Here is a 56,857-nt window from a genome sequence, read left to right on the forward strand (position 1 = left end):
GTAGTCCTGCGGGTTGAGCACGCTGAGCTCCTTGCCCGCGGCCCGCAGGACGGTGACGTGCTGACGCCACGTGAACGACGTCGCCGTCAGCGTCACGCCCAGCAGCACGATCGCGGTTCCCAGCGCCATCGTGGGCCTGGGCAGGCGCGCCAGCCAGCCGGGTACCGGGGCCGGTGCCTTCCCGGTGGTGCGGTAGCGCAGCGGATCCTCGACGAGCCGGGTGGTCAGGTATGCCAGCAGCCCCGAGACCAGCAGCACCGCCGAGCCTTCGACGAAGCCGGCGTGCCGGTGCCCGGTGAACGACAGCCAGAAGATCAGCAGCGGCCAGTGCCACAGATAGAGCGAATACGCCATCCCACCCAGCGCGACCAGCGGCCCGGCCGCCAGTAGCCGATTGGGCAGCGGCGGCCGCTCCTTGGCGGCGGGATCGCCCTGGAGCCCGGCCCCCGCCAGGATCATCAGCATGGTGGCCCCGACGGGCACCAGGGCCCACGGGCCGGGGAATTCCTTCACGCCGTTGATCAGGGCCCCGCAGGACACGATCGCGGCGAGCGCCACCGTGGCCAACAGCGTGCGCAGCCACATCGGCCAGCGGATCGACGGCACCAGCGCACCGACCAGCGCGCCGAGCAACAGCTCCCAGCCGCGCGCGAAGCTGTTGTAGTAGGCGGCCGCCTGGTCGCCCTGATGCGCCACGACCGCGTAGACGAACGACGCCACCGTCAGCGCCGTCAGCAGCACCAGGAACAGGGTGCGCAGGCGGGCGCCCAGTAGGCGGCGGAACAGATACGCGCACCCGGCGATCAACAGCAGGAAGGCGACGTAGAACTGGCCCTGCACCGACATGGACCAGATGTGCTGCAGGGGACTGACGGCTTCGCCCGCGCGCAGGTAGTCCGACGCGGTGTTGGCCAGCTCCCAGTTCTGGTAGTAGCCGAGGCTGGCGAGGCTCTGGTCGGCGAAGGTCTCCCAGCGAGTTTCCGGCTGCACCATGATGGTCAGCACGGCGCACCCGGCCAGCACCACGACGAGGGCGGGCACCAGGCGGCGCACGAGCCGGATCACCTCGGCCACCGGCGACAGCGTGACGGCCGGGTTCAGCGCCGCGCGGATGATCTTGCCGCCGAAGAAGAATCCGGACAGCGCCAGGAACACGTCGACGCCGCCGGAGACCCGGCCGAACCAGACGTGGAACACGGCGACGAGCGCGATCGCGATGCCGCGCAGGCCGTCGAGGTCGTACCGGTAGAACCCCGCCTTAGGCGCTCCGGAAGTGACCGGTTTCGCGGTCGCGACCGGTCGGGGCAGCAGGGACAGGGTCGGCATGATCGACCGCTAATTTACCGAAAACCGCCGCCCGCTCCCGGTCAGGAGCAGGCGGCGGTGTGGGCAGGCCCCGCAAGGCGCCGCGGTTTACCGGGCGGTGCCGGCCGCCGGGGGCAGGAACGGAGATTGCTGGGGCGGCACCAGCTGCACCGGGGCCTGTTGCGGCGACGCTTGCTGCGTCGGCAGTTGCTGCAGCGGGGCCTGCTGCAGTGGAGCCTGCTGGACCGGTGCCTGCTGCACCGGACGTTGCTGCAGCGGTGCCTGCTGAACCGGACGTTGCTGCAGCGGCGCCTGAGGCAGCGGGGCCTGAGCGGACTGCTGCTGCAGCGGCGCCTGCTGGACCGGTGCCTGCGGGGTGGGCACCTGCTGCGCCGGGGCCTGCTGGGTGGGCAGTTGCTGGACCGGGGGCTGCTGCAGCGGAGCCTGCTGCGCGGGCGCTTGCTGGGTGGGCAGCTGCTGCAGCGGCGGCTGTTGCAGCGGGGCCTGCTGGGTGGGCACCTGCTGGGTGGGCGCCTGCTGGGTGGGCACCTGCTGCGGCAGCGGCTGGACCGGCGCCGACTGGACGCCCAGCACGCGGACCAGGTAGGGAGCCATGCCGTTGGCGCGCACCGGCGAGACCTGGACGACGTCGCCCACCTCGAGCATCTGGTTGTTGCCCAGGTACATCGCGACGCTCTGCGTGCCTTCGGGGCCGTAGAAGATCAGATCGCCCTTGCGCGCCTGCTGCGGCAGCACCTTCTGGCCGACCTTGTACATCGCCCCCGACGAGCGCGGCAGCTTGATGCCGGCGCCGGCGTAGGCGTACTGCATCAGGCCCGAGGCGTCGAATCCGACGGTGTTGATGCCCGTCCCGGTGCCACGGGTGGGGCCGTTGATGCCACCACCGGCCCAGGAGAACGGCACGCCGCGCTGCGACAGTCCGCGCGCGATCACCACGTCGGTGGCCTGCTGGTAGTCCATCGACCGGGCGCCGGGTTCGGCGGACGCGACCACGGGGGCGGCGGCCGCCGGGACCGCCAGGATCGCCAGACCGATCGCGAAGGCGTAGATGCGTTTCATGTCCTTGGCCTCTCAGGGCTCACTGGCCTCAGCGCGGTGACTTCACGCGTCCGCCGCCGTTGCATGACCTGGGCGGCGGCCTCCACGTTGGGGCCGACGCCGCTGCATGACCTCTGCGGATGTGAACAGCGGGCGGGCCCCCTGTTTTCACACCAGTCACTGCAACCACTCTGACAACAACGATTGTTAGCCGCCAGGTCCCGGCGGGATTTTTTGTCGTACCGTGACCGGAAGGTGACTGGGCCGTCGAATCCCCTATGCGCCGTTGTGATTTGGGTCTCAGTCCGACGCCAGGGGCGCCCGGTCGCCGAATCGGCGGCGGCGGTCCGCCTACACCCAATAACGTTCGCTGAACATCGTCAGCAGGGAGCCGGCGACCGAGCTCACCATGATCAGGGTGAGGGCCAGCACCGGCCAGAAGGACATGTACCAGCCCTTGAGCATGGAAACCAGGGGGCCCACCACGGCGGCGGCGATCGCCGCCCCGCATCCGCCCCACACCAGCGGGCGGATGTAGTAGTCGATCCCGAAGGGCACCGGCCCGCATGTCTCGTCGGCGCACACGTGGTCGAGGAAGCCGAACAGGCGGTTCGGCCACGTCGTCGCGGTGGCCAGCACGATGAGCAGCGCCAGCAACGCGACCGTGCAGGTCACGTCCCATGCGGCCAGCCGCAGCCGGATGACCCGTGGCGCTTCGTCGTCGTAGTCGACCAGGGGCGAATTGGTGTCCTTGGTCGGATACGGGGTCGGATAGGGGCCGGTGGCGGGGTGACCGGGCGGGTGCGGCGTAGCCATCGGGTCCCATGCTCCCCGATGGGCGCAGTTTGTGCGACTCGGCTGCTTTACCCTCGATCACTATGCCTGCGGCCAGGGTCGGGTTGACGCCCGAGCAGATCAGCGCGATCGACGCTGCGCACGTGTGGCACCCGTACAGCACCATCGGCCGCGAAGCCGTCGCGCCGGTGGTGGCCGTCGCCGCCCGGGGCGCCTGGCTGACCCTGATCCGTGACGGCGAGCCGATCGAGGCGCTGGATGCGATGAGCTCCTGGTGGACGGCCATCCACGGGCACGGCCACCCGGCGCTGGACGCGGCGCTGACGAAGCAGCTGGGCGTGATGAACCATGTCATGTTCGGCGGGCTCACGCACGAACCGGCCGCGCGGCTGGCCCAGTTGCTGGTCGAGATCACCCCGCCGGGGCTGGACACCGTCTTCTTCAGCGATTCGGGATCGGTGTCGGTCGAGGTTGCGGTCAAGATGGCGCTGCAGTACTGGCGCGGCCGCGACCGGCCCGGCAAGCACCGGCTGATGACGTGGCGGGGTGGCTACCACGGCGACACCTTCACGCCGATGAGCGTCTGCGACCCCGAGGGCGGCATGCACTCGCTGTGGACCGACATCCTGGCCCGCCAGGTGTTCGCCCCGCAGGTGCCGCGCGACTACGACCCCGCCTACAGCGCGGCGTTCGAGGAGCAACTGGCGCGGCATGCCGGCGAACTGGCGGCCGTCATCGTCGAACCCGTGGTGCAGGGCGCCGGCGGGATGCGCTTCCACGACCCCCGCTACCTGCGCGACCTGCGCGAGCTGTGCAGGCGGCACGACGTGCTGCTGATCTTCGACGAGATCGCCACCGGCTTCGGCCGCACCGGCGAGCTCTTCGCGGCCGACCACGCCGGCGTGAGCCCGGACATCATGTGCGTGGGCAAGGCGTTGACCGGCGGGTACGTCACTCTGGCGGCGACGCTGTGCAGCGCCGACATCGCCCACACCATCAGCACCGGCGCGGCCGGCGCGCTGATGCACGGCCCGACCTTCATGGCCAACCCGCTGGCCTGCGCGGTCTCGGTGGCCAGCGTCGAGCTGCTGCTCGACCAGGACTGGCGCGCGCGGGTCGCCGGGATAGCCGCCGCGCTGGCGGCCGGACTCGAACCCGCCCGCGCGCTGCGCGGCGTGGCCGACGTGCGGGTGTGCGGCGCGATCGGCGTCATCGAGTGCGCCGGCCCGGTCGACCTGGCCATCGCCACCCCGGCCGCGCTGGACCGCGGCGTCTGGCTGCGCCCGTTCCGCAACCTCGTCTACGCGATGCCGCCCTATGTCTGCACGGACGCCGAGATCGCCCAGATCACCTCCGCGATGGTCGAGGTCGCCCGGCTCGTCCACCAGCAGTGACGACCCGCAGCGCCCGGCTTCGCCGCGCTCGCGGTCGCGCCTCGTCCACCAGCAGTGACGACCCGCAGCGCCCGGCTTCGCCGCGCTCGCGGTCGCCACTAGGCTGATCCCCGATGAAGGCACCGATCGAGACGTCACCGCTGGCCTGGCTGGAGGCCGTGGAGCGGCAGCGCCGCGAGGCCGGGCTGCGCCGCTCGCTGCGGCCACGGCCCGCGGTCGCCACGGAGCTCGACCTGGCCTCCAACGACTACCTCGGGCTGTCACAGCACCCCGACGTGATCGAGGGCGGCGTCGCGGCGCTGCGCATGTGGGGCGCCGGGGCCACCGGCTCCCGCCTGGTCACCGGCGACACCGAGCTGCACCAGCAATTCGAGGCCGAACTGGCCGACTACGTCGGCGCGTCGGCGGCCCTGCTGTTCTCCTCCGGCTACGCCGCCAACCTGGGCGCGGTCGTCGGCCTCTCCGGCCGGGGTGCGCTGCTGGTGTCCGACGCCTTGTCGCACGCCTCCCTCGTCGACGCCTGCCGGCTGTCGCGGGCGCGCGTAACGGTCACACCGCACCGCGACGTCGACGCGGTGGAGGCGGCGCTTGCCTCCCGCGCGGAGGAACGCGCCGTCGTCATCACCGAGTCGGTGTTCAGCGCCGACGGCGCGCTGGCGCCGCTGCGGGAGCTGCACGAGGTGTGCCGCCGCCACCGCGCGCTGCTGATCGTCGACGAGGCCCACGGCCTGGGCGTGCGCGGCGACGGGCGCGGGCTGCTGCACGAGCTCGGGCTGGCCGGCGCCCCGGACGTGGTGATGACCACGACCCTGTCCAAGGCGCTGGGCAGCCAGGGCGGCGTGGTGCTCGCTCCGGCGGCGGTGCGCGCGCACCTGATCGACGCGGCGCGGACGTTCATCTTCGACACCGGCCTGGCCCCGGCGGCGGTGGGCGCCGCCCGGGCCGCGCTCGGCGTGCTGCGGGCCGAACCGTGGCGACCCGCCGCGGTGTTGCGGCACGCCCGCACCCTGGCCGAGGCGTGCGACGTCCCCGGGGTCGCCCAGTCGGCGGTGGTGTCGGTGATCCTGGGCGACCCGGAGGTGGCCCTGGCCGCGGCGGCCGCCTGCCTGGACGCCGGCGTGAAGGTGGGCTGCTTCCGGCCCCCGACCGTGCCCGCCGGGACCTCCCGGCTGCGGCTGACCGCGCGCGCGTCGCTGGACGCGGCCGAACTCGACCTCGCCCGGCGGGTGCTCACCGACGTGCTCGCTGCGACCCGGCCTTGACCGTCCTGGTCGTCACCGGCACGGGCACCGGCGTCGGCAAGACGATCGTCACCGCGGCGCTGGCCTGTCATGCGCGCCAGGCCGGCATGGACGTGGCGGTGTGCAAGCCGGTCCAGACCGGCACCGACGCCGGGGACGACGACCTCGCCGAGGTCACCCGGCTGTCCGGAGTGACGGCGGTCGCCGGGCTGGCCCGCTATCCGCAACCCCTGGCCCCGGCCGCAGCGGCCGAGCAGGCCGGCACGGCGCTGCCCACCGGCGAACGGCTACTGCGGCTGATCGCCGGCCTGGACCGCCCTGGCCGGCTGACGCTCGTCGAGGGGGCGGGCGGGCTGCTGGTCGAACTCGCCGACGCCGGCGTCACCCTGCGCGACCTGGCGGTCGAGCTGGGGGCCGCCGCGCTGATCGCGGTCACCGCGGAACTGGGCACCCTGAACCACACCGCGCTCACTCTGGAAGCGCTTGCCACCCATCGCGTTTCGTGTGCCGGCCTGGTGATCGGCAGCTGGCCGGCGCACCCCGGGCCGGTGGAGAACTCGAACCGCGCGGCCCTGGACCGGCTCGCGCCGGTGCGGGCGGCACTGCCCGCCGGGGCGGGATCGATGGACGCCGCCGCGTTCGCGGCCATGAGCGCGGCGGCGTTCGACCGCGACTGGGTCACCGCGCTGGTCCACTGATGGTCCATTCCGTCGAGCTGCTCTTCGACGACGAGACCGAGGCGACGATCCGCGGGCTCTGGGAGGCGCTGGCCGGCGCCGGGATCCCGAGCCAGGCGCCCGCCGGGCGGCCGCACGTCACGCTCGCGGTGGCCGACCGCATCGCCGGGGCGGCCGACGAAGCGCTGCGGCCGCTGACCCGCCGGCTGCCGCTGGGCTGCGCCGTCGGTGCATCCCTGCTCCTCGGGCGGTCCAACGCGATCCTGGCCCGGCTCGTCGTGCCCACGGTCGAGCTGCTGGCATTCCACGCGGAGGTGCACCGGCTGTGCGGCGAACACCTGGCCCCCGCGCCGGCCCCGACCAGCCTGCCGGGCCAGTGGACGCCACACGTCACGCTGGCGCGCCGCGTCGGGGGACCGGCGCTGGGCCGGGCGCTGCGCATCGCGGGGCGCCCGCCGCTGATCGAGGGCAGCTTCGCCGGCCTGCGGCACTGGAACGGCGAGCAGAAGTACGACTACCTGATCCGCTAGCCGCCGAACAGCAGATACAGGCCGGTGAAGGTGTAGCCGACCATGACCAGCATCATCGTCAGCTGGCCGGTGAGCTGGTGGCCGCCCGGCAGCAGCCGCAGCGCCTTGTCGTGCGCGGCGATCACCGCGACGATGTGGCCGGTCACCACGCAGGCCACCTTGATTCCGGCCAGCACCGGCGGGTGCGTGGACAACACGTAGGCCACCTGCTGGTGCGCCAGCCCCAGCAAATTCCAGCCACGGCCGAACGGGTCGGCCAGCGCGAACACGGCCTGCTGCCCGCGCTCGACGAGGTAGGTCAGGTAGTGGGCGAAGATGTAGCCCACCACGATGGGGATCAGCGAATGCGCCATCTGGCCGGGCAGGGCTCGGCGTTGCCCGGAGTCCACGCCGCCCGTCGCACGCGCAGCAAGCGAAAAGGTCACCGCCACAACGGAAATGAAGGCCACCAGCCCGACGGTCCGCAGCAGCGACGACGATAGCGTCGGCGTCAGGCCGACGCCGGGGGAGAGCCGGTCGGCGAAGCCGCGCCACGTCGGCGACGACGAGAAGCTGTCGAACGCCGTCGACCCGAGCAGCACCGCGAGCAGCACGACCACGCCGGGCCGGACGGGCAGCGACGGCAAATGATCGAGCGGGTTGCCGACGACGATCCTCCCGCCCTGCGGGTCGCGGCGAAACGGCGAGAGGCGGGACACCGCCATGCTGTACGCCCCGAACGGGTCGGCGCGCGCCAACCAGCGCTCGCCGCACAGCCAGGCGCCCACCAGCATGGCCCCCGCATAGATGCCCAGCCACGCCCGCACCCCAGGCAGCGACGCCGGGTCGGGGCTGGCCAGCTCCATCCAGACGAACGCGAACAGGCCGAGCGCGGCCGGGCGGTAACCCCACCGCTCGGGATAGGACCACCGGGCCCGGTGCAGGCGCTCGGGCGTGCCGCGCCGCAGCAGCAAGTACACCGTCCGCATCGGTGAGAGGACCCGCCAGACCGGCCCGAACAGCAGCGACAGCGCCACCAGGCCGACCCACAGCAGCACGTAGAACACCCCCAGCAGGGCATTGGTCTCCGATCGCGGGCCCCACACCCCGGCCGCCACCACCCACACCGCGAACATCAGCGCCAACCCGGCAGCCGTCCAGCGGGTCGCCGGAGCGTCGACCACGGCGGTCACCACCGCCGGCAGCGGGCGGCCCGGCTTGAGCGGGTCGAACCGGGGCCGCCGCCAGGCGAACGCGACCAGTGCGAAGGTGAACGTCAGCGCCCACGCCGCGCCGACCATCGCGTACAGGTAGGGCACCGGCAGGTCGCCGGATCCGCCCAGACCGTGCGCGAGCACCACCGTCGCGCCACCGGCGCTCACGGGTGGACTTGGATGGTCGCGATCGTGCGGTTCAGGTGGTGCAGTTCGACCTCGACGTCGCCGGGCACGTCGACGCTGAACTGGAACGTCTGGTTGGGCGCGGCGGCCACCGGGAACTTGTGGTCGGGCGTCGAGTGCACGTGCAACTCGTCGGCGACGTCGCTGGTGACGTGCAGGGTGATCGGCTGCTTCACCCTGGCCTGCAGGTCGGCGTTGGTGGGGGTCACCTGGCCGTGGGCGATCGTGACGTTGATATCCAGCGCGTCCGGCGGCGGCTGGCTCGGTGTTTTACCGCCGCAGGCGACCAGGGCGCACACCAGCGCCGCCACCCACGCCGGGGCGATGCGACTCGTCATCGGCTCACGCCGCTCTCGGCACCGGCCGCTTGTCCTCGACCGGTTCCGGCTCGGTGACGGCGTTGTTGAGGCGACCGGCGCCCCAGGTCAGCCCGGCGATCACCATCAGCGTCAGGAACAACACCACGATCGAGCCCGCGGTGAACAGCCAGGCCGGCGCGCTCTGGTCCCGTTCGCGCTGCAGGATCGTGACCTCCTGCACGAACGGCCGGTTGAACGACGCCAGGGCCGGAACCTCGGGCGCCGGGATCGCGTCGTCGGCCGGCTCCCAGATCGGTACGGCGGTCATCGTGTAACCGTCTTGCACGCGCAGCAGCGTCTTCCATGAACCCCACACCGGCACCGGCTGCGTCGAGCGGTAATGCCCGGGGCCGACCTGCTGCAGCCGGTCGATCGCCAGGCCGCGGTCGTTCTCCATCCGGCCCTGCCAGGACAGGATGGTCAGCCATTCGGGGTGTTGGCTCACCATGTCGGCCGGCGTGATCCGCACGTCGGCCGACACCATGCGCTGTCCGGGCGGGCTTGGCAGGTCGGTCAACGTGACGGTGGCGTTGTCCTGACGCGGCACGACGATATGCAGCCCGTTGGCCACCGCGCCGCCGATCACCAACACCGTGGCCGCCACCACCGCCATCCCCGTGGCGCGGCCCGGCAGGCGCCGGCCGGTGAGCACCATGCCGAACAGCGCGCCGCACGTCCCCGTCAAGATCGCGACGGGCACGGCCATCGCCAGCGCCTCACCCCACATGCTCATCGGCCACGGGTAGTGGTACACCGTGCCGATCCAGAGCGACTCCAGCCACAGCCCCACGGTGCCCACGGCCAGGCCGGAGACCGCGCCAAAGGCGATGGGCCGCTTGAACAACGGGGTGAGCGCGACCAACTCCACCATCAGCGCCGGGCCGAGGTAGAGCGGGAACCAGTTGATCGGTGCCCCCAGGACCGGCCCGACCAACAACGCGACCGCCCCGCGCAGGGCGATGGCGAAGACGGCGGCGATGACGGCCGCGCCGCGACCCATCGTGATCCGGGCGGCCACCGCGGCCAGCGCGGCCGCCGCGGCGATCATCATCGGCTGCAGCACCAGGCGGAATTGCTCGACGCCGAAGTCGTATTCGATCTGGTAGACCGACAGACCGATGAACATGCCGCCGAAGGACAGGTAGCGCAGGAACTTGATGAAGGCGCCGTGGTAGACGTCCGCGCCTTCGTGGGCCTCACCCTCACGCTCCAGCATCAACACCGCGAACAGCGAAAACCCGGCTCCGCCGATCATCATCAAATGTGTTGGGCCCCAAAGTGTCACGTCTTGGCCGAAGATGCGGTGCCAGATGTCGTCGAGCGGGAACCCGATCATCGCGTACATCCCGCAACCGGCCATCAGCACCCCGCCGACCGGGGCGTACCAGTTGCGGGTGATGCGGACCGCGGCCGGGCCGGGCTTGTCGAACGGCAGCACGATCGCCGTCATGCCGCCCAGGAAGATCCCGAACAGCCCGATGATGATGAAGTAGTGCGCCGGGTTGGCCAGTGGGCCGGGGTCGCGGCCGTTTCCGATGTGCCAGCTGACGTCCCAGATGAACCCGAACAGGGCGCAGATGATCGAGGTGGTGAAGATCAGGACCGGAAACGCGACCCAATTGGGGCGGTGGAACTTCTCGCCCATCTTGTCGGCGAACCGGGTCAGCCACTGAATGCGATGGTTGCGGTGCGCGTAGCCGAGCCACAGCAGCGCCGCCGCGATCACCAGCGCCGCGACCGACAGCCCGATCACCTGATTCAGCCCCGCGCCCCGCGCCGGTGGCTCCGCGAGCAGCATCAGCCCCGTCGACATCATCGTTGTGCCCTCCCAAACTCGCGCCGGGTCCGACGATCGCTAACTTACTCTTTAGTAAGTTAGCGGGCCGGTATCTGTTCGCGGGATGCCCCACCGGGCGTGTCGTCAATCACGCTTCTCGTCGGCGGCGCCGCGTGCGGCTTCCGAGCCGTCCGGCGATCCGTCGTCGCCACCGGCGCGGCGGTCCCTCAAGGCGACATACAGGATCACGGCCACCACAATCACCGCCGGCAGGAAGGCCGGAATCGCCAGCAGGAGCATGTGGTGGGCGACGTATGCGGTGTGCGGATCGGTCATGGTGGTGAGATACCCCGGCGGGCGCCGTCTGCTGCGGCCGTTACCCTACTTTGAACACTTTTATTCGCGCTGCCACCAGGTGGCAGGGGTGGCCGCATGCTCGGCCAACAAAGATGCAGGGGAGTAACTGGTGACTCAAGCGGCCACTCGACCGGCGACCGGCGCCCACGACGCAGACATCCTGGCGGTCGCGCGCGAGCAGGTGCTCGAACGCGGTGAGGGGCTGAGCCGGGAGCAGGTGCTGCAGGTGCTGCAGCTCCCCGACGACCGGCTCGACGACCTGCTGGCGCTGGCCCACGAGGTGCGCATGCGCTGGTGCGGCCCGGAGGTCGAGGTCGAGGGCATCATCAGCCTGAAGACCGGCGGTTGCCCGGAGGACTGCCATTTCTGCTCACAGTCGGGGCTGTTCGCCTCCCCGGTGCGCAGCGCGCGGCTGGACATTCCCAGCCTGGTCGAGGCCGCCAAGCAAACCGCCAAGTCCGGTGCCACCGAGTTCTGCATCGTGGCCGCCGTGCGTGGTCCCGACGAGCGGCTGATGGCCCAGGTCGCCGCCGGCATCGAGGCGATCCGCGACGAGGTCGAGATCAACATCGCCTGCTCGCTGGGCATGCTGACCGCCGAGCAGGTCGAGCAGCTCTCGGCGATGGGCGTGCACCGGTACAACCACAACCTGGAGACAGCCCGCTCGTTCTTCACCAACGTCGTGACCACCCACACCTGGGAAGAGCGCTGGCAGACCTTGTCGATGGTGCGCGACGCCGGGATGGAGGTGTGCTGCGGCGGCATCCTGGGCATGGGCGAGACGCTCGAGCAGCGGGCGGAGTTCGCCGCCGAACTGGCCGAGCTGGGACCCGACGAGGTGCCGTTGAACTTCCTCAACCCGCGGCCCGGCACGCCGTTCGGCGACCTCGAGGTGCTGCCGGTGGCCGAGGCGCTGAAGTCGGTGGCCGCTTTCCGCCTGGCGTTGCCGCGCGCGATGCTGCGGTTCGCCGGGGGCCGCGAGATCACCCTGGGCGACCTGGGCGCCAAGAAGGGCATGCTGGGCGGCATCAACGCGGTGATCGTGGGGAACTACCTGACCACGCTCGGCCGCCCGGCCGAAGCCGACCTGGAACTGCTCGACGACCTGCAGATGCCCATCAAGGCGCTCAACGCCACCCTGTAAGAAACGTGGCGACTGTGGTTGGTGATCTGGGTGCTCCGGTCAGCGCGGGCGTCTACAACGTCTACACCGGGGAATTGGGGGGCACCGCAATGCCGACGGCGGCGCAGCTGGGCCTGGAACCGCCCCGGTTCTGCGCGGAATGCGGCCGCCGGATGGTGGTGCAGGTTCGCCCCGACGGCTGGCGGGCGCGGTGCTCGCGGCACGGTCAGGTCGACTCCGTCGACCTGGAGGCCCAACGGTGACCCAGCCCGTGGCAGATCCGGAAGGTCCACGACGTCCGCCGCCCGCAACCGTCCCGTCCACGTCGGGGATCCGTGCCATCGCGGTCGCCGCGCTGGGCTCCCTGCTGATCGGTGTGCTGATCGGCGGGCTGTGGGCGTGGATCGCGCCGCCGATCCACGCCGTGGTGGCGCTCACCCGCGCGGGTGAACGGGTGCACGACTATCTGGGCACCGAGTCGGAGCATTTCTTCGACGCGCCGTGCCTGATGCTGGGCCTGCTGACCGTGCTCGCCGTGGTGGCGACGGTGCTGGCGTGGCAGTGGCGCGCGCGCCGCGGACCGGGGATGGTCGTCGTGCTCTCGACGGGCATGGTGACTGCCGCCGCGGCCGCGACGGCGATCGGGGCGGTGTTGGCGCGGATCCGTTACGGCGCACTGAACTTCGACGCGGTGCCGCTGTCCAAAGCCCCGTCGGTGGCGTATGTCATCCAGGCGCCCCCGGTGTTCTTCGCGGACCATCCGCTGCCGGTGGCGCTGACGCTGCTGTGGCCCGCCGCTATCGCCGCGCTGCTCTATGCCGTGCTTGCGGCCGCCGACTCCCGCGACGACCTGGGGGCTTACCCGCCGGGCGGCCGACCTGCCGACGCGCTGCCGGTGGCAGCGGGCGGTGCACCGGACGCGCCCGTGTCATAGCGGCCGGCGGTGAATCCTGCGGCCGAAGATGACCTTGGCGGCGATCTTGGTCAGCCGGGCCATCCCGACGTACGTCATCGGGTGGAACATCGTCGGCCAGGTGGTCCGGATCAGGTGCTCGGTCACCGGCCGGCGGTCGAACCGGTCGGTGAGCCAGCGCAGCGTCATCGGCGCCGACAGCGGGTGTAGCAGCATGTGCTCGTTGAACGCGTCGCGGTGGTAGGTGACCTGGGCGCCGCCGGCCGAATAGGCGTCGGCGAGCACGTCGATGTCCTCGACGTCGATGAGGTAGTCGTGGACCGCCTGCACGATCAGCACCGGCGGCGTCGGGACGGCCGCCCCCAGCTTGATGTTCTCGAAGACGTGGGTGACCTCGGGCGTCGAGAGGATGCTCTCGAGCGGCTCGTCGAGGTAGTCACCCATGTTCTTGCCGGCCATCCGGATGACCGCCTCCACGGTGGTCATCTTCTCGAGCGATTCGAGCAGGGCGCGCCCCTCCTCGTTGCTGTGCTCTTTGATCACCCGGTCCAGCTCGGGGTAGATGTGGGCGAGCGCGGCCACCACCAGGGCGGGCAGGCCCGACAGGAAGCTGCCGTTGAGCCGTCGGAAGGTGTTGCCCAGGTCCCCGACGGGTGATCCCAGCACGGCCCCGACGATGTCGAGCTCGGGCGCGTAGTCGGCGCATACTTCCGCAGCCCAGGCACTGGCCAGGCCGCCGCCGGAATAGCCCCACAGGCCGATCGGGGCCAGTGGGGACATTCCGAGGCGTTCCGAACCCAGGGCGGCCCGGATTCCGTCCAGCACGCGATAGCCGGGCTCATACGGCGCGCCCCACAGGCCCTGCAGGCCTTCGTGGTCGGGCACCGAGACGGCCCAGCCCTCGGCGACGGCGGCGGCGATCAGGAAGTATTCGAACTGGCCGATGGAGCCCAGGGCCTTCGCCCGGCGCCGCAGCGCGTAGGACGGGAAGCAGCGCGACGACACGGCGTCGATCGCGCACTGGTAGGACAGCAGCGGGCAGGGCCGTTCCGGGGCGAGCTCAGCGGGGACGATCACCGTCGTCACGCTCGCCTCGGGCTCGCCGTTCATGTCCATCGTCCGGTAGAGCAACTGGACGGCCTTGACCGGCTGGGGAATCAACCCCAGAAACGCCAGCTCGACATCGCGCGAGCGCAGCACCGTCCCGGGCTCGGCGTGCTGGAACCCCAGTGGCGGCTGGTAGAACGGGTCGTCCGACGGCAGCAGCGGGCGTACTTTGCGCTGCAGTTCCTCGTGCGGTGGCCGGGCGATCCACTCCGCCCCGCGTGTGCCTGCCAGATTGCCGAGCTCAGCCATTGAGGCTCCCTTCTAGGCCACCCGGCATTCTCGCCCATGAACGGCAGGTAACCAAAACACAATCGCCGCATGGTGGGCGACTTCTCGCCGGGGACGGCGGGTCAGACGCGTCACAGTTGCCGATTCATCCGTGTCCCCGGACGGCGCTTTCCGCAAACTTGCCGGGGCGAGCGGCGCGGGAGGTCAAACCTGGCCGGGCTGGCCGGGAGGCCTCAGCGCGGCGAATTCGTCGGTGACCCGCAGCCGGGAGTCGGTGAAGTGGTAGAGGGCCGCCGGCCGGCCCCCGCTGCGACCGGATTGCGCAATGGTGCCCGTCTGGCTGATCACGCCGCGGCGGACCAGCACCCGCTGCAGGTTCGTCGCGTCTACCTGATATCCCAGCGCGGCGCCGTAGATGTCGCGCAACGTAGAGAGCGCGAATTCCTTTGGCGCCAAGGCAAATCCGAGGTTGGTGTAGGACAACTTGGCGACCAGGCGGGCGTGGGCGTGGGTCACCATCGGACCGTGGTCGAAGGCCATCTCCGGCAGGCAGCTCACCGGGTGCCACCGGGTGTCCGGCGGCAGCTCGGGGGTGGCGGGGGAGGGCACCAGGCCGAGGAACGTCGAGGCGATCACCCGGGCGCCCGGCACCCGGTTCGGCTCGGAGAACACCGCCAGCTGCTCGAGGTGCGCCAGCTCCTTGAGGTCCACCTTCTCGGCCAGCTGTCGGCGGACCGAGCTGATCATGTCCTCGTCGTTGCGCAGCCGTCCGCCCGGCAGCGACCAGGCGCCGCGCTGCGGATCTTTGGCGCGCTGCCATAACAGCACGTTAAGCTGCGGTTTCTGTATTCGCGGGCCGCCCGTTACCTGGCGAACCTGAAACACCACCGCAAGCACCTCGTGTTCGGTGCTAGTATGGGCCATGTTTTCGATTATAAGTCGAAAACCTCCTGGGCTGAAAGGAGCCGCCGTGACGGTTGTGAATCGCATGGACACGCTCGCCGAAGACATGATGGCCGACATCACGAATTCGCCCACCGGCTACGGCGGCGTGGACGGCGACGAGCAGTGGGCCGCCGAGATTCGCCGGCTGGCCAAGCTGCGCGGCGCCACCGTCCTCGCGCACAACTACCAGCTGCCCGCGATCCAGGACGTCGCCGACCATGTGGGTGATTCGCTGGCCCTGTCGCGGATCGCCGCCGAGGCGCCCGAGGACACCATCGTGTTCTGCGGGGTGCACTTCATGGCCGAGACCGCCAAGATCCTCAGCCCCGACAAGACGGTCCTCATCCCGGATCAGCGGGCCGGCTGCTCGCTGGCCGACTCGATCACCGCCGACGACCTGCGCGCCTGGAAGGACGAGCACCCCGGCGCGGTCGTCGTCTCCTACGTCAACACCACCGCCGCGGTGAAGGCCCTGACCGACATCTGCTGCACGTCGTCCAACGCGGTCGACGTGGTGAACTCGATCGACCCCGACCGCGAGGTGTTGTTCTGCCCGGACCAGTTCCTCGGGGCCCACGTGCGCCGGGTGACCGGCCGCGCGAACATGCATGTGTGGGCCGGTGAATGCCACGTCCACGCCGGGATCAACGGCGACGAGCTGTCCGAGCAGGCCAGGGCGAACCCCGACGCCGACCTCTACGTGCATCCCGAATGCGGTTGCGCCACTTCGGCGTTGTACCTCGCCGGGGAGGGCGCCGTCCCGGCGGATCGGGTGAAGATCCTGTCCACCGGCGGCATGCTCGACGCCGCGCATGAGACCCGGGCCCGCAAAGTGCTGGTGGCCACCGAGGTCGGCATGCTGCATCAGCTGCGCCGGGCGGCCCCGGAGGTCGATTTCCGCGCGGTCAACGACCGGGCGTCCTGCAAGTACATGAAGATGATCACGCCCGCGGCCCTGTTGCGCTGCCTGGTGGACGGGGCCGACGAAGTCGACGTCGACCCCGAGGTCGCGGCGGCGGGCCGTCGCAGCGTGCAGCGAATGATCGAGATCGGTCAGCCGGGCGGCGGCGAATGATCGCCCGCCCGGCCTGGACGGACAGCGCCGACGTCGTCGTCATCGGTACCGGCGTCGGGGGATTGGCCGCCGCGCTGGCCGCCCACCGCGCGGGCCGCCGCGTCGTCGTGCTGAGCAAGGCCGACCAGGCGCGCGGGGCGACGGCCACCCACTACGCCCAGGGCGGCATCGCGGTGGTCCTGCCCGACAACGACGACTCCGTCGAGGCTCACGTCGCCGACACCGTGGCCGCGGGCGCCGGCCTCTGCGATCCCGACGCGGTGGCCTCGATCGTTGCCGACGGCTACCGGGCGGTGTCCGAATTGGTCGGTGCCGGAGCGCGATTCGACGAGGCGGCCCCGGGCCGCTGGGACGTGACGCGCGAAGGCGGGCACTCGCGGCGGCGGATCGTACATGCCGGCGGTGACGCCACCGGTGCCGAGGTGCAGCGCGCGCTCGACCACGCCGCCCGGCTGCTGGACATCCGGACCGGCCACGTCGCGCTGCGCGTGCTGCACGACGGCACGGCCGTGACCGGCGTGTCCGTCGGCAATGCGGACGGGTACGGAATCATCAGCGCGCCGGCGGTCATCCTGGCCTCCGGCGGCCTCGGGCACCTCTACGGCGCGACCACCAATCCCGCCGGCTCCACGGGCGACGGCATCGCGCTGGCGCTGTGGGCCGGTGTCGCGGTCAGCGACCTCGAGTTCATCCAGTTCCACCCCACGATGCTCTTCGGTGGCGGCGGCGGCCGGCGTCCGCTGATCACCGAGGCCATCCGCGGTGAGGGCGCGATACTGCTTGACCGACAAGGCAATTCGGTCACCGCCGGCGTGCACCCGATGGGCGACCTGGCGCCGCGCGATGTGGTCGCCGCGGCCATCGACACGCGGCTGAAGGCCACCGGCGACCCGTGCGTCTTCCTCGACGCGCGCGGCATCGAGGGTTTCGCCAACCGGTTCCCGACGGTGACCGCCGCGTGCCGGGCCGCCGGCATCGACCCCGTCCGCCAACCCATCCCGGTCGTGCCGGGGGCGCACTACAGCTGCGGCGGCGTCGTCACCGACGTGTACGGGCAGACGGAACTGCCGGGGCTGTTCGCCGCCGGCGAGGTGGCGCGCACCGGAATGCACGGCGCCAACCGACTGGCGTCCAACAGCTTGCTGGAGGGCCTGGTCGTCGGCGGACGGGCGGGGAAGGCCGCGGCCGCGCACGCGCTGGCGGCGGGGCGCGTCCGCGCCGCGGAGTGCGAGCCGTCCGCCCACACCGCCCCGGACCGCGGCGAACTGCAGGCCGCGATGAGCCGCGACGCCTCGGTGGTGCGCGACGCCGCCGGGCTGAACCGGTTGTCCGAGACGCTGTCGGCGGCGCCGGTACGGGCCATCGCCGGGCGTCGCGACTTCGAAGACGTCGCGCTGGCCGTGGCCGCCCGCGCCGTGACCGCCGCGGCACTGGCCCGCGGCGAGAGCCGGGGCTGCCACCACCGCGCGGAACACCCCGAGCCCGCGCCGGACCAGGCGCGCAGCAGCGTGCTGCGGCTGGCCGACGACCGGAACTCGGTGCTGGCGGAGGCGCTGGCGGCGGTGGGCTGATGATGCTGCCCGACGAACGAAGCGCCGCTCAGGACACCATCCGGCGGGCTCTGGACGAGGACCTGCGCTACGGGCCCGACGTCACCACCCTCGCGACGGTGCCCGCCGGCGCGGTGGCCACCGCGTCGATGGTGCCCCGCGACGCCGGCGTGATCGCCGGCGTCGAGGTTGCGCTGCTGGTCCTCGACGCCGTCCTGGCCGGCGGCTACGAGGTGGTGCACCGCGTCGAGGACGGCGCCCGGCTGCAGCCCGGCGAGCCGGTGCTGACCGTGCGCGCGGACACCCGCGGCCTGCTGACCGCCGAGCGGACCATGCTCAACCTGGTCTGTCACCTGTCGGGCATCGCCACCACGACGGCGGCCTGGGTCGACGCCGTGCACGGCACCAAGGCCAAGGTCCGCGACACCCGCAAAACCCTGCCCGGGCTGCGTGCGCTGCAGAAGTACGCGGTGCGGGTCGGCGGGGGCGTCAACCACCGGATGGGCCTGGGCGACGCGGCGCTGATCAAGGACAACCACGTGGTGGCCGCGGGATCGGTGGTCGACGCGTTGCGGGCGGTGCGTGACGCGGCGCCGGATCTGCCGTGCGAGGTGGAGGTGGACTCCCTCGAGCAGCTGGACGAGGTGCTGGCCGAAAAGCCGGAACTGGTCCTGCTGGACAACTTCCCGGTGTGGCAGACGCAGATGGCCGTGCAGCGCCGGGACACGCGCGCACCCGCCGTCCTGCTGGAGTCTTCCGGCGGGCTCAGCCTGGAGAACGCCGCCACGTACGCGGCCACCGGGGTGGACTACCTGGCCGTCGGCGCGCTGACGCACTCGGTGCGCGCGCTCGACGTCGGCCTGGACATGTAAGGCCTCAGACGAGCGCAGCAGTGGGCGCCCAGGGCGTCGAGTGTGCACCCAGGGCGGAAATTCGCTGAAATCCCGCCGTCAGCGCACACCGAAAGCCGTCAACGCACACCAAAAGCGGCGGCGCCGAGGCCTCAGGCGATGTCGCCGACGAACACGCCGACCCGCCGCAGCTGCATCCGGGCCATCCGCGGCAGGCGCTCGGCGTCGGGGCCGTCCGAGCCGGCCGGCAGGATCCGCGGGTTGGTGATGTGCACCACGCGGTTGCGGCTGTACTGCACGTCGGCCCCGCCGGCCGCCAGCACGTTCTTGACCCAGTTCGTCTTGCCGTGGGCCAGCGCGATCGCCAGCACGTTGTCCTTGCGGTAGGGGGTGATGATGGTCTCGTACGGCTTGCCCGAGGTGCGGCCGCGGTGCTTGATGGTGGCGGTGCCGGGCAGAAAGCGGGCGATCGGCTTGACCGCCGGGTTGAAATACTTGATCTGGAAGCGCTCGAACCAGGGCGGGAACACCATCGGCACGCCCGGTGCGTTGTTGGGGTGATCCTTCGCGGACATGACGGCTCCCTGAGTCGGATGGGTCGTACCCGGCCATTCAAGGGCACTGTACCGGTCGAATATCAACTTGAGTTGCTCTGGGACAATGGAGGCGATGAGTACCACTTCAGCACCCGTGATGGCCCGCATCGACCTGCGGGGCGCGGCGCTGACGGCTGCCCGGTTGCGGACGGCGCTGCCGCGCGGCGGCGCCGACGTGGAGAGCGTGTTGCCCAAGGTGCGTCCGATCGTGGAGGCCGTCGCCGAGCGCGGCGCCGAGGCGGCGCTGCAGTACGGCGAGTCGTTCGACGGGGTGCGGCCGGCGGCGGTGCGGGTGCCCGCGGCGGCGCTGGAGTCGGCGCTGGCCGGCCTGGATCCCGACGTCGTCGACGCCCTGCGGGTGATGATCGAACGCGCCCGCGCGGTGCACGCCGACCAGCGTCGCACCGACGTCACCACCACGTTGGGGCCCGGCGCGACGGTGACCGAGCGGTGGGTCCCCGTCGAGCGGGTGGGCCTGTACGTGCCCGGCGGCAACGCCGTCTACCCGTCGAGCGTGGTGATGAACGTGGTGCCGGCGCAGGTCGCGGGTGTCGACTCGCTGGTGGTGGCCAGCCCGCCGCAGGCCCGCTTTGACGGCCTGCCGCATCCGACGATCCTGGCCGCCGCCCGGCTGCTCGGGGTGGACGAGGTGTGGGCCGTCGGCGGCGCGCAGGCGGTGGCGCTGCTGGCCTACGGCGGCGCCGACACGGACGGCTCCGAGCTGGCGGCGGTCGACCTGATCACCGGCCCGGGCAACATCTACGTCACCGCCGCCAAGCGGCTGTGCCGCTCGCGCGTGGGCATCGACGCCGAGGCCGGGCCGACCGAGATCGCCATCCTGGCCGACCACACGGCCGACCCGGCGCACGTCGCCGCCGACCTGATCAGCCAGGCCGAACACGACGAGATGGCGGGCAGCGTGCTGGTCACCCCGAGCGCGGCGCTGGCCGACGCCGCCGACGCGGAGGTGGCCGCCCAGCTGCGCACGACGGTGCACCGCGAGCGGGTGGCCACCGCGCTCGCGGGCCGCCAGTCCGCGATCATCCTGGTCGACGACCTCGACGCCGGCATCAAGGTGGTCAACGCCTACGCCGCCGAGCACCTGGAGATCCAGACCGCCGACGCGGCCGAGGTCGCCGGGCGAATCCGTTCGGCCGGTGCCGTTTTCGTCGGGCCGTACTCGCCGGTCAGCCTCGGCGACTACTGCGCCGGATCCAACCACGTCCTGCCGACCGCGGGCTCGGCCCGGCATTCCAGCGGCCTGTCGGTGCAAACCTTCCTGCGCGGCATCCACGTGGTCGACTACACCGAGGCCGCCCTCAAGGACGTCTCGGGGCACGTCGTCACGCTGGCCAAGGCCGAAGACCTGCCGGCGCACGGCGAGGCGATCCGGCGGAGGTTCGAGCGATGACCGGGCCGGAGAACCCCACGCTGGACGACCTGCCCTTGCGCGACGACCTGCGCGGCAAATCGCCCTACGGCGCACCGCAATTGGCGGTCCCAGTGCGGCTGAACACCAACGAGAACCCGCACCCGCCCAGCCGGGCGCTGGTGGACGACGTCGTGCGGTCGGTGGCCGAGGCCGCCGCCGAACTGCACCGCTACCCCGACCGGGATGCGGTCGACCTGCGTCGCGACCTGGCCGATTACCTCACCGCGCAGACCGGCGTGCGGCTCGGCGTGGAAAACCTCTGGGCGGCAAACGGTTCCAACGAGATCCTGCAACAGCTGCTGCAGGCGTTCGGCGGGCCCGGGCGCACCGCCATCGGGTTCGCCCCGTCCTACTCGATGCACCCGATCATCTCCGACGCCACGCGCACGGAATGGCTGGAGGGCGTCCGCGCCGACGATTTCAGCCTCGACGTCGACGCGGCGGTCGCCGAGATCACCGAGCACCGGCCCGACGTGGTCTTCATCGCCAGCCCGAACAACCCGTCCGGGCAGAGTGTTTCGCTGCCGGCCCTGCGGCGCCTGCTCGACGCGGCCCCGGGCATCCTGATCGTCGACGAGGCCTACGGCGAGTTCTCCTCCGAGCCCAGCGCCGTGGGGCTGGTGCGCGAGTATCCGACCAAGCTCATCGTCACCCGCACGATGAGCAAGGCGTTCGCGTTCGCCGGGGGGCGGCTCGGCTACCTGATCGCCACGCCCGCGGTGATCGACGCGATGCTGCTGGTGCGGCTGCCCTACCACCTGTCGTCGGTCACCCAGGCAGCGGCCCGGGCCGCGCTGCGGCACGCCGACGACACCCTGAGCAGCGTCGCCGCACTGATCTCCGAACGCGAACGTGTCACGAAAGCGTTGAGCGCCATGGGTTTCCGGGTGATCCCGAGCGACGCGAACTTCGTGCTGTTCGGGCGGTTCGCCGACGCTCCGGCCGCCTGGCAGCGCTACCTGGACGCCGGCGTCCTGATCCGCGACGTCGGGATTCCCGGCTACCTGCGCGCGACGACGGGCCTGGCCGAGGAGAACGACGCGTTCTTGCGGGCCAGCGCCCAGATCGCCGCCACCGAACTGGCCCCAGCCACCCCAGTAGGAGCCCCGTGACCACCAGTGCGACCCGGCGTGCGCGTATCGAGCGCCGCACCAAGGAATCCGACATCGTCATCGAACTGGATCTCGACGGCACCGGCCAGGTCCACGTCGACACCGGTGTGCCGTTCTACGACCACATGCTGACCGCGCTGGGCAGCCACGCGAGTTTCGACCTGACCGTGCGCACCACGGGCGACGTCGAGATCGAGGGTCACCACACCATCGAGGACACCGCGATCGCGCTGGGGCAGGCGCTCGGGCAGGCCCTCGGCGACAAGCGGGGCATCCGCCGGTTCGGCGACGCGTACATCCCGATGGACGAGACGCTGGCCCACGCCGTCGTCGACGTGTCCGGCCGGCCCTACTGCGTGCACACCGGAGAGCCGGATCACCTGCAGCACACCACCATCGCCGGCAGCTCCGTGCCGTATCACACCGTCATCAACCGGCACGTGTTCGAGTCGCTGGCCATGAACGCCCGCATCGCGCTGCACGTGCGCGTGCTCTACGGGCGCGACCCGCACCACATCACCGAAGCGCAGTACAAGGCGGTGGCCCGCGCGTTGCGTCAGGCCGTCGAGCCCGACCCCCGGGTGACCGACGTGCCGTCCACCAAAGGTGTTCTGTGACAACACCATCCGTCGTCATCCTGGATTACGGCTCGGGCAATCTGCGGTCGGCCCAGCGCGCCCTGCAGCGGGCAGGCGCGTCGGTGGAGGTGACCGCCGACGCCGGCGCCGCGGCCGCCGCCGACGGGCTCGTGGTGCCCGGGGTCGGGGCCTTCGAGGCCTGCATGACGGGCCTGCGCAGAGTCCACGGAGACCGCATCATCGCCGATCGGGTCGCCGCCGGCCGCCCGGTGCTCGGCGTCTGCGTCGGCATGCAGATCCTGTTCGCCAGCGGCGTCGAATTCGGTGTGCAGACAACGGGTTGCGGCCAGTGGCCGGGAGAGGTCACCCGCCTGGAAGCCCCGGTGATCCCGCACATGGGCTGGAACGTCGTCGACGCCGGGGCCGGCAGCACCCTGTTCAAGGGACTGGACGCCGGCACCCGGTTCTACTTCGTGCACTCCTACGCCGCACAGCGATGGGAGGGCCCGCCCGAGGCCGTGCTCACCTGGGCCACTCACGGGGTGCCGTTTCTGGCCGCGGTCGAGCAGGGGCCGTTGTCGGCCACCCAGTTCCACCCCGAAAAGAGCGGGGACGCCGGTGCGGCGGTGCTGCGCAATTGGATCGAGGCACTGTGATCACCTCCGCGAAACTGTATTCCGCTACGCGAACGTCGAGAGGGTGCGTCGTCAGTTGCAGTCTCGGCGCGAAGGAGGAAATGTGTTGATCTTGTTGCCCGCGGTCGACGTGGTCGACGGCCGTGCGGTGCGGCTGGTCCAGGGCAAGGCGGGCAGCGAAACCGAATACGGCTCGGCGCTGGACGCGGCGCTGGGCTGGCAGCGCGACGGCGCGGAATGGATCCACCTGGTGGACCTGGATGCGGCGTTCGGGCGCGGCTCCAACCGCGAACTGCTCGCCGAGGTGGTCGGCAAGCTCGACGTCCGGGTGGAGCTGTCCGGCGGCATCCGTGACGACGAGTCCCTGGCCGCGGCGCTGGCCACCGGCTGCGCCCGGGTCAACCTGGGCACGGCGGCGTTGGAGAACCCGCAGTGGTGTGCGCGCGCGATCAGCGAGCACGGCGAGAAGGTCGCGGTCGGGCTGGACGTCCAGATCGTCGATGGGCAGCACCGGTTGCGGGGCCGCGGTTGGGAAACCGACGGCGGTGACCTGTGGGAGGTGCTGGAACGCCTTGACCGCGAAGGGTGTTCGCGTTTCGTCGTCACCGATGTCACCAAGGACGGCACGCTGGGCGGCCCCAACCTCGACCTGCTGGCCGCCGTCGCCGACCGGACCGATGCCCCGGTGATCGCCTCCGGCGGCGTGTCGAGCCTGGATGACCTGCGCGCGATCGCCACCCTGACCGACCGGGGCGTCGAGGGCGCCATCGTCGGGAAAGCGCTCTACGCCGGGCGGTTCACGCTGCCGCAGGCGCTGGCCGCGGTCGCGGGGTAGGGCGGCGATGGACCTGGACGCGTTGGTTCAGCAGGCGTCGGCGATCCTCGACGACGCCACCGAGTCGTTCCTTGCCGGCCACCGCGCCGACTCGGCGGTCCAGAAGAAGGGCAACGACTTCGCCACCGACGTGGACCTCGCGATCGAGCGGCAGGTGGTCGACGCGCTGACCGAGGCAACCGGAATCGGCGTGCACGGCGAGGAATTCGGCGGCACCGACGTCGACTCCGAATGGGTGTGGGTGCTCGACCCCGTCGACGGCACGTTCAACTACGCGGCCGGCTCACCGATGGCGGGCATCCTGCTGGGCCTGCTGCACCGCGGCGACCCGGTCGCCGGCCTGACCTGGCTGCCCTTCGTCGACCAGCGCTACACCGCGGTGGTGGGTGGGCCGTTGATGAAAAACGGTGTCGCCCAGCCCCCGCTGGCGCCCGTCGACCTGGCCGACGCCCTGATCGGTGCCGGCTCGTTCAGCGCCGACGCGCGGGGCCGGTTCCCGGGGCGCTACCGCATCGCGGTGCTGGAGAACCTCAGCCGTGTCTCGTCGCGGTTGCGGATGCACGGCTCGACCGGACTCGACCTCGCCTACGTCGCCGACGGGGTCCTCGGCGGCTCCATCAGTTTCGGTGGCCACGTGTGGGACCACGCCGCCGGCGTGGCGCTGGTCCGCGCCGCGGGCGGGGTGGTCACCGACGTCCGCGGTGAACCCTGGACCCCCGCCTCGGACTCCGCGCTGGCCGCGGGACCACGCGCGCACGCCGAGATCCTCGAGGTCCTGCGCGGTACGGGCCGACCGGAGGACTTCTGAGATGCCCCCCGACAGCGGCCTTGCGGTGCGGGTGATTCCCTGCCTGGACGTCGACGCCGGGCGGGTGGTGAAGGGCGTCAACTTCGAAAACCTGCGCGACGCGGGCGATCCCGTCGAGCTCGCGGCGGCCTACGACGCCGAGGGCGCCGACGAGCTCACCTTCCTCGACGTCACCGCCTCGTCGTCGGGGCGGGCCACCATGCTCGACGTGGTGCGCCGCACGGCCGAGCAGGTGTTCATCCCGCTGACCGTCGGTGGCGGGGTGCGCACGGTGGCCGACGTCGACGTCTTGCTGCGCGCGGGGGCCGACAAAGTGTCGATCAACACCGCCGCGATCGCCAGGCCCGACCTGCTGGAGGAAATGGCGAGGCAGTTCGGCTCGCAATGCATCGTGCTGTCGGTGGACGCCCGCACCGTGCCCCCGGATTCGGTGCCGACGCCGTCGGGCTGGGAGGTCACCACGCACGGCGGGCGCCGTGGCACGGGGATCGACGCGGTCGAATGGGCCTCCCGCGGAGCCGATCTGGGAGTGGGGGAGATCCTGCTGAATTCGATGGACGCCGACGGCACCAAGGCCGGATTCGACCTGGCGATGCTGCAGGCGGTGCGCTCGGCGGTCACGGTGCCGGTGATCGCCAGCGGTGGTGCCGGCGCGGCCGAACACTTCGCGCCCGCGGTCGCCGCCGGCGCCGATGCGGTGTTGGCGGCCAGCGTCTTTCACTTCCGGGAGCTGACCATCGGCCAGGTGAAGGCGGCGATGGCCGCCGAAGGGATCACGGTGCGATGACGCTGGACCCGCAGATCGCCGCGCGGCTCAAGCGCAACGCCGACGGCCTGTTCACCGCGATCGTGCAGGAACGCGGCACCGGCGACGTGCTGATGGTGGCCTGGATGGACGACGCGGCGCTGGCCCGCACGCTGGAAACCCGTGAGGCGACGTACTTTTCGCGTTCCCGTGGCCAGCAGTGGGTCAAGGGCGCGACGTCCGGCCACACCCAATATGTGCACTCGGTGCGGCTGGACTGCGACGGGGATGCCGTGCTGCTCACGGTCGACCAGGTGGGCGGAGCCTGTCACACCGGTGACCACAGCTGCTTCGACGCCGACGTGCTGCTACAACCCGAGGGTTAGCGGGGCCGTGGTGTGTGGCGATCCGCTCGGGCGGCACTAACTCCCGATGCGACGCTGACCCTGGGCGGCGGCCAAGAAGTCGACCCACGACGCCACCTCGGAGTGCCGTCTGAGCAGGGCACGGCGCTGGCGTTCCGTCATCCCGCCCCAGACGCCCCACTCGACCCGGTTGTCGAGCGCATCTGCCCCGCACTCGAGGATCACCGGGCAGTGCCGGCAGATCGCCGCGGCCTTTCGCTGGGCGGCGCCGCGCACGAACAATCCGTCCGGGTCGCCGGTTCGACACAGGGCTTTTGAAACCCAGTCGTTGCGATCCTCGTCCTGCACACTGCGCAGATGGTTGCGAATGGAGCTATTGGCGCCGCTTTGTGCGGTGGTCCGGGTAGCTAACACCGTGTCCCCCTTCGATCCGGCTAGCTAAAGACCAGCGTTCGGATATGCCTGTTTGACTTCCCTCCGGATCAGCCCGTGTAAACCTGAGGCGAATGTTGCGACAGTATGAAAGTCGCCGGGTGAGCGTTAGGGGCTTTTGTCCCAGCGCCCGGGGACTTTCGGTTCAAACAACTCCGAAGTCGCCCGATCGGGTGCCGTCGATGAGAATGGCGATCGATGTTGAGACGGATGTCGTGGACCGCGGTCGTACCGCTGCTTGCCGTCGGCGTGCTGGCCGTGATCTGGGGCGAGCGGCTCAGTCCGGCACTCGCCGTGCTGGCGGCGGCGTTTCTCATCGGGGCAGTGCTGGCCGCGGTGCATCACGCGGAGGTGGTCGCGGCCCGGGTCGGCGAGCCGTTCGGGTCGCTGGTGCTCGCGGCCGCGGTGACCGTGATCGAGGTGGCCCTCATCGTCGAGCTGATGGCGTCCGGGGGCAACGAGGCCGCGACGCTGGCCAGGGACACGGTGTTCGCCGCGGTGATGATCACCACCAACGGCATCGCGGGTCTGTCGCTGCTGATGGGTTCCCGGCGTTATGGCGTCACGCTGTTCAACGCCGAGGGCAGCGGCGCCGCGCTGGCCACCCTCACCACCCTGGCGACGCTGAGCCTGGTGCTGCCGGCGTTCACGACCAGCGGCCTGGGCAAGGAATTCTCGCCCGGGCAGCTCGCCTTCGCGGCGGTCGCCTCACTCCTGCTCTACCTGGTCTTCGTCTTCACCCAGACGGTGCGGCACCGCGACTTCTTCCTGCCGGTCGCACAGCGGGGGCAGAAGCGGCTGTTCGAGGACGAGAGCCACGCGGACCCGCCGAGCCGCGGCGCGGCGCTGGGCAGCCTGGCGCTGCTGCTGGTCGCCCTGGGCGCGGTGGTGGGGCTGGCCGAGGAGGAGTCGCCGGCCGTCGAGAGCGCGGTGACGGCGGCGGGATTCCCGCAGTCCTTCGTCGGCGTCGTGATCGCCGCCCTGGTCCTGCTGCCGGAAACCCTGGCCGCGGTGCGCGCCGCGCGCCAGGGCCGCATCCAGATCAGCCTGAACCTGGCCTACGGCTCGGCGATGGCCAGCATCGGGCTGACCATCCCGGCGATCGCGCTGGCGTCGATCTGGCTGAAGGGGCCGCTGGTGCTCGGCCTGGGCGCCATCCAGCTGGTGCTACTGGCGCTGACGGTGGTCATCAGCATGCTGACGGTCGTCCCGGGGCGGGCGACCCGGCTGCAGGGCGAGGTGCACCTGGTGCTGTTGGCCGCGTACGTGTTCCTGGCCATCAGCCCCTGACGCTCAGTGGGCGCGCAGCGTCTGAAGCGCCTTGTCGGCGTGGCTGTCCATGTTGAACTCGCTGGAGATGACGTCGAGCACCCTGCGATCGGTGTCGATGACGAAGGTGGTGCGCTTGACCGGCATCAGCTTGCCGAGCAGGCCGCGCTTGACCCCGAACTGCGCGGCGACGGTGCCGTCGGGGTCGGACAGCAGCGGATAGTCGAACTTCTGCATGTCGGCGAACTTGGCCTGTTTGTGCACGGGATCGACGCTGATGCCGACCCGGGTGGTCCCCACGGCGGCGAATTCGGCGGCCAGGTCCCGGAAGTGGCAGGCCTCCTTGGTGCAGCCCGGCGTCATCGCAGCGGGGTAGAAGAACAGCACGACGGGTCCGCCGGCGAGCAGGTCGCTGAGCTTGCGTGGCGTCCCCGCCTGATCGGGAAGTTCGAAGTCCGCGACGGTGTCTCCGGGTTTCATGCCGCGAGCGTAACGCCACGGCGACTCCCGGGCCCACCAGCGCAGCCCCGTCACGCCCGCGGGCGCCCGGGCCCACGTCTGCGAGGATGGTCCGGTGCACGCCCACCTCGCCGCGACGACCTCACGAGAGGCCTTCCGCCAGCTCGCAGCCGAGCACCGCGTGGTTCCGGTGACCCGCAAGGTGCTGGCCGACAGCGAGACGCCGCTGTCGGCCTACCGCAAGCTCGCCGCCAATCGCCCGGGCACGTTCCTGCTGGAATCCGCCGAGCACGGCCGATCCTGGTCGCGCTGGTCGTTCATCGGCGCCGGCGCGCCGTCGGCGTTGACCGTCCGCGACGGCGAAGCGGTCTGGCTGGGCGCCGTGCCACAGGACGCGCCCACCGGCGGTGACCCGCTGCTGGCGCTGCGGGCCACCCTCGAGCTGTTGGCCACCGGGACCCTGCCGGGGCTGCCGCCGCTGTCCGGCGGGATGGTCGGCCTGTTCGCCTACGACATGGTGCGGCGCCTGGAACGCCTGCCCGAACTTGCCGTCGACGACCTGCACCTGCCGGACATGCTGCTGTTGCTGGCCACCGACGTGGCGGCGGTCGACCACCACGAGGGCACCATCACGCTGATCGCGAACGCGGTGAACTGGAACGGCACCGACGAGCGGGTCGACGAGGCCTACGACGACGCGGTCGCCCGCCTGGACGTGATGACCTCGGCGCTCGGCCAGCCGCTGCCGTCCACGGTCGCCACGTTCGACCGCCCCGAACCCCGGTACCGCGCGCAGCGCAGCGTCGAGGAGTACGGGAAGATCGTCGACTACCTCGTCGACCAGATCGCCGCCGGCGAGGCCTTCCAGGTCGTGCCCTCGCAGCGGTTCGAGGTGGACACCGACGTCGACCCCATCGACGTGTACCGCATGCTGCGGGTCACCAACCCCAGCCCCTACATGTACCTGCTGCATGTCCCCAATGGCCATGGGGGAACGGACTTTTCGGTCGTGGGCTCCAGCCCGGAGGCGCTGGTCACCGTTCACGACGGCTGGGCGACGACGCATCCGATCGCCGGCACCCGGTGGCGCGGACAGACCGAGGAAGAGGATCAGCTGCTCGAAAAGGAACTGCTGGCCGACGAGAAGGAACGCGCCGAGCACCTGATGCTGGTCGACCTGGGCCGCAACGACCTCGGCCGGGTGTGCGCGCCGGGCACCGTGCGGGTCGAGGATTACAGCCACATCGAGCGCTACAGCCACGTCATGCACCTGGTGTCGACGGTGACGGGGATGCTCGCCGAGGGCCGGACGGCGCTAGACGCGGTGACTGCCTGCTTCCCGGCCGGCACGCTGTCGGGCGCGCCGAAGGTGCGGGCCATGGAGCTGATCGAGGAGGTGGAGAAGACGCGGCGCGGCCTCTACGGCGGCGTGGTCGGCTATCTCGACTTCGCCGGCAACGCCGACTTCGCGATCGCCATCCGCACCGCGCTGATGCGCGACGGCACCGCCTATGTGCAGGCCGGCGGCGGGGTGGTGGCCGACTCCAACGGCCCGTACGAGTACACCGAGGCGTCCAACAAGGCGCGCGCGGTGCTGGGCGCGATCGCCGCCGCCGAGACGCTGACCGCCCCGGAGGCCGGCCCCCATGACTGAGGCCCGGCCCGCCCGGCGGGCCCGGTTGGCCGTCGGGGTGGCCCAGGTGTTGCTGGTGGGGTCCGCGGCGGCGTTGTGGGCGGCGTCGCGGCTGCCGTGGGTGGTGATCCGGTCGTTCGACGGGCTGGGGCCGCCGCGGGAGGTGACGCTGTCCGGCGCGTCGTGGTCGACGGCGCTGCTGCCGTTGGCGGTGCTCATGCTGGCGGCGGCCGTGGCGGCGATCGCGGTGCGCGGCTGGCCACTGCGGGCGCTGGCGGGGCTGCTGGCAGTGGCCAGCCTGGCCGTCGGATACCTGGGCGTCAGTCTGTGGGCGCTCCCCGACGTCGCCGTGCGCGGTGCCGATCTGGCGCACGTCGCGGTGATGACGCTGGTGGGCAGCGAGCGGCGCTACGTCGGCGCGGGCATCGCGGTGGCCGCCGCGGCCTGCACCCTGGTCGCGGCCGTCCTGTTGCTGCGGTCGGCCGGCGATTCCGGGTCGGCGAGGCTGAGCGCGGAAAAGTATGCGGCCCCGGCGACGCGCCGCTCGAATGCGCTACGCGACGACGCCGATGGCGCGATGCTGGAGCAGCCGGAGACGCCGGAAATGTCGGAGCGGATGATCTGGGACGCGCTTGACGAGGGTCGCGACCCGACCGATCGGGCCCGCGACTCGGACACCGAGGGTCGGTGACGGGCCGCGAGCCGGGGGCCGCTACCCTTCATTCACGTCGTCGCAATCGGCTCCGGTTCGTCAGGTTGGCTGTGGGGTGACGATGGTTGACAGCGCGAAGGGAAGCAACAGGCATGAGTCCGGCTACCGTGCTTGACTCCATCCTCGAGGGAGTCCGGGCCGACGTCGCCGCGCGCGAAGCCCTCATCAGCTTGTCCGAGATCAAGGCCGCCGCTGCGGCCGCGCCTCCACCGCTTGACGTGATGGCCGCGCTGCGCGAGCCCGGCATCGGGGTCATCGCCGAAGTCAAGCGCGCCAGTCCCTCGGCGGGTTCCCTGGCCACCATTGCCGATCCGGCGAAACTGGCCCGCGCGTACGAGGGTGGCGGAGCCCGGATCATCAGCGTGCTGACCGAGGAGCGACGGTTCCGCGGGTCGCTCGACGACCTCGACGCGGTCCGGGCCGCCGTCTCGATACCGGTGTTGCGCAAAGACTTTGTGGTGCAGCCCTATCAGATCCACGAAGCGCGCGCGCACGGCGCCGACATGTTGTTGCTCATCGTTGCCGCGCTGGACCAGTCCGCGCTGGTGTCGATGCTCGACCGCACCGAATCGCTGGGCATGACGGCCCTTGTCGAGGTGCACACCGAGGAGGAGGCCGACCGCGCGCTGCAGGCGGGCGCCAACGTAATCGGCGTCAACGCACGCGATCTCGCGACGCTGGAAGTCGACCGCGATTGCTTTGCGCGCATCGCCCCCGGCCTGCCCAGCAAGGTGATCAGGATCGCCGAGTCCGGTGTCCGCGGCACCGGGGACCTGTTGGCGTATGCCGGCGCCGGCGCGGACGCCGTTCTGGTGGGCGAGGGTCTGGTCAAAAGCGGTGACCCGCGCGCGGCGGTCGCCGACCTGGTCACCGCGGGCACCCACCCGTCCTGTCCGAAGCCGTCTCGCTAGTCGTCAAGTCGCTGGTGATGGTCAACGTGTCCCGCCCGGACCTTCCCCGTCCGAGTGCAGCCGTCGCGGAACCCACCAGCCACGAACCCGATGCGGGAGGCCATTTCGGGGTTTACGGCGGCCGCTACGTCGCGGAGGCGTTGATGGCGGTGATCGAAGAGGTCACCGCCGCCTACGAGAAGGAACGCATCAACCCCGATTTCCTGGACACCCTGGACGATCTGCAGGCCAACTACGCCGGCCGCCCGTCCCCGCTGTACGAGGCCACCCGGCTGTCCGAGCACGCCGGCGCGGCGCGCATCTTCCTCAAGCGAGAAGACCTGAACCACACCGGTTCTCACAAGATCAACAACGTGCTCGGTCAGGCGTTGTTGGCCAAGCGGATGGGCAAGACCCGGGTCATCGCCGAGACGGGCGCCGGCCAGCACGGCGTCGCCACCGCCACCGCATGCGCCTTGCTCGGCCTCGAATGTGTCGTCTACATGGGCGCGGTGGACACCGCGCGCCAGGCGCTCAACGTGGCGCGGATGCGCCTGCTGGGCGCCGAGGTCGTCTCCGTGGAAAGCGGCTCGAAAACGCTCAAAGACGCCATCAACGAGGCGTTTCGTGACTGGGTGACCAACGCCGACCGCACCTATTACTGCTTCGGCACCGCCGCGGGGCCGCATCCGTTTCCGGCGATGGTGCGCGATTTTCAGCGCATCATCGGGCTCGAGGCGCGCGTACAGATCCAGGCCCAGGCGGGCCGGTTGCCCGACGCGGTCGTGGCCTGTGTCGGCGGCGGATCCAACGCCATCGGCATCTTCCACCCGTTCATCGACGACGCGGGGGTGCGCCTGGTCGGCTTCGAGGCGGCCGGAGACGGTGTCGAAACCGGAAGGCACGCCGCGACATTCGCGGGCGGTTCGCCCGGCGCCTTCCAGGGGTCGTTCTCTTACCTGCTGCAGGACGAGGACGGCCAGACCATCGAATCGCATTCCATCTCAGCGGGTTTGGATTACCCGGGGGTGGGGCCCGAGCACGCGTACCTCAAGGAGACCGGGCGCGCCGAATACCGGCCGATCACCGACGCCGAGGCGATGGACGCGTTCGCGCTGCTGTGCCGCACCGAGGGGATCATCCCGGCGATCGAATCGGCGCACGCGGTCGCCGGCGCGGTCAAGCTCGGTCTCGAGCTGGGGCCGGGGGCCATCATCGTGGTGAACCTGTCGGGTCGCGGCGACAAGGACGTCGAGACGGCCGCGAAATGGTTCGGCCTGATGGGGCCCAGCGAACGATGAGCGTGGAACAGCGGCAAGCCAGCAGGCTCGGGCCGGTCTTCGACGCGTGCCGCGAGGAGGATCGCGCCGCGCTGATCGGTTACCTGCCCACCGGTTACCCCGACGTGCGGGCCTCGGTGGACGGAATGCTGGCCCTGGTCGAATCGGGTTGCGACATCATCGAAGTCGGTGTGCCCTACTCCGATCCCGGTATGGACGGGCCGACCATCGCACGCGCCACCGAGCTCGCGCTGCACGGGGGAGTGCGGGTCCGCGACACGCTGGCCGCCGTCGAGGCGATCAGTGCGGCCGGCGGCCGCGCGGTGGTGATGACGTATTGGAATCCGGTATTGCGGTACGGGGTGGACGCCTTCGCGCGTGATCTCGCGGCCGCCGGAGGCCACGGCCTGATCACACCGGACCTCATCCCCGACGAAGCCGGGCCGTGGCTGGCGGCAGCTGAGGAGCATCGGTTGGATCGCATTTTTCTGGTGGCGCCGTCCTCGACGCCGCAACGGTTGGCGATGACCGTCGAGGTATCGCGGGGATTCGTCTACGCTGCTTCCACGATGGGGGTGACGGGTGCGCGGGACGCGGTGTCGCAGGCCGCGCCCGAACTGGTGCGACGGGTAAAGGCCGTGTCGGACATCCCGGTCGGGGTCGGCCTGGGCGTGCGGTCGCGGGAGCAGGCGGCGCAGATCGCCAGCTACGCCGACGGTGTGATCGTCGGGTCCGCCCTGGTGTCGGCGCTGGGCGACGGCGGGTTGCCCGCGCTGCGCGCGCTCACCGGGGAACTGGCCGCCGGCGTTCGGCAGAGGGCGTCCGGCCGATGAGGACGTTGCCGACGTATTTCCCGAGCCCGCCCCAGGGTGTCTGGCACCTCGGGCCGCTGCCGATTCGCGCCTACGCGTTGTTCATCATCACCGGCATCGTCGCTGCCCTGCTGATCGGCGACCGGCGCTGGGAGGCGCGCGGCGGCCAGCGCGGGGTCATCTACGACATCGCCCTGTGGGTCGTGCCGTTCGGATTGGTGGGCGGTCGGCTCTATCACCTGGCCACCGACTGGCGGACCTATTGGGGTCCGGGCGGTGCCGGTTTGGGTGCGGCGGTGCGGATTTGGGACGGCGGCCTGGGCATCTGGGGCGCGGTGGCCCTCGGTGCCGTCGGCGGGTGGATCGGTTGCCGGCGTCACGGCATTCCGCTGCCCGCCTTCGCCGACGCGGTCGCCCCGGGCATCATCCTGGCGCAGGCCATCGGCCGGCTGGGGAACTATTTCAACCAGGAGCTCTACGGCCGGGAAACCACGCTGCCGTGGGGTTTGGAGATCTTCTACCGCCGAGACCCCTCGGGATACATCGATCCCCACTCTCTGGACGGTGTCTCCACGGGCCAGGTCGCACTCGTCGTGCAGCCGACGTTCCTCTACGAATTGATCTGGAACGTCCTGGTTTTCGCCTTCCTGATCTACGCCGACCGGCGGTTCGTGTTGGGGCACGGACGGCTGTTCGCGCTGTATGTGGCCAGCTATTGCATCGGGCGCTTCGGTGTCGAACTGCTGCGCGACGACACCGCCACTCACATCGCGGGCATCCGGATCAATTCGTTCACATCGACTTTCGTGTTCATCGGCGCCGTGGTGTACATCATGGCGGCGCCGAAGGGACGCGAGGCGCCCGAGAGCCTGCGGGGCACCGATCACGTCGCCGGGGAAGCCCCGGCAGTAAAGCCGGCGGACGGGTCGCCGCCCGTCGTCTCGGCCGCGGCGACGACTGCGGCGGTCGCGGCGGGTGCCGGCGGAGACGGCGCTGAGCCCGCCGAGTCGGCGGAAACGGGCGAGGCCGGTGACGCCGGCGAGCCGGAGACGGTCGAAGCGGAGGCGGCGGAAGAGCCCGCGGCCGAAGTCGAGGAAACCGAAGGCGAAGAGTCCCGGGCCGAAGTCGAGGAGGCCGAAGCCGAAGAGCCCCAGGGCGAAGCCGCGGAGCCCGCAGAGGCGGAGCCCGAAGCGGCCGACGAGGTGGAACCCGCAGAGGCGGAGCACGAAGATCCCGAAGAGCCGAAAGCCGAGGCGGATGATCACCCCGAGCCCGAGCCCGAGCCCGAGCCCGAGCCCGAGCCCGAGCCCGAGCCCGAGCCAAAAGCTGAGCCCGAGCCCGAGCCGGCCGAAAGCGATTCGGCCGCCGAGCCGGAGAAGCCAAGCCGCGGCCGGTGGAGGCTGCGGAGGAACCGTTAGCGGGCACGACTGCCGGCCGCACGCCGCGCGGTCTGGCATGCTGAACACGTGACGCAAACCGAATCCGCCGGACACGCGGTGGAACAGTGTCACGGACGGCGTCAGCACCGGTACGTCGCGGCCGGAACCGCCCTGGCGCTGGGGGGCGCGCTGGGCTACGTCGGGCTGGTCGACCCGCACAACCCGCATTCGGTGTATCCGCAGTGCCCCTTCAAATGGCTCACCGGCTGGAACTGCCCGTTCTGCGGTGGCCTGCGGATGACGCACGACCTGCTGCACGGCCACCTGGCCGCCGCCGTCAACGACAATCTTTTCCTGCTGATCGGCATCCCCCTGCTGGCCGGATGGCTGCTGATCCGCCGCGGCCGGGGCAAGCCGGCGCCGTCGACGCCGGCCTGGCTGGCGATGACGCTGGCCGTCATCGCGTGGACGGTCGTGCGTAACCTGCCCGGCTTCCCGCTGTTTCCGGCGATTCAGAGTGGGTAACGGGCCCATCGCGCGAACACCGTTCGGTCGGACCGGGCTGCTCGCACGCGACTATGCTGTGTCGGCGTGAGTAGACGCGGGAAGATCGTCTGCACCCTTGGCCCTGCGACGAATTCGGATGAGATGATTCTGGCGCTGGTCGAGGCCGGAATGGACGTCGCCCGGTTGAACTTCAGTCACGGCGACTACTCCGACCACAAGGCCGCCTACGAGCGCGTGCGGGCCGCTTCGGACACCACCGGCCGCGCCGTCGGTGTGCTCGCCGACCTGCAGGGGCCGAAGATCCGGCTGGGGCGTTTCGCGACCGGGTCCACGTACTGGGCCGACGGCGAAACCGTGTGCATCACCGTCGCGGACTGCGAAGGCACCCACGACCGCGTGTCGACCACCTACAAGAATCTGGCCGCCGACGCGACGGTCGGGGACCGGGTGCTGGTCGACGACGGCAAGGTCGGCCTGGTCGTCGAGCGCATCGACGGCGGCGACGTCATCTGCACCGTCGAAGAGGGCGGCCCCGTCAGCAACAACAAGGGCATCTCGCTGCCCGGCATGAACGTGTCCGCACCGGCCTTGTCGGAGAAGGACATCGATGACCTCACGTTCGCGCTGGACCTCGGTGTGGACCTGGTGGCGCTGTCGTTCGTGCGCTCGCCGTCCGACGTCGAGTTGGTGCACGAGGTGATGGACCGGATCGGGCGGCGGGTGCCGGTGATCGCCAAGCTGGAAAAGCCGGAGGCCGTCGACAATTTGGAAGCGATCGTGCTGGCCTTCGACGCCATCATGGTGGCCCGCGGCGACCTCGGTGTCGAGCTGCCGCTCGAGGAGGTGCCGCTGGTGCAGAAGCGGGCCATCCAGATGGCCCGGGAGAACGCCAAACCCGTGATCGTGGCGACCCAGATGCTCGACTCCATGATCGAGAACTCGCGGCCCACGCGAGCCGAGGCCTCCGACGTCGCCAACGCGGTGCTCGACGGGGCCGACGCGGTGATGTTGTCCGGCGAAACGTCGGTGGGGAAGTATCCGCTGGCCGCCGTCCGGACCATGTCCCGAATCATCTGCGCCGTCGAGGACAATTCCACCGCCGCCCCCCCGCTGACGCACGTGCCGCGCACCAAGCGCGGGGTGATCTCGTACGCCGCCCGCGACATCGGCGAGCGGCTGGACGCCAAGGCGCTGGTCGCCTTCACCCAGTCCGGTGACACCGTCAAGCGGCTGGCGCGCCTGCATACCCCGCTGCCGCTGCTGGCCTTCACCGCATGGCCGGAGGTGCGCAGCCAGCTCGCCATGACCTGGGGCACCGAGACGTTCATTGTGCCGATGATGACGTCCACCGACGGCATGATCCGCCAGGTCGACCAGTCGCTGCTCGAGCTCGGCCGCTACAAGCGCGGTGACCTGGTGGTCATCGTCGCCGGCGCGCCACCTGGCACAGTGGGTTCGACCAACCTGATCCACGTGCACCGGATCGGGGAGGACGACGTTTAGCGCCCACACCCAAGGAGCCCGCGATCAGCACGAATTCTGATTTCGAGGAACTGCTGGCGACGCTCGACCTCAACCGCGTCACCGATGAGCTCTTCGTCGGGTCTCATCCCAGCAAGAACCCGATGCGGACCTTCGGTGGCCAGCTCATGGCCCAGTCCTTCGTCGCGAGCAGCCGCACGCTGGTCCGCGATGACCTGCCGCCCAGCGCGCTGTCGGTGCACTTCGTCAACGGGGGCGACACCGCCAAGGACATCGAGTTCCACGTCATCAAGCTGCGCGACGAGCGGCGCTTCGCCAATCGGCGCGTCGACGCCGTGCAGGACGGCGTCCTGTTGTCCTCGGCGATGGTCTCCTACATGGCCGGCGGCCGCGGCCTCGAACACGCCGTCGACCCGCCGCGGGTGGGCGAGCCGGAGACGCAGCCGCCGATCGGCGAGCTGCTCCGCGGCTACGAGGAGACCGTCCCGCACTTCGTCAACGCCCTGCAGCCGATCGAATGGCGCTACACCAACGATCCGGCCTGGGTGATGCGCGAGAAGGGCGATCGGCTGCCGCACAATCGGGTGTGGATGAAGGCCGGCGGCGCCATGCCGGACGACCCGGTCCTGCACGCCGCGACCATGGTGTACTCCTCGGACACCACCGTGCTGGACTCGGTGATCACCACCCACGGCCTGTCGTGGGGGTTCGACCGCATCTTCGCCGCCTCCGCCAACCATTCCATCTGGTTTCACCGGCAGGTCAACTTCGACGACTGGGTGCTGTATTCGACGTCGTCACCCGTGGCCGCGGATTCGCGCGGGCTGGGCACCGGTCACTTCTTCGATCGCTCAGGGCGGGTGCTCGCCACGGTGGTCCAGGAAGGGGTCCTGAAATACTTTCCGCCCGCCCGCCGATAGACAGGTCGGATACCCGCAGCACATCGCGCTGAGTCCGGCCCGGCAGGGGCGGGGCCCGCGCGTAAATTTTCAGCAGCCGGGTATTCGGTGCGGAGGCGGCAATGCGCCGCCAGCCAGCGCATCGGGAGGTGGTTGTGAGCGGGCCCTTGGTCGACGTTTCAGCTAAGCCCCGCGCGCGCGAACGTGTCGTGGTCTCCGTCGATTCGCGGGCGGCCCGGCTCATCGGTGCGCTGGCCCTGCTCAGCGCCGCCTGCTGGCTGGGCGAGATCCTGGTCCGCCACCACCACCAGCCGTCGTGGCACTACGCCGATCGATTGGCGTGGTCGCTGACGGTGCTGGTCGCGGTGACGTGGATCGCGCGCGGCATCTTCCTGGGCCGTCCCGTGACGGCGACGCACGCCGTCGCCGCCGGCTTCTTCGTGCTGGCGGGGCTGGGCCTGCACGTGCTGGCCTTCGACCTGCTCGGCGACGTGGTGATCGCCGGCTCCGGCATGGTGCTGATGTGGCCGACGTCGTCGCGGCCGAATCCGGAGGATCTGCCCCGGGCCTGGAAGCTGATCCAGGCCACCAGGGACGATCCGCTGGCGCCGTTCGCGATGCAGACCGGCAAGAGCTACCACTTCACCGCGGACGACAGCGCCGCGCTGGCCTACCGGACGCGTATGGGCATCGCCGTGGTCGGCGGTGACCCGATCGGCGACGAGACCCGATTCCCCGAGCTGATCGCCGACTTCGCCGCCATGTGCCACACCCACGGCTGGCGGATCGCGGTGGTGGGGTGCGGCGAACGGCGGCTCGACCTGTGGAACGACCCCGCGGTGATCGGGCAGTCGCTGCGCGCCGTCCCGATCGGGCGCGACGTGGTGATCGACGTCACCGGTTTCGACATGGTGGGCCGCAAGTTCCGCAACCTGCGCCAGGCGGTCAAGCGCTCGCACAACTGCGGCATCACCACCGAGATCGTCGGGGAGCAGGAACTCAATCGCGAGCAGCTGGCCGAGCTGACCGAGGTGGTGCGGGCGTCGAGCAAGGCGGCCCACACCGAGCGCGGATTCCACATGAACCTCGACGGGGTGCTGGAGGGCCGATTCCCCGGCATCCAGCTGATCGTCGCCAGGGACGTCTCGGGCAAGGTGCAGGGATTCCACCGCTACGCGACGGCCGGCGGCGGCAGCGACATCACCCTCGACGTGCCGTGGCGCCGGCGCGGGGCGCCCAACGGCATCGACGAGCGGCTCAGCGTCGACATGATCATGGCGGGCAAAGACAATGGCGCCCAACGCCTTTCCCTCGCCTTCGCGGCCTTCCCGGAAATCTTCGACGAGAAGAATCGCGGCCGCACCCAGCGCCTGTTCTACCGGTTAATCCATGTCCTCGACCCGTTGATCGCGCTCGAATCGCTGTACCGGTACGTGCGCAAGTTCCATGCGCTGCACGCCCGGCGCTACGCGCTGGTTTCGATGACGCAGATCCCCACGTTGCTGATCGTGCTGCTGTCGCTGGAATTCATGCCCCGCCGGCGACATCTCTGAGCGCGTCGACGCGCAGTTCGGGGCAGTCCATGTCGCCGGGCAGATGGTGGGTGGCCACCACCACGGTCCGGTCGGCGGCCATCAGCGCCGAACCGGGCCCCAGCAGGTCGCGCAGAATCGATTCGGTGTCGGTCGCGTCCAGGTGTTCGGTGGGCTCGTCGAGCAACACGATCCGGGCGGGTGCGAGCACCGCCCGCGCCAGCAGCAGCCTCCTGCGCTGACCGCCCGAAAGCGCCTGCGCGCCACCGGTCAACACCGTCGACAGGCCCTCGGGCAAACCGGCGAGCCAGGCGCCGAGCCCGACCGCCTTCAGCGCGCCCTCCAGTTCGGCGTCCCCGCAGTCGCCGCGGGCGACCAGCAGGTTGTCCCGGACGGTGGTGGCGAAGACGTGCGCGTCCTCGGCGAAAAAGCCGACCGCGCCGCGTAAGTCCGCTTCCCGGAAGTCGGTCAGGTCGGTGCCGCCGAGGGTCACCCGTCCCTCCAGCGGGGGCAGCAGCCCGGCCAGGGTCATCAACAGCGTGGTCTTGCCGGACCCGCTGGACCCGGTCACGGCCAGCCGGGCACCCGGCGGCAGGTCGAGCGTGATGCGGTTGGAGCGCGCGGTCCCGGCGTGCCCGGCCCGGATGTCGGCGGACAGCACGCCGGTGGGATTCGGTGTCGGCGCGGCCACGGCCGATTCCGGCCGGTGCGGGCGGTCGTTCGCCGTCAGGTCGAGCAACCGGCGCGCGGCGATCCGCGACCGCGTCAACTGGATGGCGGCGGCCGGTAGCGGGGTCATGGCCTCGAATGCGGACAGCGGCAACAACATCAGGATGGCCAGCGTGGTGGGCGCGACCGTGGGGGCCAACCCGATGCCGGCGACCACCGCGCCGAGCACGCTGGCCCCGATGGCCGCGGTGGGCGCGGCCTCGGCGAGGGCGGCGGGCCGGGCGGCGGCGTCCAGGGCGGCGCCCCACGCGCGTTGGCGGCGCTGCGATTCGACGATGACCCGCGGCAGCAGGCCGGCGACGCGGAGCTCGGGCGCGTGTTCCAGCGCGATCATCGCCGAGGTGTCGCGCTGGGAATGATGCTGGCGCGCAAGGCTTTCCTGGCTCGCGGCGGCCTTGCCCGCGAGGCGTGGTGCGACGAGGCCCGCGACCAGCAGGCAGATCGCCAGCACCGCCGCGGCGGGCAGCGAGATGGCCGCGATCACCGCGGTCGCCGCGATGGCCAGCACCGCCGCGACACCCATCGGGACCACGGCACGCACCAGCACGTTGGCCAGTTCTTCGACGTCGGAACCCACACGGGTGACCAGCTCGCCGCTGTGCAGACGAACGGCCGCCGCCGCGGGCCCCTCGGCCAGCCGTTGGTAGATCCCCGCCCGGGCGGTGCCGGCCGCGCGCAGCGCGGTGTCGTGGGTGACCAGCCTCTCGCAGTAGTGCAACACCCCCCGCGAGATTGCGAACGCGCGCACCGCGACGGCCGCGACCGACAGGTCCAGCACCGGCGGCATCTGCCAGGCCCGGGTGATGAGCCACGCCGACACACCGGCCAGCGCCAGCGCGCTGCCCAGTGACAGCACGCCCAGCGCGATGGCCGCCGCGATGCGGGGGAGTCGCGGCCGCAGCAGGGGCGCGGCCGCCAGCAGCGGATCAGACCGGGGCATAGCGCGCCCCACTGTCGGCGACCACTTCGACCACCCGGTCACCGATGGCCAGAACGGATTCGCGGTGCCCGACGACCACGACGGTCGCACCCGCCCGGGCGCGTTCCACGATCGCCCGCAGCACGCGTTGCTCGGCCCGGGTGTCCAGGTGGGCGGTGGGCTCGTCGAGCAACAGCACGGCCGCCGTCGATCCGAGTGCGCGGGCCAGGCCGAGCCGTTGCCGCTGTCCCAGTGACAGGCCGACGCCGCCGCGGCCGAGCACGGTGTCCAGCCCGTCTGGCAGATCCCCCAGCACCGTATCGAAACCGGATGCCACGCAGGCTGTTTCGAGGTCATCGAGCTCGCCGAACAGCACCAGGTTGTCCCGGACTGTGCCCGGAACGAGCGCCGGGCGCTGCGGTAGCCACGACAGCTGCCGCCACCACGCACCGGGCTCCAGGTCGGCGACGTCGACTCCGCCCACGGTCACCCGGCCGCACGACGGCGCGGTGACCCCGATGATCGCCTGCAGGGTCGTGCTCTTGCCCGCGCCGTTGCGTCCGGTCAGCACCGTCACGGCGCCCGGTGCGATGACCGCGGTGAGGTCGCGGGGTGCGTGGCCGTCGCGGCCGGCGACGCTGAGTCCGTCGAGGCGGATCTCCGCGCCCCGGGCGGCGACCGTCTGGTCCTGGGGCTTCGGGGGCGCCGGATCGCCGATGAGGGCGAAGGCCTTGTCGGCGGCGGTCCGTCCGTCCTGCGCGGCATGGAATTCCACGCCGATCCGGCGCAGCGGCCAGTAGACGTCGGGCGCCAGCAACAGCACCGTGAGGCCCGTCGCCAGCGTCATCTCGCCGAACACCAGGCGGAATCCGATCCCCACTGCGATCAGCGCCACGCCCAGCGTCGCGAGCAATTCCAGCACCAGCGCGGACAGGAAGGCGATCCGAAGCGTCGCCATCGCCGAGCGGCGGTGCGCGGCGGCCAGTTCGGCGATCCGGCGTTCCGGGCCCCGGACGCGCCCCAGCGCCCGCAGCGTGGGGATGCCGGCGATGAGGTCGAGCAGTCGCCCCTGCAGCGTCGTCATGGCGGCCAGGGCGGCCGCGGACCGGTCGGCGGTCGCCAGGCCGATGAGCACCATGAAGATCGGTACGAGCGGCAGGGTGATGGCCACGATCACCGTCGACCTCAGGTCGTAGAACGCGATGACGGCGACGGTCGCCGGAGTCAGGATTCCGGCGAGCAGCAACGTGGGAAGGTAGCCGGTGAAATAGGGCCGCAGGCCGTCCAGACCCCGGGTGACCACCACCGCGGCCTCGTCGCGTTGGGCGGCGAGGTCAGCCGGCTGGCGGGCCGTCACCGCGGTCAGCACCTGACCGGACAAATCGGCGATGACCGCGTTCGCGCCCCGCTGGCCCAGCCGGGCCTGAAGCCCATGCGCGAGCGTGCGAACGGCCCACAGCGCCAACAGGATCGACAGCGGCCCCAGCCAGGCCCGCAGGCTGTGCGACGAGTGATCGCGCACGGCGCGGGCGACGACGCCCGCCAGCACGATCGCCGAGCCGATCGCGCAGGCGGAGATCACCACTCCGCAGCAGACCGTCGCCCCCAGGTAGCGGCGCAACGCGCTCGATGCCCGCCACAGTCGCGGGTCCAGGGGGCCCCGCGACCCTGATCGTGATGCGGGCGGCGAGTCCGTTGCGCTCAGGACACACGCCTCGCCAGGCCGATGGACGGCGGTATCCGATCCGCCGAGATCCGTTGCCGGAACACCCAGTACGTCCACGCCTGGTACACGACCGTCAGCGGAGCCATGAACGCGGTCACCCACGTCATGACCTTGAGGGTGTACGGCGTCGACGAGGCGTTGTGGATCGTGAGGCTCCACTGCGGGTTCAGCGTCGAGGGCACCAGGTTCGGGTACAGCGCGCCGAACAGCAAGACCACCACCGACCCGACGACGATCGCCGTGCACGCGAACGCCCAGCCGTCGGACACTCGCCGCCACACCAGCAGCACGGCCGCCAGCTGCGCCACCACGGCGAGCCCGAGCACCAGCCAGGTCCAGTCCTTGCCGTGCGCCAGTTGCGTCCAGATGCCGAAGGCCGCAACCAGTCCGGTCACCGGAAGCGACAGCCACACCGCCAGTCGGTGCGCGTCGTCGCGGATGGCGCCGGACGTCTTCAGAGAGATGAAGACCGCGCCGTAGAACAGGAAAAGCCCGGCGGTGGCCAAGCCGCCCAGCAGTGTGTAGGCGTTGAGCACGTCGGTGATAGACAGGTGGACCTGACCGGCCCCGTCCACCGGCAGCCCGCGTACCAGGATGGCGAACGCCACGCCCCACAACACCGCGGGCAGCCAGGAACCGGCGGCGAGGCCGAAATCGGCCCAGCCCCGCCACTTCGTGTCATCGACCTTGCCGCGCCACTCGATGGCCACGGAGCGCAGGATCATCCCCAACAGGATGGCCAGCAGCGGCAGGTACAGCGTGGAGAACACGGTGGCATACCAGCCGGGGAAGGCGGCGAACATGGCCGCGCCGCCCACGATCAGCCACACCTCGTTGCCGTCCCAGACGGGGCCGATGGTGTTCAGCGCCGTCCGCCGGATCGGTTCGGGCTCACCGATGCCGACGCGTGCAAGGGGTTCCATCAACATGCCGACGCCGAAGTCGAAGCCTTCCAGGACGAAGAAACCGACGAACAGCAATCCGATAATGCCGAACCACAACTGCTGCAGTCCCATCGGTCAGCTCCTTTTTCGTGAGTCGGGGCCTAGTAGGCGAACGAAAGCGGCGCCACTTCTTCCTCGCCGGGGGCCGGCGGCGGCGCCGGTTCGGCGTCGTGTTCCCGCGGCCCTTCGACGATGTACCGCTTGAGCAGCCAGAACCAGATGACCGCCAGCACCGCATACACGAGCGTGAACGTCACCAGGGAGGTGATGACCATGCCCGGCACGTGCTGCGAGACGGCCTCGTGCACGGTGAACCGAACCTGTTGGTCGCCGGTGGGATTCGGCGCGACGATCCAGGGTTGGCGCCCCATTTCGGTGAACACCCAACCGGAGATGTTCCCGAGGAACGGCGTGGGAATCGTCAGCAGCGCCAGCCAGGAGAACCATCGCTGGTCGGGCACCCGCCCGCCACGGGTGAGCCACAGCGCCGCGAGCGCGAACAAGACCGGAATGGCCAGGAACCCGATCATCGCGCGGAACGACCAGTAGGTGACGAACAGGTTGGGCCGGTAGTCGTTCGGTCCGAAGCGCTGTTCGTAGTCGTGCTGGATGTCGCGCACGCCCTGCAACGTGACGTCGCTGATGCGGCCCTCGGCGAGGAACGGAAGCACGTAGGGCACCTGAATGACACCTTTGACACCGTCACAGTTGTTGTGCCGGCCTACCGTCAGGATGGAGAAGTCCGGGTCGGTTTGGGTGTCGCACAGCGTCTCCGCCGACGCCATCTTCATCGGCTGCTGAACGAACATCAGCTTGCCCTGGCGGTCGCCGGTGAAGAACAGGCCTACGGCCGCGAGCAGCACCACCCAGCAGCCCAGGATGGCGGCCGGGCGAAACATGGTGCGGGCGTCCGATTCTGCGGCGGGGGTGGCCGTCTCCGCTCGGCGGGAGCGGACCAAAAACCACGCGCTGACGGCCGCGACGAACGTCCCGGCGGTCAGCAACGCGCCGCCGACCGTGTGGGTAAACGCCCACCGCGCAGTGTTATTGCCGAGCAGCGCGGTGATGCTGTCCAGCTCGGCGCGATGCGTCACCGGGTTGTAGTGCGCGCCGACCGGATGCTGCATGAACGAGTTCGCCACGATGATGAAGAACGCGGACATGTTGACACCGATCGCGACGATCCAGATGCAGGCCAGGTGGAGCAGCCTCGGCAGCCGATCCCAGCCGAATATCCACAACCCGATGAACGTGGACTCGAAGAAGAAGGCGAACAAGCCCTCCATGGCCAGCGGCGCGCCGAAGATATCGCCGACGAACCGCGAGTACTCACTCCAGTTCATGCCGAACTGGAATTCCTGGACGATCCCCGTCGCCACGCCGATGGCGAAGTTGATCAAGAACAACTTGCCGAAGAACTTGGTGAGGCGATACCACGCGGTGTTGCCGGTGGCCACCCACACCGTCTGCATGACGGCGAGCAGGGGTGCCAGACCGATCGTGAGCGGCACGAAGATGAAGTGGTAGACGGTGGTGATACCGAACTGCCACCGTGAAAGGTCGACGACATTCATCTGTCACTCCCAGAACTACGTAGCCGCATGGGCGGCTACTACGCAGTGTAGTAGAAGGGTCAGGGGGGTGGGACCGTGGGCGGCGTCAGCCGGTCAGGGTCTTGGAGGCCTTCCGGATGCTGAAGGACGACACGATTTCGAAGATGCCGAGAACCACGAACCAGACTCCGACCACGAGCGCCAGCGTCACAATGGATTCCAGCGGCGACGCGAGGACGACGATGCCCGCGAGCAGGCTGATCACTCCGATGAAGATCGCCCATCCCCGACCCGGCAAAAGCGGATCCTGAATGGCCGAAATCGTCGTGCCCACCCCGCGAAAGATGAATCCGATCCCAATCCAGATGGCCAGCAACAGGATTGCGTAACCCTGGCCGAAATGGCGAAACGCCAACAACGCCAGGATGAGTGACGCGGCGCCGCTGATGAACAACAGGATCCGGCTTCCCGCCGAGACATGCAGGCTGAACGCGAAGAACACCTGCGCGGCGCCGGTGATCAACAGGTAAACGCCGAAGGCGACAGCGGCGACCACAATGGATATTCCGGGCCACGCCAGCACGAGCACGCCGAGGGCCAGCGACAGAATTCCCGATAACAGGGTCGATTTCCACAGATGCGGCAACAGACTTGGAGCGGGGAGAGATCCAGGTGTGGTTTGCATGGCCGCAGTCTGACACAAACACCGGCCTTGGTATAGGGCACTTCGGGCCTATACGTGGGCCGTATGTGGATGCTCGGCCAGCAGATCGGTCGCCTCGTCGGACGCCTTGCGACCGATCAGGTACCAGGTGCGCATGAGCCCTTTGCCTTTGACGTCGATGTGGCCGCGCTCCTGCAGCACGAATTCATCTTTGAGTCGCTCGTACATGGCCTCGGGCACCTGAATTCGGCCCACCGAGTCGGTGGATTCCATCCGGGACGCGACGTTGACCGCGTCACCCCACACGTCGTAGAAGAAGCGCCGCGAACCCACGACACCGGCGACCACCGGCCCGCACGCCATGCCGACTCGCAGCGGAACGGCGTTGCCGTGCGGATCCTTCAGCCCGGCCGCAACATTGGCCATCTCGAGCGCGAAGTCCGCCAGCGCCTGGGCATGATCCGGTCGAGCCCGCGGGACCCCGCTCACCACCATGTAAGAGTCGCCACTGACTTTGATCTTCTCGAGGCCGTGTTTGTCCACGAGGGCGTCGAAGGCGCTGTAGAGCCGGTCCAGGAAGCGCACCAGGTCGGCGGGCGCCGTGCTGCTGGCCCGCTCGGTGAACCCGACGATGTCGGCGAACAGCACGGAGGCGATGTCGAACTTGTCGGCGATGATGCCGCGGTCCGGCTCCTTGAGCCGCTCGGCGATGCTGGCCGGCAACATGTTTGCCACCAGCGCCTCCGAGCGCTCGTACTGGGCTTCCATCACGGCCTCGGCGCGCGCGGTGTCGCGAAGGGCGAACGACACCGTGACAACCACCATCACGACGCTGGAGATCGTGGTGACGACGAAACCCGTCGACTGGACCCAGGCCGGCTGCAGCCCGGTGTCGCGGGGAACCAGGAACTCGACGGAGACGATCAGGGCGGCGGCGACCGCGGCCATCGTCGACGCCAAGAGGATGTGTTCGATCCCCAGCAACAGCACGACGATGCAGGCGCCCACCAGAAAGAACAACTGAGCCCCCGACTCGGTGCCGACGGCCACGCAGCTGGCGAAGACCGACACGTAGGCCGTGCCCAGAAAGGTGAGCGGCGCAACCAGCTCACCGAAGCGCTGCAGCCACGGGACCACCGCAAAGACCATGGCGCCCAGGATGTTGATCGAGCTCACCTGCCACATCCACGGTCCACTGAGGATCTGCACCACCACGAAGCTCACGCTCACCGTCACGGCGAGCCACGAGGTGATGGTGAGGATCCTGGCGCGGCGCGCGGCGCTGGCGGCGTAGTGCTGATTGCGGTCACGCGTTTGCGCCCGCACCGCGGCTACGCAGTCCGGGCTTCTCGACGAGCCGTCTGACACAGGTGGGGGCCCGCACTTCTTAGCCGCCACGTTGAAAGCGTAACCGCTGAGCAGCACAGTCGCCGGTTGTCTCCATGAAATGCCGCGTTTTCGCCCCCGTAAGTTCCGAGTCTGATAACTGTTCTTGTTATCGGGTTGTAATCGGGTTTGCGGAACGTTCGGTTTGGTTATTCGACATCTGTTTGACAGGGCTGTTGGACACGTGTTTGCCTCGAACAAGGGGTGCCGGATGGCGGGTCTGAAGAGATTTGTTCTTGCGTTGATCCTCTCTGCCTCCGCTGTGCTCATGGCGGGCTGCGGCGTCGGCTGTGGCGAGCCGAATTGGCTCCTCCGGGTCGCCGGCGACTCCATCGGCAACGATGCCACGGGGCTGAATGTCTCTGCATCAGACCAGGTTTGCGTCACCCGATCGTTCAACGACTGAATCGGCGGCGCCCGTGGGCCGGTGCGCCCTTTCGCTCAACACGGCAGCTGTGAGTCCATTGTCGGGACCTCGCGGCAGCGTGGCGGTGGCCATTGCCAGTTCGTTCCGCCACGCGCGGTCGCGGGCGCCGAGAAACAAATATGAATTCATGAGGTATTCGTGGCGGTTCGTTGAATGCGATGCCGCTTCTGAATAGTGCAAAGTTTAATGAACCGCGCGAGTTCATACTTTTGGCACGCATTTCGCCGCAAGAACAAACTTTGCGATTTCCGCCGGCTCACCCCGGGTGCGTCGGCGGCCCGCACGGCCGCCCGGATGCCGGGACGCGCAAGCCGCCCATGGTGCCCTCGGTGGGATTCGAACCCACACTGGACGGGTTTTGAGTCCGTTTCCTCTGCCAGTTGGGATACGAGGGCTTGATTCTGCTCGAGTCCGGCCTCCTACCTTAGAGGCAGCCTCCCACCATAGAGGATTTGGCGCGGCCGCCCGTCTGACCGCCCCCGAGGTCGCTGGTCTGACGCGTTCACGACACAATGTCCGTCATGACAGGCCCCACGACCGACACCGACGCCGCTGTGCCGCGCCGGGTCCTGATCGCGGAAGACGAAGCGCTGATCCGGATGGACCTCGCCGAGATGCTGCGAGAGGAGGGTTACGAGATCGTCGGGGAGGCCGGCGACGGGCAGGAAGCCGTCGAGTTGGCCGAACGGCACCAGCCCGACCTGGTGATCATGGACGTCAAGATGCCGCGTCGCGACGGCATCGACGCGGCGTCGGAGATCGCCAGCAAGCGCATCGCGCCGATCGTGGTGCTGACCGCGTTCAGCCAGCGCGACCTGGTCGAGCGCGCGCGTGACGCGGGGGCGATGGCCTATCTGGTGAAGCCCTTCACGATCAGCGACCTGATCCCGGCAATCGAGTTGGCGGTGAGCCGGTTCAGCGAGATCACCGAGCTGGAGCGCGAGGTGGCGACGCTGTCCGACCGGCTGGAGACCCGCAAGCTCGTCGAACGCGCCAAGGGCCTGCTGCAGACCAAGCAGGGCATGACCGAGCCCGAGGCGTTCAAGTGGATTCAGCGCGCCGCCATGGACCGGCGGACCACCATGAAGCGGGTCGCCGAAGTCGTCCTGGAGACCCTGGACACTCCGGACGAGTAGCGCTCGGCCGTCGTGGGTGAGCTGGCGGCATTGAGTGTGCATTGACGGCTTTGCGTGTCCGTCCAGGGCGATAAGACCGCGAAAATCTCGCCCTGAGCGCACACCGAACGCGGTCAACGCACACTCGATGTGGTGAGCTGCGTCGGCTGCGCTCAGATTGGGCGCGATTCGACGCGCCGGCTTGCAGTCTGGGCGACTCGACGCGTCGGCCTCAGCGCGCGACGATCACCGACGAGCCGTGCCCGAAGAGGCCCTGGTTGGCCGTGACGCCGACCGTGGCGTTCTCCACCTGACGGCCGGTGGCCTGACCGCGCAGCTGCCAGGTCAGCTCGCAGACCTGGGCGATGGCCTGGGCGGGGATGGCCTCGCCGAAGCAGGCCAGCCCGCCGGACGGGTTGACCGGTACCCTGCCGCCGATGGTGGTCGCGCCGCTGCGCAGCAGCGCCTCGGCCTCACCCTTCGGGCACAGCCCGAGGTGTTCGTACCAGTCGAGCTCCAGCGCGGTGGACAGGTCGTAGACCTCGGCCAGGCCGACGTCCTCCGGGCCGATGCCCGCCTCGGCGTACGCCGCATCCAGGATCTGGTCCTTGAACACCCGCTCCGGCGCCGGCACGGCGGCCGTGGAATCCGTTGCGATGTCCGGCAATTCGGGCAGGTGCTGCGGGTAGCGCGGGGTGACGGTGCTGACCGCGCGCACCGACGGGACGCCGTCGAGCGAGCCGACGTGCTTGCGGGCGAACTCGGCGCTGGCGACGATCAGGGCCGCCGCGCCGTCGGAGGTGGCGCAGATGTCGAGCTGTCGCAACGGGTCGGCCACCACGGGGCTGGCGAACACGTCGTCGGCCGAGGCCTCCTTGCGGTAGCGCGCGTTCGGGTTCTGCAGGCCGTGCCGGGAGTTCTTCACCTTCACCTGGGCGAAGTCCTCGGATGTCGCGCCGTACAGGTCCATCCGGCGGCGCGCCAGCAGCGCGAAGTACACCGGGTTCATCGCACCGATCAGGTGGAAGCGCTGCCAGTCCGGATCGTTCTTGCGTTCCCCGCCGACCGGGGCGAACGCGCCCTTGGGGGTGGTGTCGGCTCCGATCACCAGCGCGACGTCGCAGAAGCCGGCCAGGATCTGCGCCCGCGCGCTCTGCAGCGCCTGGGAGCCGCTGGCGCACGCGGCGTAGCTCGAGCTGACCGGCACGCCGTTCCAGCCGAGTTTCTGGGCGAACGTCGACCCGGCGATGAAGCCCGGGTAGCCGTTGCGGATGGTGTCCGCGCCGGCGACCAGCTGGATTTGTGTCCAGTCCAGGCCGGCCTCGGCCAGCGCGGCGCGCGCCGCGACCACCCCGTATTCGGTGAAGTCGCGCCCCCACTTGCCCCACGGGTGCATGCCGGCGCCGAGGATGTACAGCGGTTCGGGAGTACTCATTTCGCGATCCTCCACGCGTGCACGATGCGCTGCACGCCGTCGTCGTCGGTGAAGAGCGGCATGGTGGTCAGCTCCATCTCCATGCCGACCTTGAGGTCGGCGGCCAGCGTGCCCTCCACCACCTTGCCCAGCACGATGAGCCCTTCCTCGGCCAGCTCGACGGCGGCGATGGCGAACGGCTCGAACGGATCCGGGGCGGGGTAGGGCGGGGGCGGCGGATACCGGTTTTCGGTGTAGCTCCACAGCGTTCCCCGAGTCGACAACGCGACCGGCTCCAGCGTGTCGCTGGTGCAGCCCGGGTTGGGACAGTTGTTCTCGCGCGGCGGGAAGACATAAGTGCCGCACTCGGGGCACTTGCTGCCGATCAGATGCGGGCTGCCGGCGTCATCGGTGGCGAACCATCCGTCGATCGCGGGTTCTTGGCTGGTGACCTCTGGCACTCGGCCAGACTACCCAGGGCCAACATAAAACTGAAACGTGTTGCAGTTCTGCGGCAGCGCCGGGATCGTCGGTACCGGTGCCTAGAGTGATAGCCGTGCCCGCCGTGACCGAGGAGCAGACCAAGCCGACGCTGATGCTGCTGGATGGCAATTCGCTGGCGTTCCGCGCGTTCTACGCGCTGCCCGCCGAGAACTTCAAGACCCGCGGCGGCCTGACCACCAACGCGGTGTACGGCTTCACCGCGATGCTGATCAACCTGCTGCGCGACGAGGCGCCGACGCACGTGGCCGCCGCGTTCGACGTGTCGCGGCAGACCTTCCGCTCCGAGCGGTACCCGGAGTACAAGGCGAACCGGTCGTCGACGCCCGACGAGTTTCACGGCCAGATCGACATCACCAAGGAAGTGCTGAACGCGCTGGGCATCACGGTGCTCGCCGAGCCGGGCTTCGAAGCCGACGACCTGATCGCGACACTGGCCACCCAGGCCGAGAAGGACGGCTTCCGCGTCCTGGTGGTCACCGGGGACCGGGACTCCCTGCAGCTGGTCAGCGACGACGTGACGGTCCTGTATCCGCGCAAGGGCGTCAGCGAGCTCACCCGGTTCACGCCCGAGGCCGTCGTCGAGAAGTACGGCCTGACGCCGACGCAGTACCCCGACTTCGCGGCCCTGCGCGGCGATCCCAGCGACAACCTGCCCGGCATTCCCGGCGTCGGGGAGAAGACGGCGTCGAAATGGATCGCCGAATACGGCTCGCTGCAAGGCCTGGTGGACAACGTCGACGGGGTGCGCGGAAAGGTCGGCGACGCGTTGCGGGCCAACCTGGCCGGCGTGATCCGCAACCGGGAGCTCACCGACCTGGTCAAGGACGTGCCGCTGGCGCAGACCCCGGACACGCTGCGCATGCAGCCGTGGGATCGCGACCACATCCACCGGCTCTTCGACGACCTCGAGTTCCGGGTGTTGCGCGACCGGTTGTTCGACACCCTGGCCGCCGTGGAACCCGAGGTCGACGAGGGTTTCAACGTGCGCGGCGGCGCGCTGCAGCCCGGCGAGCTGGCCGCCTGGCTGGCCGAGCACAGCGCGGGCAAGCGCTTCGGCCTGGCTGTCGTCGGTACCCATCTGGCCTACGACGCCGACGCCACTGCGCTGGCCATCGTGTCCGCCGACGGCGAGGGCCGCTACATCGACACCGCGGCGCTGGGACCCGACGACGAGGCGGCGCTGGCGTCCTGGCTCGCCGACCCCGGTACGCCCAAGGCGCTGCACGAAGCCAAGCTGGCGATGCACGACCTCGCCGGGCGGGGCTGGACGCTGGCCGGCGTCACCTCCGACACCGCGCTGGCCGCCTACCTGGTGCGCCCCGGGCAGCGCAGCTTCTCCCTCGAGGACCTCTCGCTGCGCTATCTACGGCGCGAATTGCGCGCGGAAACCTCTGAACAGCAACAGCTTTCGCTTCTCGACGACTCCGACGGCACGGACGACCAAGCGGTGCAGACGCTGATCCTGCGGGCCGTGGCGGTGCTCGACCTCGCCGACGCCCTCGACGAGGAGCTGGCCCGCATCGACTCCACCTCGCTGCTGGGCGGCATGGAGCTGCCGGTGCAGCGGGTGCTGGCCGGGATGGAACACACCGGTATCGCAGTCGACCTGGACCTGCTCGGCGAGCTGCAGAGCGAGTTCGCCCACCAGATCCGCGACGCGGCCGAGGCGGCCTACGCGGTGATCGGCAAGCAGATCAACCTGGGCTCGCCGAAGCAATTGCAGACGGTGCTGTTCGACGAGCTGGAGATGCCGAAGACCAAGCGCACCAAGACCGGCTACACCACCGACGCGGACGCCCTGCAGTCGCTGTTCGACAAGACCGGCCACCCGTTCCTGCAGCACCTGCTCACCCACCGCGACGTCACCCGGCTCAAGGTCACCGTGGACGGGCTGCTGGGCTCGGTGGCCTCCGACGGGCGCATCCACACCACGTTCAACCAGACCATCGCGGCGACGGGGCGGCTGTCCTCGACCGAACCGAACCTGCAGAACATCCCGATCCGCACCGAGGCCGGCCGGCGGATCCGCGACGCGTTCGTGGTCGGCGACGGCTACAGCGAGCTGATGACGGCCGACTACAGCCAGATCGAGATGCGGATCATGGCGCACCTGTCCCGGGATGAGGGCCTCATCGAGGCCTTCAACACGGGGGAGGACCTGCACTCGTTCGTCGCATCCCGGGCGTTCGGCGTGCCCATCGAGGAGGTCACCGCCGACCTGCGCCGCCGGGTCAAGGCGATGTCGTACGGGCTGGCCTACGGGTTGAGCGCCTACGGCCTGTCGCAGCAGCTGAAGATCTCCACCGAAGAGGCGAAAGAACAGATGGAGGCCTACTTCGCCCGCTTCGGCGGCGTGCGCGACTACCTGATGAACGTCGTGGACCAGGCGCGCAAGGACGGCTACACCTCGACGGTGCTGGGCCGCCGCCGCTACCTTCCCGAGCTGGACAGCAGCAACCGCCAGGTGCGGGAGGCCGCCGAGCGGGCGGCGCTCAACGCCCCCATCCAGGGCAGCGCCGCCGACATCATCAAGGTCGCGATGATCGAGGTGGACAAGGCGATCCAGGAAGCCGGGCTCAAATCCCGCATGCTGCTCCAGGTGCACGACGAACTCCTGTTCGAAGTCGCGTTCGGCGAGCGGGAGCGGCTCGAGGCGTTGGCCCGCGAGAAGATGGGCGGCGCCTATCCGCTGGACGTCCCGCTGGAGGTATCGGTGGGTTACGGGCGCTCGTGGGACGCCGCCGCGCACTAGCGCGGCAATTCGGGTCGAAAGAATTGGCGCGAAATTCGTGCTGCCGTCACTTTCGTCGCGCTCAAACGCCAGGGTGGCGCAGGTGGCGCGCCGCCCGGGTTTGGCCAGCGTGTACGCAGTCGAGTAACCTCAATGGGTAAATCCCAATTTTGTCCCTACGACCCAACCTGTCCGGAGCAACCCACCACATGCCGAGTCCCACCGTCACCTCGCCCCAAGTAGCCGTCAACGACATCGGCTCCAGCGAGGATTTTCTTGCCGCAATAGACAAAACGATCAAGTACTTCAACGATGGCGACATCGTCGAGGGGACGATCGTCAAAGTGGACCGGGACGAGGTGCTCCTCGACATCGGCTACAAGACCGAGGGCGTCATCCCCGCCCGCGAACTCTCCATCAAGCACGACGTCGACCCCAGCGAGGTCGTTTCCGTCGGTGATGAGGTCGAGGCGCTTGTTCTCACCAAGGAGGACAAAGAGGGCCGCCTGATCCTGTCCAAGAAGCGCGCGCAGTACGAGCGCGCCTGGGGCACCATCGAGGCGCTCAAGGAGAAGGACGAGGCCGTCAAGGGCACCGTCATCGAGGTCGTCAAGGGCGGCCTGATCCTCGACATCGGCTTGCGGGGCTTCCTGCCCGCGTCGCTGGTCGAGATGCGCCGGGTCCGCGACCTGCAGCCGTACATCGGCAAGGAGATCGAAGCCAAGATCATCGAGCTGGACAAGAACCGCAACAACGTGGTGCTGTCGCGCCGGGCGTGGCTGGAGCAGACCCAGTCCGAGGTGCGCAGCGAGTTCCTCAACCAGCTGCAGAAGGGCGCCATCCGCAAGGGTGTCGTCTCCTCCATCGTCAACTTCGGCGCGTTCGTCGACCTGGGCGGTGTGGACGGCCTGGTGCACGTCTCCGAGCTGTCCTGGAAGCACATCGACCACCCGTCCGAGGTCGTCCAGGTCGGTGACGAGGTCACCGTCGAGGTGCTCGACGTCGACATGGACCGCGAGCGGGTTTCGTTGTCGCTGAAGGCGACCCAGGAAGACCCGTGGCGGCACTTCGCCCGCACGCACGCCATCGGCCAGATCGTGCCCGGCAAGGTCACCAAGCTGGTGCCGTTCGGTGCGTTCGTCCGCGTCGAGGAGGGCATCGAGGGTCTGGTGCACATCTCCGAGCTGGCCGAGCGCCACGTGGAGGTGCCCGACCAGGTGGTCGCCGTCGGCGACGACGCCATGGTCAAGGTCATCGACATCGACCTGGAGCGGCGCCGGATCTCGTTGTCGCTCAAGCAGGCCAACGAGGACTACACCGAGGAGTTCGACCCGGCGAAGTACGGCATGGCCGACAGCTACGACGAGCAGGGCAACTACATCTTCCCCGAGGGCTTCGACGCCGAGACCAACGAATGGCTCGAGGGGTTCGAGAAGCAACGTGCCGAGTGGGAGGCCCGCTACGCCGAGGCCGAGCGCCGGCACAAGATGCACACCGCCCAGATGGAGAAGTTCGCCGCGGCCGAGGCGGCCGGGCACGCCGAGCAGTCGTCGGGCAACGGCGGCGCGCGCGAGGAGAAGGCGGCCGGCGGGTCGCTGGCCAGCGACGCCCAATTGGCCGCGCTGCGGGAGAAGCTCGCCGGCAACGCCTAACAGCGTCCGGGCATGCTGCGTATCGGGTTGACCGGTGGCATCGGCGCCGGCAAGTCGGCGCTGTCGGCCACCTTCGCCAAGTGCGGTGCGGTCATCGTCGACGGTGACGTCATCGCGCGCGAGGTGGTCCAGCCGGGTACCGAGGGGCTGGCGGCGCTGGTCGACGCGTTCGGTGACGACATCCTGCTTTCCGACGGATCGCTGGATCGTCCCGCATTGGCCGCCAAGGCCTTTGCCGACGACGAGGCGCGGCAACGGCTGAACGGCATCGTGCACCCGCTGGTCGGCAAGCGCCGCGCCGAGATCATCGCCTCGGTGCCCGAGGATTCGGTTGTCGTCGAGGACATCCCACTGCTGGTCGAGTCGGGGATGGCGCCGCTGTTCCCGCTCGTCGTCGTGGTGCATGCCGACGTCGAGGTGCGGGTGCGACGGCTGGTCGACCAGCGCGGCATGCCCGAAGAGGATGCCCGCGCCCGCATCGCCGCGCAGGCCAGCGACGAGCAGCGCCGCGCGGTCGCCGACGTTTGGGTGGACAACTCCGGCAGCCCGGAGGACTTGGTGCAGCGCGCGCATGACCTCTGGGACAACCGGATACGGCCCTTCGCGGACAACCTGAGTCTGCGTCGGGTCGCCCGGGCGGCGACGCGGTTGGTGCCGCCCGATCCGGACTGGCCGGATCAGGCGCGGCGGATCGCGAACCGGTTGCGGACCGCCTGTGGGCACCGGGCGATTCGGGTGGACCACATCGGTTCGACCGCCGTGCCGGATTTTCCCGCCAAGGACGTCATCGACATGCAGATCACCGTCGAATCCCTGGCGGTCGCCGACGAACTCGCCGAGCCCCTGCTGGCCGCCGGTTACCCACGCATCGACAGCATCACCTCCGACGTGGCCAAGCCCGATGCCCGCAGCCTCGTCGAGCGCTACGACCACAGTGACGATACGGGGTTGTGGGACAAGCGGATTCACGCCTCGGCCGACCCGGGGCGCCCCACCAACGTGCACATCCGGGTGGACGGCTGGCCCAATCAGCAGTTCGCCCTGTTGTTCCCGGCCTGGCTGTCGGCCGACGCGAAGGCGCGCAACGACTACCTGTCCGTCAAGCGGTCGGCCGAGACCGAGGCCGGCGCCGGCGACACGGCGGCTTATGTGGCGGTCAAGGAGCCGTGGTATCTCGACGCCTACCGGCGCGCGTGGGCGTGGGCGGACTCCACGGGCTGGCGGCCTTAGCCCGGCAGCGGAGCGCCGCAAGCCAGCGCACCGTTGTTGGGATCGGCGTTTCCGGGTGCCGGCCTGACCATCTGGTCGGTCTGGGTGAAAACGTTGTCGTCGACGTCGATCTCGCAGTGCACGTTGGCCGAGTAAGGGAAGTGCAGCACGATCCGCATCCCGGCCTGCTGTGGGTCGGGCAGCACGGTGTCGGCCTCGAATACGTTGCCGGGCATGGACGGCAGGTTGGTGGTGTTGGTCTGGCCGCCGTTGATGATGAACGTGGCCTGACTGCCGGTGGTCAGCGCATCGATGCGGGCACGGTAGGTGATGTTGTGCAGGTCCGCCCGCGCGGTCGCCGGACTCAACTGGGAGCCGACGGCGACGATCGTCGCCACGGTGATCGGCAGCAACCTGCGGCCGGTGCAGCTCATGGTTGCTGACATTACGCCCGCCGGGTGCCCAGGACCAGGTGGTCAGGCCACGGTCTCGCGCACCACGTCGGCGGCATCTTTGTCCGTGCGAACTCCCAGATAACGCGGGTGGCGCAGCTTCCCGTCACGGGTCCACTCGGTGAAGCCGATCTGGACGACCAATTCCGGGCGCGCCCAATGCGCGTCGGGCTCCCGCACCAGACCGCGGCTGAAGGGTGGCGTGTCCCGCGTGATCGTCGACAGCCGCTCGTGCAGTCGGCGCAGCGTGGCGTCGTCGAAGCCGGTGCCCACCTTCCCGGCGTAGACCAGGTCGCGGCCGTCGTAATAGCCGAGCAGCAGCGCCCCCAGCTCGACGCGGCTGCCCTTGGGGCTGGTGTAGCCGCCGACCACGAA

The 56,857-nt window shown here is 70.0% G+C and carries 54 protein-coding genes, 1 tRNA gene and 2 pseudogenes (2 of these 57 only partly in view); 34 read left to right on the forward strand and 23 right to left on the reverse strand.

The window, feature by feature from the left end:
- The 3 genes and pseudogenes from AWC03_RS00305 to AWC03_RS00315 all read right to left on the reverse strand — a co-directional run.
- Window positions 1-1,326, reverse strand: partial view of an acyltransferase family protein gene (locus tag AWC03_RS00305; protein WP_085238532.1) — the 5' portion only. The gene continues 831 nt to the left of window position 1, outside the view; 1,326 of the gene's 2,157 nt are visible here — the first part of the coding sequence; the start codon lies at window positions 1,324-1,326; its stop codon lies off the left edge, out of view.
- A 402-nt stretch (window positions 1,327-1,728) separates the two neighbouring features.
- A pseudogene (ripD, locus tag AWC03_RS00310) lies at window positions 1,729-2,385 on the reverse strand (NlpC/P60 family peptidoglycan-binding protein RipD); the annotation flags it as partial.
- A gap of 330 nt (window positions 2,386-2,715) precedes the next feature.
- Complete coding sequence (locus AWC03_RS00315; RefSeq protein WP_085238534.1) at window positions 2,716-3,180, reverse strand: hypothetical protein; 465 nt, start codon at window positions 3,178-3,180, stop codon at window positions 2,716-2,718.
- A gap of 62 nt (window positions 3,181-3,242) precedes the next feature.
- Here AWC03_RS00315 and AWC03_RS00320 point away from each other — a divergent pair, with 62 nt between their 5' ends.
- The 4 genes from AWC03_RS00320 (at window position 3,243) to AWC03_RS00335 (ending at window position 7,001) form a co-directional block, all read left to right on the forward strand.
- A complete protein-coding gene (locus tag AWC03_RS00320; RefSeq protein WP_085238535.1) occupies window positions 3,243-4,553 on the forward strand; it encodes an adenosylmethionine--8-amino-7-oxononanoate transaminase in 1,311 nt (436 codons plus the stop codon).
- 113 nt (window positions 4,554-4,666) lie between these two features.
- Window positions 4,667-5,815, forward strand: coding sequence for an 8-amino-7-oxononanoate synthase (locus AWC03_RS00325; protein ID WP_085238536.1), 1,149 nt, complete (start codon window positions 4,667-4,669; stop codon window positions 5,813-5,815).
- Window positions 5,812-6,492 (forward strand): dethiobiotin synthase, encoded by a 681-nt coding sequence (gene bioD, locus AWC03_RS00330; protein WP_085238537.1) that lies wholly within the window; start codon window positions 5,812-5,814, stop codon window positions 6,490-6,492. The genes AWC03_RS00325 and bioD overlap by 4 nt, the downstream gene beginning before the upstream one ends.
- A complete protein-coding gene (locus AWC03_RS00335; protein WP_085238538.1) occupies window positions 6,492-7,001 on the forward strand; it encodes a 2'-5' RNA ligase family protein in 510 nt (169 codons plus the stop codon). Before bioD ends, AWC03_RS00335 begins: the two co-directional genes overlap by 1 nt.
- Here AWC03_RS00335 and AWC03_RS00340 read toward each other — a convergent pair.
- The 4 genes from AWC03_RS00340 to AWC03_RS00355 all read right to left on the reverse strand — a co-directional run bounded on the left by AWC03_RS00340 (window position 6,998) and on the right by AWC03_RS00355 (window position 10,852).
- Window positions 6,998-8,362, reverse strand: coding sequence for a hypothetical protein (locus AWC03_RS00340; RefSeq protein WP_085238539.1), 1,365 nt, complete (start codon window positions 8,360-8,362; stop codon window positions 6,998-7,000). The genes AWC03_RS00335 and AWC03_RS00340 overlap by 4 nt on opposite strands.
- A complete protein-coding gene (locus AWC03_RS00345; RefSeq protein WP_085238540.1) occupies window positions 8,359-8,718 on the reverse strand; it encodes a hypothetical protein in 360 nt (119 codons plus the stop codon). Before AWC03_RS00345 ends, AWC03_RS00340 begins: the two co-directional genes overlap by 4 nt.
- A gap of 4 nt (window positions 8,719-8,722) precedes the next feature.
- A complete protein-coding gene (locus AWC03_RS00350; RefSeq protein WP_420845629.1) occupies window positions 8,723-10,552 on the reverse strand; it encodes a hypothetical protein in 1,830 nt (609 codons plus the stop codon).
- Window positions 10,553-10,660: 108 nt separating this feature from the next.
- A complete protein-coding gene (locus AWC03_RS00355; RefSeq protein ID WP_085238542.1) occupies window positions 10,661-10,852 on the reverse strand; it encodes a hypothetical protein in 192 nt (63 codons plus the stop codon).
- Window positions 10,853-10,982: 130 nt separating this feature from the next.
- On the opposite strand from AWC03_RS00355, the gene bioB reads away from it, so the two are divergent.
- The 3 genes from bioB to AWC03_RS00370 are packed head-to-tail and all read left to right on the forward strand — an operon-like array spanning window position 10,983 to window position 12,930.
- Window positions 10,983-12,017 (forward strand): biotin synthase BioB, encoded by a 1,035-nt coding sequence (gene bioB, locus AWC03_RS00360; protein ID WP_085238543.1) that lies wholly within the window; start codon window positions 10,983-10,985, stop codon window positions 12,015-12,017.
- Between the two features lie 14 nt (window positions 12,018-12,031).
- Window positions 12,032-12,259, forward strand: a complete 228-nt coding sequence (gene bsaP, locus AWC03_RS00365; RefSeq protein ID WP_085238544.1) for a biotin synthase auxiliary protein BsaP — start codon at window positions 12,032-12,034, stop codon at window positions 12,257-12,259.
- Between the two features lie 8 nt (window positions 12,260-12,267).
- Window positions 12,268-12,930 carry a DUF2567 domain-containing protein gene (locus AWC03_RS00370; RefSeq protein WP_420845626.1) on the forward strand — a complete coding sequence of 221 codons (663 nt, stop codon included), beginning with the start codon at window positions 12,268-12,270 and terminating at the stop codon, window positions 12,928-12,930.
- On the opposite strand, the gene AWC03_RS00375 is transcribed toward AWC03_RS00370, so the two are convergent.
- Together AWC03_RS00375 and AWC03_RS00380 are read right to left on the reverse strand one after the other, a co-directional pair.
- On the reverse strand, window positions 12,925-14,265 hold the full coding sequence (locus AWC03_RS00375; RefSeq protein WP_085238546.1) for a lipase family protein: 1,341 nt from the start codon (window positions 14,263-14,265) through the stop codon (window positions 12,925-12,927). The genes AWC03_RS00370 and AWC03_RS00375 overlap by 6 nt on opposite strands.
- A gap of 183 nt (window positions 14,266-14,448) precedes the next feature.
- On the reverse strand, window positions 14,449-15,168 hold the full coding sequence (locus tag AWC03_RS00380) for an NUDIX hydrolase (protein ID WP_085238547.1): 720 nt from the start codon (window positions 15,166-15,168) through the stop codon (window positions 14,449-14,451).
- A 46-nt stretch (window positions 15,169-15,214) separates the two neighbouring features.
- Here AWC03_RS00380 and nadA point away from each other — a divergent pair, with 46 nt between their 5' ends.
- The 3 genes from nadA to nadC are packed head-to-tail and all read left to right on the forward strand — an operon-like array spanning window position 15,215 to window position 18,686.
- Window positions 15,215-16,264, forward strand: coding sequence for a quinolinate synthase NadA (nadA, locus tag AWC03_RS00385; RefSeq protein ID WP_085238548.1), 1,050 nt, complete (start codon window positions 15,215-15,217; stop codon window positions 16,262-16,264).
- A complete protein-coding gene (locus tag AWC03_RS00390) occupies window positions 16,264-17,835 on the forward strand; it encodes an L-aspartate oxidase (protein ID WP_208859469.1) in 1,572 nt (523 codons plus the stop codon). Before nadA ends, AWC03_RS00390 begins: the two co-directional genes overlap by 1 nt.
- Window positions 17,835-18,686, forward strand: coding sequence for a carboxylating nicotinate-nucleotide diphosphorylase (gene nadC, locus AWC03_RS00395; RefSeq protein ID WP_085238550.1), 852 nt, complete (start codon window positions 17,835-17,837; stop codon window positions 18,684-18,686). Before AWC03_RS00390 ends, nadC begins: the two co-directional genes overlap by 1 nt.
- A gap of 131 nt (window positions 18,687-18,817) precedes the next feature.
- Here the strand turns inward: nadC and AWC03_RS00400 are convergent, their stop codons facing one another.
- The gene (locus tag AWC03_RS00400; protein ID WP_085238551.1) at window positions 18,818-19,240 is read right to left on the reverse strand and encodes a nitroreductase family deazaflavin-dependent oxidoreductase; all 423 of its coding nucleotides are present in this window, start codon (window positions 19,238-19,240) and stop codon (window positions 18,818-18,820) included.
- 115 nt (window positions 19,241-19,355) lie between these two features.
- Between AWC03_RS00400 and hisD the strand changes: the two genes are divergently transcribed.
- The 8 genes from hisD (at window position 19,356) to hisI (ending at window position 25,792) form a co-directional block, all read left to right on the forward strand.
- Window positions 19,356-20,672 (forward strand): histidinol dehydrogenase, encoded by a 1,317-nt coding sequence (hisD, locus tag AWC03_RS00405; RefSeq protein ID WP_169716499.1) that lies wholly within the window; start codon window positions 19,356-19,358, stop codon window positions 20,670-20,672.
- On the forward strand, window positions 20,669-21,805 hold the full coding sequence (locus AWC03_RS00410) for a histidinol-phosphate transaminase (protein ID WP_085238553.1): 1,137 nt from the start codon (window positions 20,669-20,671) through the stop codon (window positions 21,803-21,805). Before hisD ends, AWC03_RS00410 begins: the two co-directional genes overlap by 4 nt.
- On the forward strand, window positions 21,802-22,422 hold the full coding sequence (hisB, locus tag AWC03_RS00415; RefSeq protein WP_085238554.1) for an imidazoleglycerol-phosphate dehydratase HisB: 621 nt from the start codon (window positions 21,802-21,804) through the stop codon (window positions 22,420-22,422). Before AWC03_RS00410 ends, hisB begins: the two co-directional genes overlap by 4 nt.
- Window positions 22,419-23,039 (forward strand): imidazole glycerol phosphate synthase subunit HisH, encoded by a 621-nt coding sequence (gene hisH / locus AWC03_RS00420; RefSeq protein ID WP_085238555.1) that lies wholly within the window; start codon window positions 22,419-22,421, stop codon window positions 23,037-23,039. Before hisB ends, hisH begins: the two co-directional genes overlap by 4 nt.
- Before the next feature lie 82 nt (window positions 23,040-23,121).
- Window positions 23,122-23,853, forward strand: a complete 732-nt coding sequence (gene priA, locus AWC03_RS00425) for a bifunctional 1-(5-phosphoribosyl)-5-((5-phosphoribosylamino)methylideneamino)imidazole-4-carboxamide isomerase/phosphoribosylanthranilate isomerase PriA (protein WP_085238556.1) — start codon at window positions 23,122-23,124, stop codon at window positions 23,851-23,853.
- A gap of 7 nt (window positions 23,854-23,860) precedes the next feature.
- On the forward strand, window positions 23,861-24,661 hold the full coding sequence (locus tag AWC03_RS00430; protein ID WP_085238557.1) for an inositol monophosphatase family protein: 801 nt from the start codon (window positions 23,861-23,863) through the stop codon (window positions 24,659-24,661).
- Window position 24,662: 1 nt separating this feature from the next.
- Window positions 24,663-25,448 carry an imidazole glycerol phosphate synthase subunit HisF gene (gene hisF / locus AWC03_RS00435; protein ID WP_085238558.1) on the forward strand — a complete coding sequence of 262 codons (786 nt, stop codon included), beginning with the start codon at window positions 24,663-24,665 and terminating at the stop codon, window positions 25,446-25,448.
- A complete protein-coding gene (gene hisI / locus AWC03_RS00440) occupies window positions 25,445-25,792 on the forward strand; it encodes a phosphoribosyl-AMP cyclohydrolase (RefSeq protein WP_085238559.1) in 348 nt (115 codons plus the stop codon). Before hisF ends, hisI begins: the two co-directional genes overlap by 4 nt.
- A 36-nt stretch (window positions 25,793-25,828) precedes the next feature.
- On the opposite strand, the gene AWC03_RS00445 is transcribed toward hisI, so the two are convergent.
- Window positions 25,829-26,185 (reverse strand): WhiB family transcriptional regulator, encoded by a 357-nt coding sequence (locus AWC03_RS00445; RefSeq protein WP_085238560.1) that lies wholly within the window; start codon window positions 26,183-26,185, stop codon window positions 25,829-25,831.
- A gap of 216 nt (window positions 26,186-26,401) precedes the next feature.
- Here AWC03_RS00445 and AWC03_RS00450 point away from each other — a divergent pair, with 216 nt between their 5' ends.
- Window positions 26,402-27,493, forward strand: coding sequence for a calcium:cation antiporter (locus AWC03_RS00450; protein WP_085238561.1), 1,092 nt, complete (start codon window positions 26,402-26,404; stop codon window positions 27,491-27,493).
- 3 nt (window positions 27,494-27,496) lie between these two features.
- Here the strand turns inward: AWC03_RS00450 and AWC03_RS00455 are convergent, their stop codons facing one another.
- Window positions 27,497-27,952 (reverse strand): peroxiredoxin, encoded by a 456-nt coding sequence (locus AWC03_RS00455; protein WP_085238562.1) that lies wholly within the window; start codon window positions 27,950-27,952, stop codon window positions 27,497-27,499.
- A gap of 94 nt (window positions 27,953-28,046) precedes the next feature.
- Here AWC03_RS00455 and AWC03_RS00460 point away from each other — a divergent pair, with 94 nt between their 5' ends.
- From AWC03_RS00460 to AWC03_RS00505, 10 genes are all read left to right on the forward strand, one after another.
- Entirely contained in the window at window positions 28,047-29,585 is a 1,539-nt protein-coding gene (locus AWC03_RS00460; RefSeq protein ID WP_085238563.1) for an anthranilate synthase component I, read from the forward strand.
- Window positions 29,578-30,255 carry a TIGR02234 family membrane protein gene (locus AWC03_RS00465; RefSeq protein ID WP_085238564.1) on the forward strand — a complete coding sequence of 226 codons (678 nt, stop codon included), beginning with the start codon at window positions 29,578-29,580 and terminating at the stop codon, window positions 30,253-30,255. The genes AWC03_RS00460 and AWC03_RS00465 overlap by 8 nt, the downstream gene beginning before the upstream one ends.
- A 113-nt stretch (window positions 30,256-30,368) precedes the next feature.
- Entirely contained in the window at window positions 30,369-31,187 is an 819-nt protein-coding gene (trpC, locus tag AWC03_RS00470; RefSeq protein ID WP_085238565.1) for an indole-3-glycerol phosphate synthase TrpC, read from the forward strand.
- A 17-nt stretch (window positions 31,188-31,204) separates the two neighbouring features.
- Window positions 31,205-32,467 carry a tryptophan synthase subunit beta gene (gene trpB, locus AWC03_RS00475; protein WP_085238566.1) on the forward strand — a complete coding sequence of 421 codons (1,263 nt, stop codon included), beginning with the start codon at window positions 31,205-31,207 and terminating at the stop codon, window positions 32,465-32,467.
- Window positions 32,464-33,279 (forward strand): tryptophan synthase subunit alpha, encoded by an 816-nt coding sequence (trpA, locus tag AWC03_RS00480; protein ID WP_085238567.1) that lies wholly within the window; start codon window positions 32,464-32,466, stop codon window positions 33,277-33,279. Before trpB ends, trpA begins: the two co-directional genes overlap by 4 nt.
- Window positions 33,276-34,676 carry a prolipoprotein diacylglyceryl transferase gene (locus AWC03_RS00485; RefSeq protein ID WP_085238568.1) on the forward strand — a complete coding sequence of 467 codons (1,401 nt, stop codon included), beginning with the start codon at window positions 33,276-33,278 and terminating at the stop codon, window positions 34,674-34,676. Before trpA ends, AWC03_RS00485 begins: the two co-directional genes overlap by 4 nt.
- Window positions 34,677-34,724: 48 nt before the next feature.
- Window positions 34,725-35,162: a DUF2752 domain-containing protein gene (locus tag AWC03_RS00490; protein ID WP_085238569.1), complete on the forward strand. Its 438-nt coding sequence runs from the start codon at window positions 34,725-34,727 to the stop codon at window positions 35,160-35,162.
- Window positions 35,163-35,228: 66 nt separating this feature from the next.
- Entirely contained in the window at window positions 35,229-36,647 is a 1,419-nt protein-coding gene (gene pyk, locus AWC03_RS00495; protein ID WP_085238570.1) for a pyruvate kinase, read from the forward strand.
- A gap of 23 nt (window positions 36,648-36,670) precedes the next feature.
- Window positions 36,671-37,546, forward strand: a complete 876-nt coding sequence (locus tag AWC03_RS00500; protein WP_085238571.1) for an acyl-CoA thioesterase II — start codon at window positions 36,671-36,673, stop codon at window positions 37,544-37,546.
- A 134-nt stretch (window positions 37,547-37,680) separates the two neighbouring features.
- The gene (locus AWC03_RS00505; protein ID WP_085238684.1) at window positions 37,681-39,078 is read left to right on the forward strand and encodes a bifunctional lysylphosphatidylglycerol flippase/synthetase MprF; all 1,398 of its coding nucleotides are present in this window, start codon (window positions 37,681-37,683) and stop codon (window positions 39,076-39,078) included.
- Here AWC03_RS00505 and cydC read toward each other — a convergent pair.
- The 6 genes and pseudogenes from cydC to AWC03_RS00535 form a co-directional block, all read right to left on the reverse strand.
- Window positions 38,991-40,726: pseudogene (gene cydC / locus AWC03_RS00510) on the reverse strand (thiol reductant ABC exporter subunit CydC). The gene AWC03_RS00505 and the pseudogene cydC overlap by 88 nt on opposite strands.
- On the reverse strand, window positions 40,713-42,326 hold the full coding sequence (gene cydD / locus AWC03_RS00515; RefSeq protein WP_085238573.1) for a thiol reductant ABC exporter subunit CydD: 1,614 nt from the start codon (window positions 42,324-42,326) through the stop codon (window positions 40,713-40,715). Before cydD ends, cydC begins: the two are co-directional and overlap by 14 nt.
- Window positions 42,327-42,406: 80 nt before the next feature.
- Window positions 42,407-43,447 carry a cytochrome d ubiquinol oxidase subunit II gene (gene cydB / locus AWC03_RS00520; RefSeq protein WP_085238574.1) on the reverse strand — a complete coding sequence of 347 codons (1,041 nt, stop codon included), beginning with the start codon at window positions 43,445-43,447 and terminating at the stop codon, window positions 42,407-42,409.
- Between the two features lie 29 nt (window positions 43,448-43,476).
- Window positions 43,477-44,949: a cytochrome ubiquinol oxidase subunit I gene (locus AWC03_RS00525; protein WP_085238575.1), complete on the reverse strand. Its 1,473-nt coding sequence runs from the start codon at window positions 44,947-44,949 to the stop codon at window positions 43,477-43,479.
- Between the two features lie 85 nt (window positions 44,950-45,034).
- A complete protein-coding gene (locus AWC03_RS00530) occupies window positions 45,035-45,631 on the reverse strand; it encodes an HdeD family acid-resistance protein (protein ID WP_090421733.1) in 597 nt (198 codons plus the stop codon).
- Between the two features lie 30 nt (window positions 45,632-45,661).
- On the reverse strand, window positions 45,662-46,990 hold the full coding sequence (locus tag AWC03_RS00535) for an adenylate/guanylate cyclase domain-containing protein (protein WP_085238686.1): 1,329 nt from the start codon (window positions 46,988-46,990) through the stop codon (window positions 45,662-45,664).
- Between the two features lie 199 nt (window positions 46,991-47,189).
- Between AWC03_RS00535 and AWC03_RS00540 the strand changes: the two genes are divergently transcribed.
- Window positions 47,190-47,384 carry a hypothetical protein gene (locus tag AWC03_RS00540; RefSeq protein ID WP_141659234.1) on the forward strand — a complete coding sequence of 65 codons (195 nt, stop codon included), beginning with the start codon at window positions 47,190-47,192 and terminating at the stop codon, window positions 47,382-47,384.
- A gap of 339 nt (window positions 47,385-47,723) precedes the next feature.
- Here AWC03_RS00540 and AWC03_RS00545 read toward each other — a convergent pair.
- Window positions 47,724-47,800: transfer RNA gene (locus AWC03_RS00545), tRNA-Leu, on the reverse strand.
- A gap of 126 nt (window positions 47,801-47,926) precedes the next feature.
- On the opposite strand from AWC03_RS00545, the gene AWC03_RS00550 reads away from it, so the two are divergent.
- Window positions 47,927-48,541: an ANTAR domain-containing response regulator gene (locus tag AWC03_RS00550; RefSeq protein ID WP_167542712.1), complete on the forward strand. Its 615-nt coding sequence runs from the start codon at window positions 47,927-47,929 to the stop codon at window positions 48,539-48,541.
- A 211-nt stretch (window positions 48,542-48,752) separates the two neighbouring features.
- Here the strand turns inward: AWC03_RS00550 and AWC03_RS00555 are convergent, their stop codons facing one another.
- Together AWC03_RS00555 and AWC03_RS00560 are read right to left on the reverse strand one after the other, a co-directional pair.
- Complete coding sequence (locus tag AWC03_RS00555; RefSeq protein WP_085238687.1) at window positions 48,753-49,955, reverse strand: lipid-transfer protein; 1,203 nt, start codon at window positions 49,953-49,955, stop codon at window positions 48,753-48,755.
- Window positions 49,952-50,395 carry a Zn-ribbon domain-containing OB-fold protein gene (locus AWC03_RS00560; RefSeq protein WP_085238578.1) on the reverse strand — a complete coding sequence of 148 codons (444 nt, stop codon included), beginning with the start codon at window positions 50,393-50,395 and terminating at the stop codon, window positions 49,952-49,954. The genes AWC03_RS00555 and AWC03_RS00560 overlap by 4 nt, the downstream gene beginning before the upstream one ends.
- 134 nt (window positions 50,396-50,529) lie before the next feature.
- On the opposite strand from AWC03_RS00560, the gene polA reads away from it, so the two are divergent.
- From polA to coaE, 3 genes are all read left to right on the forward strand, one after another.
- Window positions 50,530-53,190, forward strand: a complete 2,661-nt coding sequence (gene polA / locus AWC03_RS00565) for a DNA polymerase I (protein WP_169716500.1) — start codon at window positions 50,530-50,532, stop codon at window positions 53,188-53,190.
- A gap of 188 nt (window positions 53,191-53,378) precedes the next feature.
- A complete protein-coding gene (gene rpsA / locus AWC03_RS00570) occupies window positions 53,379-54,821 on the forward strand; it encodes a 30S ribosomal protein S1 (RefSeq protein WP_085238580.1) in 1,443 nt (480 codons plus the stop codon).
- 12 nt (window positions 54,822-54,833) lie between these two features.
- A complete protein-coding gene (gene coaE, locus AWC03_RS00575; RefSeq protein WP_085238581.1) occupies window positions 54,834-56,051 on the forward strand; it encodes a dephospho-CoA kinase in 1,218 nt (405 codons plus the stop codon).
- Here coaE and AWC03_RS00580 read toward each other — a convergent pair.
- Together AWC03_RS00580 and ligD are read right to left on the reverse strand one after the other, a co-directional pair.
- Complete coding sequence (locus AWC03_RS00580; protein ID WP_085238582.1) at window positions 56,048-56,464, reverse strand: hypothetical protein; 417 nt, start codon at window positions 56,462-56,464, stop codon at window positions 56,048-56,050. The genes coaE and AWC03_RS00580 overlap by 4 nt on opposite strands.
- 42 nt (window positions 56,465-56,506) lie before the next feature.
- Window positions 56,507-56,857, reverse strand: partial view of a non-homologous end-joining DNA ligase gene (gene ligD / locus AWC03_RS00585; protein ID WP_085238583.1) — the 3' portion only. 657 nt of this gene lie beyond the right edge of the window; the window shows 351 of its 1,008 coding nt (coding positions 658-1,008); its start codon lies beyond the right edge, outside the window; the stop codon is at window positions 56,507-56,509.

It is taken from the genome of Mycobacterium europaeum (assembly GCF_002102155.1).
Taxonomy (GTDB): Bacteria; Actinomycetota; Actinomycetes; order Mycobacteriales; family Mycobacteriaceae; genus Mycobacterium; species Mycobacterium europaeum.

Coding starts and splice junctions, on each gene's coding strand:
- hisI (WP_085238559.1), top strand. CDS start 25,445: ATGACGCTGGACCCGCAGATCGCCGCGCGGCTCAAGCGCAACGCCGAC.
- trpC (WP_085238565.1), top strand. CDS start 30,369: ATGAGTCCGGCTACCGTGCTTGACTCCATCCTCGAGGGAGTCCGGGCC.
- hisF (WP_085238558.1), top strand. CDS start 24,663: ATGCCCCCCGACAGCGGCCTTGCGGTGCGGGTGATTCCCTGCCTGGAC.
- AWC03_RS00450 (WP_085238561.1), top strand. CDS start 26,402: ATGTTGAGACGGATGTCGTGGACCGCGGTCGTACCGCTGCTTGCCGTC.
- polA (WP_169716500.1), top strand. CDS start 50,530: ATGCTGCTGGATGGCAATTCGCTGGCGTTCCGCGCGTTCTACGCGCTG.
- AWC03_RS00550 (WP_167542712.1), top strand. CDS start 47,927: ATGACAGGCCCCACGACCGACACCGACGCCGCTGTGCCGCGCCGGGTC.
- trpB (WP_085238566.1), top strand. CDS start 31,205: ATGGTCAACGTGTCCCGCCCGGACCTTCCCCGTCCGAGTGCAGCCGTC.
- AWC03_RS00465 (WP_085238564.1), top strand. CDS start 29,578: ATGACTGAGGCCCGGCCCGCCCGGCGGGCCCGGTTGGCCGTCGGGGTG.
- AWC03_RS00525 (WP_085238575.1), bottom strand. CDS start 44,949: ATGAATGTCGTCGACCTTTCACGGTGGCAGTTCGGTATCACCACCGTC.
- cydB (WP_085238574.1), bottom strand. CDS start 43,447: ATGGGACTGCAGCAGTTGTGGTTCGGCATTATCGGATTGCTGTTCGTC.
- AWC03_RS00355 (WP_085238542.1), bottom strand. CDS start 10,852: ATGACCGATCCGCACACCGCATACGTCGCCCACCACATGCTCCTGCTG.
- AWC03_RS00320 (WP_085238535.1), top strand. CDS start 3,243: ATGCCTGCGGCCAGGGTCGGGTTGACGCCCGAGCAGATCAGCGCGATC.
- coaE (WP_085238581.1), top strand. CDS start 54,834: ATGCTGCGTATCGGGTTGACCGGTGGCATCGGCGCCGGCAAGTCGGCG.
- trpA (WP_085238567.1), top strand. CDS start 32,464: ATGAGCGTGGAACAGCGGCAAGCCAGCAGGCTCGGGCCGGTCTTCGAC.
- AWC03_RS00350 (WP_420845629.1), bottom strand. CDS start 10,552: ATGTCGACGGGGCTGATGCTGCTCGCGGAGCCACCGGCGCGGGGCGCG.
- AWC03_RS00455 (WP_085238562.1), bottom strand. CDS start 27,952: ATGAAACCCGGAGACACCGTCGCGGACTTCGAACTTCCCGATCAGGCG.
- AWC03_RS00485 (WP_085238568.1), top strand. CDS start 33,276: ATGAGGACGTTGCCGACGTATTTCCCGAGCCCGCCCCAGGGTGTCTGG.
- AWC03_RS00335 (WP_085238538.1), top strand. CDS start 6,492: ATGGTCCATTCCGTCGAGCTGCTCTTCGACGACGAGACCGAGGCGACG.
- AWC03_RS00325 (WP_085238536.1), top strand. CDS start 4,667: ATGAAGGCACCGATCGAGACGTCACCGCTGGCCTGGCTGGAGGCCGTG.
- AWC03_RS00400 (WP_085238551.1), bottom strand. CDS start 19,240: ATGTCCGCGAAGGATCACCCCAACAACGCACCGGGCGTGCCGATGGTG.
- AWC03_RS00580 (WP_085238582.1), bottom strand. CDS start 56,464: ATGAGCTGCACCGGCCGCAGGTTGCTGCCGATCACCGTGGCGACGATC.
- AWC03_RS00375 (WP_085238546.1), bottom strand. CDS start 14,265: ATGGCTGAGCTCGGCAATCTGGCAGGCACACGCGGGGCGGAGTGGATC.
- AWC03_RS00315 (WP_085238534.1), bottom strand. CDS start 3,180: ATGGCTACGCCGCACCCGCCCGGTCACCCCGCCACCGGCCCCTATCCG.
- nadC (WP_085238550.1), top strand. CDS start 17,835: ATGATGCTGCCCGACGAACGAAGCGCCGCTCAGGACACCATCCGGCGG.
- AWC03_RS00540 (WP_141659234.1), top strand. CDS start 47,190: ATGGCGGGTCTGAAGAGATTTGTTCTTGCGTTGATCCTCTCTGCCTCC.
- AWC03_RS00380 (WP_085238547.1), bottom strand. CDS start 15,168: ATGGCCCATACTAGCACCGAACACGAGGTGCTTGCGGTGGTGTTTCAG.
- AWC03_RS00430 (WP_085238557.1), top strand. CDS start 23,861: ATGGACCTGGACGCGTTGGTTCAGCAGGCGTCGGCGATCCTCGACGAC.
- rpsA (WP_085238580.1), top strand. CDS start 53,379: ATGCCGAGTCCCACCGTCACCTCGCCCCAAGTAGCCGTCAACGACATC.
- AWC03_RS00410 (WP_085238553.1), top strand. CDS start 20,669: ATGACCGGGCCGGAGAACCCCACGCTGGACGACCTGCCCTTGCGCGAC.
- AWC03_RS00345 (WP_085238540.1), bottom strand. CDS start 8,718: ATGACGAGTCGCATCGCCCCGGCGTGGGTGGCGGCGCTGGTGTGCGCC.
- AWC03_RS00555 (WP_085238687.1), bottom strand. CDS start 49,955: ATGAGTACTCCCGAACCGCTGTACATCCTCGGCGCCGGCATGCACCCG.